50 protein-coding genes, 6 tRNA genes and 1 riboswitch (2 of these 57 only partly in view) are annotated in these 55,999 nt (G+C 72.5%); of the genes, 32 read left to right on the forward strand and 24 right to left on the reverse strand.

Annotation, left to right across the window (positions count from 1 at the left end):
• From ACWCRA_RS11335 to purM, 5 genes are all read left to right on the forward strand, one after another.
• On the forward strand, positions 1-110 hold the 3' end of the coding sequence (locus ACWCRA_RS11335; protein ID WP_351550674.1) for a M23 family metallopeptidase. 754 nt of this gene lie to the left of the window's left edge; the window shows 110 of its 864 coding nt (coding positions 755-864); its start codon lies off the left edge, out of view; the stop codon is at positions 108-110.
• A gap of 10 nt (positions 111-120) precedes the next feature.
• Positions 121-915, forward strand: a complete 795-nt coding sequence (locus ACWCRA_RS11340; protein ID WP_351550671.1) for a maleylpyruvate isomerase family mycothiol-dependent enzyme — start codon at positions 121-123, stop codon at positions 913-915.
• Between the two features lie 130 nt (positions 916-1,045).
• Positions 1,046-1,870, forward strand: coding sequence for an META domain-containing protein (locus tag ACWCRA_RS11345; RefSeq protein ID WP_351550668.1), 825 nt, complete (start codon positions 1,046-1,048; stop codon positions 1,868-1,870).
• Between the two features lie 129 nt (positions 1,871-1,999).
• Entirely contained in the window at positions 2,000-3,517 is a 1,518-nt protein-coding gene (gene purF, locus ACWCRA_RS11350) for an amidophosphoribosyltransferase (protein ID WP_351550666.1), read from the forward strand.
• A 35-nt stretch (positions 3,518-3,552) separates the two neighbouring features.
• The gene (gene purM / locus ACWCRA_RS11355; RefSeq protein ID WP_351550663.1) at positions 3,553-4,644 is read left to right on the forward strand and encodes a phosphoribosylformylglycinamidine cyclo-ligase; all 1,092 of its coding nucleotides are present in this window, start codon (positions 3,553-3,555) and stop codon (positions 4,642-4,644) included.
• Positions 4,645-4,738: 94 nt separating this feature from the next.
• On the opposite strand, the gene ACWCRA_RS11360 is transcribed toward purM, so the two are convergent.
• Together ACWCRA_RS11360 and ACWCRA_RS11365 are read right to left on the reverse strand one after the other, a co-directional pair.
• Complete coding sequence (locus ACWCRA_RS11360) at positions 4,739-4,990, reverse strand: DUF3073 domain-containing protein (protein WP_351550660.1); 252 nt, start codon at positions 4,988-4,990, stop codon at positions 4,739-4,741.
• A gap of 281 nt (positions 4,991-5,271) precedes the next feature.
• Positions 5,272-6,369: a Leu/Phe/Val dehydrogenase gene (locus ACWCRA_RS11365; RefSeq protein WP_451067301.1), complete on the reverse strand. Its 1,098-nt coding sequence runs from the start codon at positions 6,367-6,369 to the stop codon at positions 5,272-5,274.
• 140 nt (positions 6,370-6,509) lie between these two features.
• Between ACWCRA_RS11365 and ACWCRA_RS11370 the strand changes: the two genes are divergently transcribed.
• Complete coding sequence (locus ACWCRA_RS11370; RefSeq protein ID WP_351550654.1) at positions 6,510-7,349, forward strand: hypothetical protein; 840 nt, start codon at positions 6,510-6,512, stop codon at positions 7,347-7,349.
• A gap of 478 nt (positions 7,350-7,827) precedes the next feature.
• The gene (bldC, locus tag ACWCRA_RS11375; protein ID WP_003949541.1) at positions 7,828-8,034 is read left to right on the forward strand and encodes a developmental transcriptional regulator BldC; all 207 of its coding nucleotides are present in this window, start codon (positions 7,828-7,830) and stop codon (positions 8,032-8,034) included.
• Positions 8,035-8,379: 345 nt separating this feature from the next.
• Here bldC and ACWCRA_RS11380 read toward each other — a convergent pair whose 3' ends face one another.
• The 3 genes from ACWCRA_RS11380 to hrpA form a co-directional block, all read right to left on the reverse strand.
• A complete protein-coding gene (locus ACWCRA_RS11380; protein ID WP_351550651.1) occupies positions 8,380-8,574 on the reverse strand; it encodes a DUF6274 family protein in 195 nt (64 codons plus the stop codon).
• Positions 8,575-9,126: 552 nt separating this feature from the next.
• A tRNA-Asp gene (locus ACWCRA_RS11385) sits at positions 9,127-9,201 on the reverse strand.
• Between the two features lie 95 nt (positions 9,202-9,296).
• Positions 9,297-13,244: an ATP-dependent RNA helicase HrpA gene (gene hrpA / locus ACWCRA_RS11390; RefSeq protein WP_451067302.1), complete on the reverse strand. Its 3,948-nt coding sequence runs from the start codon at positions 13,242-13,244 to the stop codon at positions 9,297-9,299.
• A 151-nt stretch (positions 13,245-13,395) separates the two neighbouring features.
• Between hrpA and ACWCRA_RS11395 the strand changes: the two genes are divergently transcribed.
• From ACWCRA_RS11395 to ACWCRA_RS11405, 3 genes are all read left to right on the forward strand, one after another.
• Positions 13,396-13,770 carry a hypothetical protein gene (locus ACWCRA_RS11395; protein WP_451067303.1) on the forward strand — a complete coding sequence of 125 codons (375 nt, stop codon included), beginning with the start codon at positions 13,396-13,398 and terminating at the stop codon, positions 13,768-13,770.
• 313 nt (positions 13,771-14,083) lie between these two features.
• Positions 14,084-14,929 carry a DsbA family protein gene (locus ACWCRA_RS11400; RefSeq protein WP_451067304.1) on the forward strand — a complete coding sequence of 282 codons (846 nt, stop codon included), beginning with the start codon at positions 14,084-14,086 and terminating at the stop codon, positions 14,927-14,929.
• The gene (locus ACWCRA_RS11405) at positions 14,926-15,789 is read left to right on the forward strand and encodes a cytochrome c biogenesis CcdA family protein (RefSeq protein ID WP_451067305.1); all 864 of its coding nucleotides are present in this window, start codon (positions 14,926-14,928) and stop codon (positions 15,787-15,789) included. The genes ACWCRA_RS11400 and ACWCRA_RS11405 overlap by 4 nt, the downstream gene beginning before the upstream one ends.
• A gap of 9 nt (positions 15,790-15,798) precedes the next feature.
• Here the strand turns inward: ACWCRA_RS11405 and ACWCRA_RS11410 are convergent, their stop codons facing one another.
• The 5 genes from ACWCRA_RS11410 to ACWCRA_RS11430 form a co-directional block, all read right to left on the reverse strand.
• On the reverse strand, positions 15,799-16,476 hold the full coding sequence (locus tag ACWCRA_RS11410; protein WP_451067306.1) for a histone deacetylase: 678 nt from the start codon (positions 16,474-16,476) through the stop codon (positions 15,799-15,801).
• A 185-nt stretch (positions 16,477-16,661) separates the two neighbouring features.
• Positions 16,662-16,735 (reverse strand) — tRNA-Phe (locus ACWCRA_RS11415).
• Between the two features lie 22 nt (positions 16,736-16,757).
• A tRNA-Asp gene (locus tag ACWCRA_RS11420) sits at positions 16,758-16,832 on the reverse strand.
• A 38-nt stretch (positions 16,833-16,870) separates the two neighbouring features.
• Positions 16,871-16,943, reverse strand: a tRNA-Glu gene (locus tag ACWCRA_RS11425).
• 80 nt (positions 16,944-17,023) lie between these two features.
• On the reverse strand, positions 17,024-18,658 hold the full coding sequence (locus tag ACWCRA_RS11430; protein ID WP_451067307.1) for a metallophosphoesterase family protein: 1,635 nt from the start codon (positions 18,656-18,658) through the stop codon (positions 17,024-17,026).
• A 196-nt stretch (positions 18,659-18,854) separates the two neighbouring features.
• Here ACWCRA_RS11430 and ACWCRA_RS11435 point away from each other — a divergent pair, with 196 nt between their 5' ends.
• The 6 genes from ACWCRA_RS11435 (at position 18,855) to ACWCRA_RS11460 (ending at position 23,502) form a co-directional block, all read left to right on the forward strand.
• A complete protein-coding gene (locus tag ACWCRA_RS11435) occupies positions 18,855-19,205 on the forward strand; it encodes a metallopeptidase family protein (RefSeq protein WP_351550634.1) in 351 nt (116 codons plus the stop codon).
• The gene (locus tag ACWCRA_RS11440; protein ID WP_351550631.1) at positions 19,202-19,696 is read left to right on the forward strand and encodes a fluoride efflux transporter FluC; all 495 of its coding nucleotides are present in this window, start codon (positions 19,202-19,204) and stop codon (positions 19,694-19,696) included. Before ACWCRA_RS11435 ends, ACWCRA_RS11440 begins: the two co-directional genes overlap by 4 nt.
• Complete coding sequence (locus ACWCRA_RS11445; protein WP_351550628.1) at positions 19,693-20,046, forward strand: fluoride efflux transporter FluC; 354 nt, start codon at positions 19,693-19,695, stop codon at positions 20,044-20,046. Before ACWCRA_RS11440 ends, ACWCRA_RS11445 begins: the two co-directional genes overlap by 4 nt.
• A gap of 114 nt (positions 20,047-20,160) precedes the next feature.
• Positions 20,161-20,772 carry a hypothetical protein gene (locus tag ACWCRA_RS11450; RefSeq protein WP_351550625.1) on the forward strand — a complete coding sequence of 204 codons (612 nt, stop codon included), beginning with the start codon at positions 20,161-20,163 and terminating at the stop codon, positions 20,770-20,772.
• A gap of 215 nt (positions 20,773-20,987) precedes the next feature.
• Positions 20,988-23,204, forward strand: coding sequence for a DEAD/DEAH box helicase (locus ACWCRA_RS11455; protein ID WP_451067308.1), 2,217 nt, complete (start codon positions 20,988-20,990; stop codon positions 23,202-23,204).
• A gap of 225 nt (positions 23,205-23,429) precedes the next feature.
• Positions 23,430-23,502 (forward strand) — tRNA-Lys (locus ACWCRA_RS11460).
• A 354-nt stretch (positions 23,503-23,856) separates the two neighbouring features.
• Here ACWCRA_RS11460 and ACWCRA_RS11465 read toward each other — a convergent pair.
• Both ACWCRA_RS11465 and ACWCRA_RS11470 read right to left on the reverse strand, forming a co-directional pair.
• Positions 23,857-24,288, reverse strand: coding sequence for a 4a-hydroxytetrahydrobiopterin dehydratase (locus ACWCRA_RS11465; protein ID WP_351550619.1), 432 nt, complete (start codon positions 24,286-24,288; stop codon positions 23,857-23,859).
• Between the two features lie 16 nt (positions 24,289-24,304).
• Complete coding sequence (locus tag ACWCRA_RS11470; RefSeq protein ID WP_451067309.1) at positions 24,305-25,567, reverse strand: helix-turn-helix domain-containing protein; 1,263 nt, start codon at positions 25,565-25,567, stop codon at positions 24,305-24,307.
• A gap of 377 nt (positions 25,568-25,944) precedes the next feature.
• Between ACWCRA_RS11470 and ACWCRA_RS11475 the strand changes: the two genes are divergently transcribed.
• From ACWCRA_RS11475 to ACWCRA_RS11490, 4 genes are all read left to right on the forward strand, one after another.
• Positions 25,945-26,136 (forward strand): hypothetical protein, encoded by a 192-nt coding sequence (locus ACWCRA_RS11475; protein WP_451067310.1) that lies wholly within the window; start codon positions 25,945-25,947, stop codon positions 26,134-26,136.
• Between the two features lie 115 nt (positions 26,137-26,251).
• Complete coding sequence (gene tgmA / locus ACWCRA_RS11480) at positions 26,252-26,542, forward strand: putative ATP-grasp-modified RiPP (protein ID WP_451067311.1); 291 nt, start codon at positions 26,252-26,254, stop codon at positions 26,540-26,542.
• Entirely contained in the window at positions 26,542-27,546 is a 1,005-nt protein-coding gene (locus ACWCRA_RS11485) for an MvdC/MvdD family ATP grasp protein (protein WP_451067312.1), read from the forward strand. The genes tgmA and ACWCRA_RS11485 overlap by 1 nt, the downstream gene beginning before the upstream one ends.
• Positions 27,543-28,634 (forward strand): methyltransferase domain-containing protein, encoded by a 1,092-nt coding sequence (locus ACWCRA_RS11490; RefSeq protein ID WP_451067313.1) that lies wholly within the window; start codon positions 27,543-27,545, stop codon positions 28,632-28,634. The genes ACWCRA_RS11485 and ACWCRA_RS11490 overlap by 4 nt, the downstream gene beginning before the upstream one ends.
• Positions 28,635-28,697: 63 nt before the next feature.
• Here the strand turns inward: ACWCRA_RS11490 and ACWCRA_RS11495 are convergent, their stop codons facing one another.
• The 4 genes from ACWCRA_RS11495 to ACWCRA_RS11510 all read right to left on the reverse strand — a co-directional run bounded on the left by ACWCRA_RS11495 (position 28,698) and on the right by ACWCRA_RS11510 (position 30,561).
• Positions 28,698-29,309, reverse strand: a complete 612-nt coding sequence (locus ACWCRA_RS11495; protein WP_351550602.1) for a DUF4352 domain-containing protein — start codon at positions 29,307-29,309, stop codon at positions 28,698-28,700.
• Between the two features lie 489 nt (positions 29,310-29,798).
• The gene (locus ACWCRA_RS11500; protein WP_351550600.1) at positions 29,799-30,035 is read right to left on the reverse strand and encodes a hypothetical protein; all 237 of its coding nucleotides are present in this window, start codon (positions 30,033-30,035) and stop codon (positions 29,799-29,801) included.
• Between the two features lie 44 nt (positions 30,036-30,079).
• The gene (locus tag ACWCRA_RS11505; protein ID WP_351550597.1) at positions 30,080-30,277 is read right to left on the reverse strand and encodes a hypothetical protein; all 198 of its coding nucleotides are present in this window, start codon (positions 30,275-30,277) and stop codon (positions 30,080-30,082) included.
• Positions 30,274-30,561 (reverse strand): hypothetical protein, encoded by a 288-nt coding sequence (locus ACWCRA_RS11510; protein WP_451067314.1) that lies wholly within the window; start codon positions 30,559-30,561, stop codon positions 30,274-30,276. The genes ACWCRA_RS11505 and ACWCRA_RS11510 overlap by 4 nt, the downstream gene beginning before the upstream one ends.
• A 599-nt stretch (positions 30,562-31,160) precedes the next feature.
• Between ACWCRA_RS11510 and ACWCRA_RS11515 the strand changes: the two genes are divergently transcribed.
• Positions 31,161-32,273, forward strand: coding sequence for a helix-turn-helix domain-containing protein (locus ACWCRA_RS11515; protein WP_451067315.1), 1,113 nt, complete (start codon positions 31,161-31,163; stop codon positions 32,271-32,273).
• A gap of 12 nt (positions 32,274-32,285) precedes the next feature.
• Positions 32,286-32,864: an HD domain-containing protein gene (locus tag ACWCRA_RS11520; protein ID WP_451067316.1), complete on the forward strand. Its 579-nt coding sequence runs from the start codon at positions 32,286-32,288 to the stop codon at positions 32,862-32,864.
• Positions 32,865-32,941: 77 nt separating this feature from the next.
• Here the strand turns inward: ACWCRA_RS11520 and ACWCRA_RS11525 are convergent, their stop codons facing one another.
• The gene (locus ACWCRA_RS11525) at positions 32,942-33,268 is read right to left on the reverse strand and encodes a 4a-hydroxytetrahydrobiopterin dehydratase (RefSeq protein WP_351550584.1); all 327 of its coding nucleotides are present in this window, start codon (positions 33,266-33,268) and stop codon (positions 32,942-32,944) included.
• Positions 33,269-33,478: 210 nt separating this feature from the next.
• Entirely contained in the window at positions 33,479-34,168 is a 690-nt protein-coding gene (locus ACWCRA_RS11530) for an HNH endonuclease family protein (protein ID WP_451067317.1), read from the reverse strand.
• Positions 34,169-34,388: 220 nt separating this feature from the next.
• Between ACWCRA_RS11530 and ACWCRA_RS11535 the strand changes: the two genes are divergently transcribed.
• The 7 genes from ACWCRA_RS11535 (at position 34,389) to ACWCRA_RS11565 (ending at position 40,544) form a co-directional block, all read left to right on the forward strand.
• Positions 34,389-34,616: a hypothetical protein gene (locus ACWCRA_RS11535; RefSeq protein WP_351550578.1), complete on the forward strand. Its 228-nt coding sequence runs from the start codon at positions 34,389-34,391 to the stop codon at positions 34,614-34,616.
• A 153-nt stretch (positions 34,617-34,769) separates the two neighbouring features.
• The gene (locus ACWCRA_RS11540; protein ID WP_351550575.1) at positions 34,770-35,186 is read left to right on the forward strand and encodes a YciI family protein; all 417 of its coding nucleotides are present in this window, start codon (positions 34,770-34,772) and stop codon (positions 35,184-35,186) included.
• A gap of 51 nt (positions 35,187-35,237) precedes the next feature.
• Positions 35,238-36,509 carry an RNA polymerase sigma factor gene (locus tag ACWCRA_RS11545; RefSeq protein WP_451067318.1) on the forward strand — a complete coding sequence of 424 codons (1,272 nt, stop codon included), beginning with the start codon at positions 35,238-35,240 and terminating at the stop codon, positions 36,507-36,509.
• 167 nt (positions 36,510-36,676) lie between these two features.
• Entirely contained in the window at positions 36,677-37,423 is a 747-nt protein-coding gene (locus tag ACWCRA_RS11550) for a MerR family transcriptional regulator (protein WP_351550571.1), read from the forward strand.
• A 195-nt stretch (positions 37,424-37,618) separates the two neighbouring features.
• Positions 37,619-37,692, forward strand: a tRNA-Met gene (locus tag ACWCRA_RS11555).
• A gap of 196 nt (positions 37,693-37,888) precedes the next feature.
• On the forward strand, positions 37,889-39,076 hold the full coding sequence (locus ACWCRA_RS11560; RefSeq protein WP_451067319.1) for a PP2C family protein-serine/threonine phosphatase: 1,188 nt from the start codon (positions 37,889-37,891) through the stop codon (positions 39,074-39,076).
• 223 nt (positions 39,077-39,299) lie between these two features.
• Positions 39,300-39,456: riboswitch (cyclic di-AMP (ydaO/yuaA leader) on the forward strand.
• A gap of 11 nt (positions 39,457-39,467) precedes the next feature.
• Positions 39,468-40,544: a M23 family metallopeptidase gene (locus ACWCRA_RS11565; RefSeq protein ID WP_451067320.1), complete on the forward strand. Its 1,077-nt coding sequence runs from the start codon at positions 39,468-39,470 to the stop codon at positions 40,542-40,544.
• 95 nt (positions 40,545-40,639) lie between these two features.
• On the opposite strand, the gene ACWCRA_RS11570 is transcribed toward ACWCRA_RS11565, so the two are convergent.
• The 4 genes from ACWCRA_RS11570 to ACWCRA_RS11585 all read right to left on the reverse strand — a co-directional run bounded on the left by ACWCRA_RS11570 (position 40,640) and on the right by ACWCRA_RS11585 (position 46,125).
• On the reverse strand, positions 40,640-42,067 hold the full coding sequence (locus tag ACWCRA_RS11570) for a PrsW family intramembrane metalloprotease (protein WP_451067321.1): 1,428 nt from the start codon (positions 42,065-42,067) through the stop codon (positions 40,640-40,642).
• A gap of 74 nt (positions 42,068-42,141) precedes the next feature.
• On the reverse strand, positions 42,142-42,927 hold the full coding sequence (gene trmB / locus ACWCRA_RS11575) for a tRNA (guanosine(46)-N7)-methyltransferase TrmB (protein WP_351550565.1): 786 nt from the start codon (positions 42,925-42,927) through the stop codon (positions 42,142-42,144).
• Positions 42,928-43,334: 407 nt separating this feature from the next.
• The gene (lhgO, locus tag ACWCRA_RS11580) at positions 43,335-44,513 is read right to left on the reverse strand and encodes an L-2-hydroxyglutarate oxidase (protein WP_351550763.1); all 1,179 of its coding nucleotides are present in this window, start codon (positions 44,511-44,513) and stop codon (positions 43,335-43,337) included.
• 175 nt (positions 44,514-44,688) lie between these two features.
• The gene (locus tag ACWCRA_RS11585; protein ID WP_351550562.1) at positions 44,689-46,125 is read right to left on the reverse strand and encodes an MFS transporter; all 1,437 of its coding nucleotides are present in this window, start codon (positions 46,123-46,125) and stop codon (positions 44,689-44,691) included.
• Between the two features lie 913 nt (positions 46,126-47,038).
• On the opposite strand from ACWCRA_RS11585, the gene ACWCRA_RS11590 reads away from it, so the two are divergent.
• On the forward strand, positions 47,039-49,159 hold the full coding sequence (locus ACWCRA_RS11590; RefSeq protein ID WP_351550560.1) for an asparagine synthase-related protein: 2,121 nt from the start codon (positions 47,039-47,041) through the stop codon (positions 49,157-49,159).
• A gap of 233 nt (positions 49,160-49,392) precedes the next feature.
• Here the strand turns inward: ACWCRA_RS11590 and ACWCRA_RS11595 are convergent, their stop codons facing one another.
• Complete coding sequence (locus tag ACWCRA_RS11595) at positions 49,393-51,627, reverse strand: sigma-70 family RNA polymerase sigma factor (RefSeq protein ID WP_451067322.1); 2,235 nt, start codon at positions 51,625-51,627, stop codon at positions 49,393-49,395.
• A gap of 182 nt (positions 51,628-51,809) precedes the next feature.
• Positions 51,810-52,628, reverse strand: coding sequence for a TetR/AcrR family transcriptional regulator (locus ACWCRA_RS11600; RefSeq protein WP_351550554.1), 819 nt, complete (start codon positions 52,626-52,628; stop codon positions 51,810-51,812).
• Between the two features lie 325 nt (positions 52,629-52,953).
• On the opposite strand from ACWCRA_RS11600, the gene ACWCRA_RS11605 reads away from it, so the two are divergent.
• Together ACWCRA_RS11605 and ACWCRA_RS11610 are read left to right on the forward strand one after the other, a co-directional pair.
• Complete coding sequence (locus tag ACWCRA_RS11605) at positions 52,954-54,585, forward strand: NAD(P)/FAD-dependent oxidoreductase (RefSeq protein ID WP_451067323.1); 1,632 nt, start codon at positions 52,954-52,956, stop codon at positions 54,583-54,585.
• 170 nt (positions 54,586-54,755) lie between these two features.
• Positions 54,756-55,999, forward strand: the 5' portion of a protein-coding gene (locus ACWCRA_RS11610; RefSeq protein WP_351550549.1) for an ATP-binding SpoIIE family protein phosphatase. 601 nt of this gene lie beyond the right edge of the window; 1,244 of the gene's 1,845 nt are visible here — the first part of the coding sequence; its start codon is at positions 54,756-54,758; its stop codon lies off the right edge, out of view.

Consider the following 55,999-nt stretch of genomic DNA (forward strand, 5'->3'; position numbering starts at 1 on the left):
ACCCGGACAGCGCACGCGGGCTCCCCTTCCGCTGGAGCGGTATCGGAATTCCCGGGAACGGCGAGGTCTTCACCGTGACCGACCCCGTCGCCGCCACCGGCTCGGATTAAGCTCTCCGCCATGCCACCGGCCCGCAGACGCCCCCGCACCTACGACTCCGAGAAGATCCGCGCCGCCGTTCTCGCCCAGTTCGCGCGGGTACGGGAAGCGGTGGAGCCGCTCACCCCCGAACAGCTCGCCCGGCCGACCCGGCTGGGGGAGTGGACGGTGCGCGAACTGACCGCGCACCTCTCCATGGTCCTCGGGACCCTCGCCCACAACCTCACCCTGCCCGAGCCGCCGAAGGCGGAGCTGACGCTCGCCGAGTGGCCGTTCCGGACGGCCGGCGCGGCGGCGGCGGTCGACGAGGACACCAGGGAACTGGCCGCCGCCGAGGGCGACCCGGCCGCGCTGCTCGCCCGGACCGCCGCCCACATCGGCGCGGTGCTGCCGGCCGCCTCCGACGACCGGCTGGTGCCGACCCGGTTCGGGGCCATGCGGCTCGGGGATTTCCTGGTCACCCGCGCCCTGGAGATGACCGTCCACACCGACGACCTCAACGACGCGACCGGCCTGGAGATCCCGTACGAGCCCGGGGCCCTCGCCGCCTGTACCCGGATGCTCGCCGACACCCTCGCCCTCAAGGCCCCCGGCGGCTCGGTGGAGGTGCGGATTCCGCCGTACGCGGTGGTGCAGTGCGCCGAGGGGCCCCGGCACACCCGGGGCACCCCGCCGAATGTGGTCGAGACCGACCCGCTGACCTGGGTGCGGCTCGCCACCGGGCGCCTCGGATGGGCCGAGGCGCTCGACCGGGCCGAGGTGAGCGCGAGCGGCGACCGGGCCGATCTGGCGCCGCTGCTCCCGCTCCTGGGCTGACCGGCGCCCCGGGCCGGGCGGCCCTCCCGGGGCCGCCCCGGACGGCGGCTGCCGGAGTCCGGTGACGGGTGCCGGAGAGCCGGGTTCCGGTGACGGGGAACCGGACTCCGGTCCGTCCCGTCCCAGGGGCATGCGAAAAGAGCTGAGCGTCCCCCTCACCGTCCTGGCCCTCCTCGCGATCGCCGCCTGCGGCTCCGAATCGACCACCGGAAAGGGCTCCGACTCCGGTGGAGACGGCGCCGGGGCGAGGACGGCGGACCTCCCCCTCGCCGGAGTGGACTGGTCCGTCGACACCCTGACCACGGGCGGCAGGAAGAGCACCGCGCCCGCCGGAGCGCACATCGAGATCACCGAGAAGGGCCGCGCCCAGGGCAGCCTCGGCTGCAACCCCTTCTCCGCCAAGGCGGAGATCAGCGGCGAGACCCTCACCCTCGGCGCCGGCGACTCGACCGAGATGGCCTGCGCGAAGGACATCCAGGACTTCGAGAACAAGCTGCGCTCGGCCCTCACCGGGAGCCTCGACGCCCGGCTGGAGGGCAAGGGCAAGAAGCTCACCCTGACCACCGGCTCCGGCGACACCATCACCCTCGTCGACGCGGGCACCGCCCCCCTCATCGGCACCAAGTGGACGGTGGATTCGCTGCTCTCCGGTGATGTGGCCGAGTCCCTCCCGGCGGGCACCGAGCGGAACGCCCATCTGACCTTCGGCAAGGACGGCACCGTCCGCGGCAACCTCGGCTGCAACTCCTTCAACAGCACCGCGAAGGTCTCCGGATCGAAGATCACCCTTGGCCGGATCTCGGCCACCCGCATGATGTGCGCGGGGACCGCGTCCATGGTGGAGGCCCATATGCTGAAGGTGCTCGACGGGGAGATCACGTACAACCTTCTGAACCGTGGACTGACCCTCACCGGACCTGCGGACAAACGCGTCTCCGCGGTCGCGGGCCGGTAGCCGCGGCACCGGCCGGCCGCTATTCCGCGCGGACATTTCCGGCCCTCGTCCGGTGACGGAACCGTCACCGAGAGCCCAAGGGCATACCCGAATTCGGACCAGTGGTCGATCTCGCCTACACTCGGTGCCGTGCCACGTGGTGACGGTCGACTCAATCACGATCTGCTCCCCGGTGAGAAAGGCCCCCAGGACGCTTGTGGCGTCTTCGGTGTCTGGGCTCCGGGCGAAGAGGTCGCAAAACTGACGTACTTCGGGCTCTACGCCCTCCAGCATCGAGGCCAGGAATCCGCCGGAATCGCGGTGAGCAACGGCTCCCAGATCCTTGTCTTCAAGGACATGGGGCTCGTCTCACAGGTTTTCGACGAGACCTCTCTCGGTTCCCTGCGCGGACACATTGCAGTGGGTCACGCGCGCTACTCGACTACTGGCGCATCCGTCTGGGAGAACGCACAGCCAACCTTCCGGGCCACTGCCCACGGCTCCATCGCCCTCGGGCACAACGGCAATCTGGTCAATACCGCCCAGCTGGCCGAGATGGTCGCCGATCTGCCCCGCCAGGACGGGCGGGCCACCCAGGTCGCGGCCACCAATGACACCGACCTGGTCACCGCGCTGCTCGCGGGCCAGGTGGACGACGACGGCAAGCCGCTGACCACAGAGGCCGCTGCCGCCCGGGTGCTCCCCGAGGTCCGGGGAGCGTTCTCGCTCGTCTTCATGGACGAGACCACCCTCTACGCCGCCCGGGACCCCCAGGGCATCCGCCCGCTGGTCCTCGGCCGGCTCGACCGGGGCTGGGTCGTCGCCAGCGAGTCCGCCGCCCTCGATATCTGCGGAGCGAGCTATGTCCGCGAGATCGAGCCGGGCGAGCTGATCGCCATCGACGAGAACGGCATCCGCACCTCCCGATTCGCGGAAGCGAAGCCCAAGGGATGTGTCTTCGAGTATGTCTATCTCGCCCGCCCCGACACCGACATCGCCGGCCGGAACGTCTATCTCTCGCGCGTGGAGATGGGCCGGAAATTGGCCAAAGAAGCTCCCGCCGACGCCGATCTGGTGATAGCCACTCCGGAGTCCGGCACCCCCGCCGCGATCGGCTACGCGGAGGCCAGCGGCATCCCCTACGGCTCCGGCCTGGTCAAGAACGCCTATGTCGGACGCACCTTCATCCAGCCCTCCCAGACCATCCGTCAGCTCGGCATCCGCCTCAAGCTGAACCCCCTCAAGGAAGTCATCCGGGGCAAGCGGCTGGTTGTCGTCGACGACTCGATCGTGCGCGGCAACACCCAGCGCGCCCTGGTCAAGATGCTCCGCGAAGCCGGCGCGGCCGAGGTCCACATCCGGATCTCCTCCCCTCCGGTGAAGTGGCCCTGCTTCTTCGGCATCGACTTCGCCACCCGTGCCGAGCTGATCGCCAACGGGATGACCATCGACGAGATCGGTGCCTCCATGGGTGCCGACTCCCTCTCCTACATCTCCATCGACGGCATGATCGAGGCGACCACCATCGCCAAGCCGGATCTCTGCCGCGCCTGCTTCGACGGCGAGTACCCGATGGACCTCCCCGACCCGGAGCTGCTCGGCAAGCAGCTGCTCGAAACCGAGCTGGCGGGCGGCACCGACGCCGCCGACGCACTCCGTCGTCCGTAGGTTCCCGCAGCACCGAAACGAAAGCTCTCCCCGTCATGACCGCTGAGTCCTTTGACCGAGCCCCGCACCAGGCCGCGGGTGCCAGCTACGCCGGCGCGGGCGTCGACATCGAAGCCGGCGACCGGGCCGTCGAGCTGATGAAGGAGTGGGTGCGCAAGACCCGCCGCCCCGAGGTCCTCGGTGGCATCGGCGGCTTCGCGGGCCTCTTCGACGCCTCCGCCCTCAAGCGCTACGAGCGCCCCCTCCTGGCCTCCGCCACCGATGGCGTGGGCACCAAGGTCGACCTCGCCCGCAGGCTGGGCGTGTACGACACCATCGGCCACGACCTGGTCGGCATGGTCGTGGACGACCTCGTCGTCTGCGGCGCCGAGCCGCTCTTCATGACCGACTACATCTGTGTCGGCAAGGTCCACCCGGAGCGGGTCGCCGCGATCGTCAAGGGCATCGCCGAGGGATGTGTCCTCGCGGGCTGCGCCCTGGTCGGCGGCGAGACCGCCGAGCACCCCGGACTCCTCGGCGAGGACGACTTCGATGTCGCCGGCGCCGGTACGGGAGTGGTCGAGGCCGACCGGCTGCTGGGCCCGGACCGTATCCGCGCGGGGGACGCGATCATCGCGATGGCCTCCTCCGGCCTTCACTCCAACGGGTACTCGCTGGTCCGCCATGTCCTCCTGGACCGCGCCAAAATGGCGCTGGAGGCCCGGGTGGAGGAGTTCGGCCGCACCCTGGGCGAGGAACTCCTGGAGCCCACCAAGATCTACTCGCTGGACTGTCTGGCGCTCACCCGCACCGCCGAGGTGCATGCCTTCAGCCATGTCACCGGCGGCGGTCTTGCCAACAACCTCGCCCGTGTGGTGCCGGACGGGCTGCACGCCGTGGTCGACCGTTCGACCTGGACCCCCGGGCCGGTCTTCGACCTCGTCGGCAGCGCGGGCCGGGTCGAGCGCCTCGAACTGGAGAAGACCCTCAACATGGGCGTGGGCATGATCGCCGTCGTGCCCGCCGATTCGGCGGATGTGGCGCTGACCCTGCTCGCGGACCGGGGCGTGGAGTCCTGGGTGGCCGGTGAGATCACCGAGCGCGGCGATCACACCACCGGCGCCGCCCTGATCGGCGACTACGCCTGAGCCGGGTCCGGTCCGGAGAGCCGCGGACCGGACCCGAACAGCACAGAACCCGGTCCGGAGAGATCCGGACCGGGTCGGTGGTCAGCTGATGACGTCAAGCGCCGCGGCGATGTGACGCGGGACCGGACTCGTCGTCCTCGTCCTCATCGTCGTTGTACATCTCCGCGTACCGCGCGTACGGGTCGTCTTCCTCGTCATCGTCCTCGAACGGCTCCGGATTCGGAGGCTGGCTCGAAGTCGAAGCGCCCAGCTCGTTGGCCAGACGCGACAGGTCAGTCCCGCCGCTGTTGTACTTCAGCTGGCGGGCGACCTTTGTCTGCTTGGCCTTGGCCCGGCCGCGCCCCATGGCTCGACCCCCTCGGTGACGGGGCTCGACGGCCCCAGAGTCTTGACACGCGTTCATGAGTCGGAACGGACTCCCCGCGGGGAGACCGGCCCGTAGGGCTTCAACGGTACCTGCTTCCGCAGCCATACGGTACGCCGCCCGCATGACGTGGCACTTCGCAGGACCCGCGAGGAGCCCCGTCCTCGCTGGTCAACTGCGATATTAACCTCTTCTTGGCACCAGACCCGCCGACCGGGGTGAGTCTTGTCTCCCGTCGCGGCGGGCCGATGCCCCGATCGGCGTCAGCCCCGCCGGGCCTCCGCCATCCGCCGCTCGGCGATCCGGTCGGCCGCCACGGCGGGCGGAACACCGTCCTCATTCGCACGTGCGAATATTTCCAGCGTGGTGTCGAAGATCCGCGCGGCCTGTGCCTTGCACCGGTCGAAGTCGAATCCGTTCAGCTCGTCGGCGACCTGGATCACCCCGCCGGCGTTCACCACGTAGTCCGGCGCGTAGAGAACGCCTCGGTCGGCGAGGTCCTTCTCCACACCGGGGTGCGCGAGCTGGTTGTTGGCCGCTCCGCAGACCACCCGGGCGGTGAGCACGGGGACGGTGGTGTCGTCGAGGGCGCCGCCGAGCGCGCAGGGGGCGTAGATGTCGAGCCCCTCGGTCCGGATCAGGGTGGCGGTGTCCGGGACCGCGACGACCCGGGGGTGTTTGGCGAGAATTCGCTGTACGGACTCCTGGCGCACATCGGTGATCACGACCTCGGCCCCCTCCTCCAGGAGATGGTTCACCAGGTGATGACCGACCTTGCCGACCCCGGCGACCCCGACCCTGCGGCCCGTGAGCGAGGGCGAGCCCCAGAGGTGCCGCGCGGAGGCCCGCATGCCCTGGAAGACGCCGTACGCGGTGAGCACCGAGGAGTCGCCGGCGCCGCCGTTCTCGGGGGAGCGGCCGGTGGCCCAGCGGGTCTCCCGGGCGACCACGTCCATATCGGCCACATAGGTGCCGACGTCGCACGCGGTCACGTACCGTCCGCCGAGGGAGTCCACGAACCGCCCGTACGCGAGCAGCAGCTCCTCGCTCTTGAGCGTCTCGGGATCTCCGATGATCACCGCCTTGCCGCCGCCGTGCCCGAGCCCGGCCAGGGCATTCTTGTACGACATTCCCCGGGCGAGGTTCAGCGCGTCGGCGACGGCCCCGGCCTCGGAGGCGTACGGATGGAAGCGGGTGCCGCCGAGGGCGGGGCCCAGGGCGGTCGAGTGGATGGCGATGACGGCCTTCAGGCCGGAGGCGCGGTCCTGGCAGAGCACGACTTGCTCATGACCTCCCTGCTCCGAGTGGAACAGGGTGTGCAGGACGCCGTCGGTCACATCGGTCACGGTGGTGACTCCCAAGTACGAAGCGGCGGGTGAGGGGCCATCCTGTGGGTGGGGACGGCCCGATTGGGCACGAGGGTATGTGCTACGCGTGCGTAGATGAGCCCAGGGCCCGGGAACACCCCCTGGCGGAGTACGACCGAGGAAGGATTTGCGACATGCCGGTGGTCTCCTCGGTCCTTGTGCCCTATGCGGCCTATCTGAGGGTGTACGAGCCTCTCGCCGCTTTCGCCCGGCCCGAACGGGAGCACTGGGCGCGGTACGCGCGCTCCGGTTCCCTCCCCACGGCCCAGGACGAACTGCGCCGTTCGCTGGCCGATTTGCTGCCCACCCCGCCCGTTCCGGTGCCGGTGCACGAGAGCGCCGAGGCGTTTGTGGCGGAATGGGACGGAGTGGTGTGCGTCTGTCCGTGGCGGACCCGGCTGCGGGGCTGGCTGGCCCTCCAGGAACTCTCCGACCGGTTCCCGCCGCCGCTGCTGGACGCGGTGCTGCCGGCCGTCGTCCGCGGACAGGCCGCCGCCGACTGGGAAGAGTGGCGTGAACTCAACCCCGACGCCCGCCCCTGGATCAGGTCGGCGGTCTGGCAGGTGCCGGTGCGCTGGTTCGTGCTCTTCGACGACGACGAGCGCGAGTACGGCCCGGCCGGCCCCGGCGCCCCGGTGATGCGCTACCGCACCCCCATGGTCCAGGCCCGCCGCCGGATCGCCCGGACGCTGAAGACGCTCCGTGAGTCCTCGGACTCCGGGCAGCTCAGCGAGGGGCTGGTGGATGTCGGCAGATGGCTGGAAGAGTTCCATCCGCGCTCCCTGGTGGAGCTGGACTACGGCGGCCTGGTGCACGCGCTGCCCGAGCCGCTGCTCGCCGACGATCACTCCGCGGCGGATGTGGCGGCCGGGATCGGTGCGCTGCGAGAGGGTGACAGCGACGCCGCCGGCGAGGCATATGCCCGGCTTGCGGCCCGCTGGCGGGCGGTGCGGGACCTCCAATTCGCAAACTGAGCGAATGTGTGGATGATTGAGGCCTTCCGTCCAGGGTCGTAGGTCCCGATCCGGGCCTTTGTCTCAAGCGTGACGGACTGCACTATCTGGGCCCTTGCGCCCATCGCATACCCTCGTGTCAAAATAGGACAAGGAGTCCGGGGAGGGTTCCTTCCGTCCAACTACGGGCGGAATGCTCGGCATTGCGCTCTATGGGGGGTTTGATGGCTCCTGATCGCTCTGTGACTGATCGTCACTGTGACGTGACTGTCCGCTATGGCATAGTCCATCGGCGTTCAGCCACTGATGAACACCTCAGAGGGCAATTCCGTCGGTTTGGCCGACGTGGCTGGACAGATGGTGTAGTTGTAGTGCCGAGGACAAGCCGTTCGTCCTATAACCGACTCGGCCCGCGTCCGCCATTTCGGGCAACGTGGGTCAAGGTGCAGAATTTAGAGGAATGAACCGAGAAGGTTCGGTTCTCCCGAGGAGGCCGCTCATGACCGCTCGCACCCCTGATGCCGAGCCGCTGCTGACCCCGGCTGAGGTTGCCACGATGTTCCGCGTGGACCCGAAGACGGTCACCCGCTGGGCGAAGGCAGGCAAGCTCACGTCGATTCGTACGCTCGGCGGGCATCGCCGGTACCGCGAGGCAGAGGTACGCGCACTGCTCGCGGGTATCCCGCAGCAGCGCAGCGAGGCCTGAGAGCCTTGCTGCACGGGCTTTTCCGGGACCCCCATCCCGGTCGCGCCCACCCATAGCTCCACATGCCGGATGTCTGCCCCAACAGACCTCTGACACTGATCGCGCTGGACTCCGCCGGGTCCAGCGCGATTTTTTTGTGTGTGCGCCGGCGGGTGCGGGGGAGGGGGCGCGCGGCCGGCGGGGAGGGGCTCAGTCGGTGGTGCAATTGCACATATTAAATTGGTTGGTTGTGGGCGGGCGTGAAGAACCCGGGTTCTGAAAACCTATACGGTGACACCCGTCACACCGCGCAAGCCTTGCCAATGTCGTGCGTGTCCCTTCGGGCCGGGCGCAAGCGGCCCGAAGTCACTCGCCGGCGGGACCTTTGTCCTCGGCTGCCCGGGCCGGCTCCGATTCCTTCTCGCAGGGCTCCATGGCGAGCCGCAGGAGGCGATGGCAGACGGCGCAGTGCCTGGTGAGGTGCCGGACGCCGGCGGCGGCCGCCAGATGGGCGCGCAGCAGTGCTCTGATCTCGTGCCGTCCCGCTGTGGCCGCGGCCATGCACGTCACCTCCGCCTGTGGTGTGTGCCGGCCCCTGATGGGCCTTAAGGAGTGCGTACCGGCGCGCGCGGGGACCGTCAAGGCACCGGGCGCCCGAGCCACTTGCGGCCCGGGGGTCGCCGGCGGGACGGCGCGCGGCTCCGCCGCAGGTCGGGGGGTGTGCGGCGAGGGCCGGTGCGGTGATCGGGTGCGGGCTCTCGGCCGCGGTCCTGACGGGATGTGCTGTGCTGATCTGCGGCTCCGCCGCGTGGCGCGGCCCCGGGGTGTGCGGCGGGAGGCCGGGCCGTGATCGGGTGGGGGCCCTCAACCGCGGTCCTGACGGGATGTGCTGTGTCGATCTGCGGCTCCGCCGCGTGGCGCGGCCCCGGGGTGTGCGGCGGGAGGCCGGGCCGTGATCGGGTGCGGGCCCTCAACCGCGGTCCTGACGGGATGTGCTGTGTCGATCTGCGGCTCCGCCGCGTGGCGCGGCCCCGGGGTGTGCGGCGCCGCGTGGCGCGGCCTCCGGGCGCACGACGAGGGCCCGCACCTTCATCAGGTGCGGGCCCTCAACTGCGGTCCTGACGGGATTTGAACCCGCGGCCTCCACCTTGACAGGGTGGCGAGCACTCCAAACTGCTCCACAGGACCAGGTTTCGCGGCCCGTATTTCCTCGCTGGGCTGCGAAACGAGACTCTACAGCAGCGGTGGCCCGGCGGTCGAACTCGCTCTGGGTGACGGGGCCGTCACGGCGCCAGCGCGTCGATCGCCTTCACGATCCGCTTGTCCGAGACCGGGTACGCCGTGCCGAGCGCGTGCGCGAAGTAGCTCACCCGCAGCTCCTCGATCATCCAGCGGACATCGAGCACATCCTGCGGCACGGGCCGCCCGCGCGGCATCTGCTCCAGCAGCCAGGCGTACTCGTCCTGCATCTCGTGGACCTTCTCCATGCGCGAGGTGTCGCGCTGGACCGAGGTCGGCATCTGCTGGAGCCTGCGGTCCGCCGCCACCAGATAGCGCATCAGGTCCGGCAGCCTGCGCAGCCCGGTCCGGGTGACGAAGCCGGCCGGCATCAGGGCCGTCAGCTGCTCCCGAACGTCCCGGACGTTGCTGAGCAGGGTCGGGCTCTTCGTCGCCTTCAGCCGGCGCTCACAGGCCTGCCAGGCCGCCAGGATCTGCTGGACCTGGCCCACCGTGCGGACCGTGGTGTCGACGAGGTCGGCGCGGACCGAGTCGTACAGCTTGCGGTACGACTCCTCGTCCCACGCGGGCCCGCCGCGGTCGGCGAGCAGCTTGTCCGCGGCGGCGGACGCGCAGTCCTCGAACAGGGCCTGGACGGAGCCGTGCGGATTGCCGGAGAGCGCCAGCTTCTGCTGGTTGGTGAGCTTGTCCGAGGCGAATTTGGCCGGGTTCACCGGGATGTTGAGCAGAATCAGCTTCCGGGTGCCCCGCCACATCGCCTGCTGCTGCTCGGCCTCGGTGTCGAAGAGGCGCACGGAGACGCTCTCACCGCTGTCGACGAGCGCCGGGTACGCCTTGACCGGCTGCCCGGCCCGCCGGGTCTCGAAGACCCTGCTCAGCGTCCCGATGGTCCAGTCCGTGAGCCCGGTGCGCTCGATCGACTCGCCCGTCGGCCCCGCGGTCGCCGCGGCGGCCCGGGAGAGGGCCTGGCGGGCCTTGGGGCGCAGCTGGTGCTGGAGCGCCTCCAGGTCCTTCTCCTCGGCGAGCGCGCGCCGCCGCTCGTCGACGATCCGGAAAGTGATCTTCAGATGGTCGGGCACCTTCGACAGATCGAAGTCGTCCGGCGAGACCGGCACCCCCACCATCCGCTGGAGCTCGCGCGCCAGCGTCACCGGCAGCGGCTCCTGGAGCGGAACGGCCCGCTCCAGGAATGCGGACGCGAAGTTCGGCGCGGGCACGTAATGCCGGCGGATCGGCTTCGGCAGCGAGCGGATCAGCTCCACCACCATCTCGTCCCGCAGCCCCGGGATCTGCCAGTCGAATCCCTCGGCCGTGACCTGATTGAGCACCTGGAGCGGGATGTGGACGGTCACCCCGTCCGCGTCCGTACCTGGCTCGAATTGATAGGTCACCCGGAACTTCAGCCGCCCCTGCCGCCACGAGTCCGGGTAGTCGTCCTTGGTGACGGCACCCGCTTTCTCGTTGATGAGCATTTCGCGCTCGAAGTCGAGAAGCTCGGGCTCCTCCCGCTGTCTCTGCTTCCACCAGGAGTCGAAATGGGCACCCGATACGACGTCCTCGGGCACCCGCTGGTCGTAGAAGTCGAAGAGGGTCTCGTCGTCCACCAGGATGTCGCGGCGCCTGGCCCGGTTCTCCAGCTCCTCCACCTCGGTGAGGAGCCGGCGGTTCGCGGCGAAGAATTTGTGGTGGGTGCGCCAGTCACCCTCGACCAGTGCGTTGCGGATGAAAAGATCCCGGGAGGTCTCGGCGTCGATCCGCCCGTAGTTCACCTTGCGCTGGGCGACGATCGGCACCCCGTACAGCGTGACCTTCTCGTAGGCCATCACCGCCGCCTGGTCCTTCTCCCAGTGCGGCTCGCTGTAGGTGCGCTTCAGCAGGTGCTGGGCGAGGGGTTCGACCCACTCCGGCTCGATCTTCGCGTTGACCCGGGCCCACAGCCGTGAGGTCTCCACCAGTTCGGCGGACATCACCAGCCGGGGCGGCTTCCGGAAGAGCGCCGAACCGGGGAAGACCGCGAATTTCGCGCCGCGCGCGCCCAGGTATTCGTTCTTGGCGTCGGCGTCCTTCAGACCGATGTGGGAGAGGAGTCCGGACAGCAGCGAGATGTGGACGCTGGTCTCCGGGCCGTCCTCCTCGTTGATGTGGATGCCCATGGTCTTGGCGACCTGGCGGATCTGCGCGTAGATGTCCTGCCATTCGCGGATGCGCAGGAAGTTCAGATACTCCTGCTTGCACATCCGGCGGAAGCTGGAGGAGCCGCGCTCCTTCTGCTGTTCGCGGATGTAGCGCCAGAGATTGAGGAAGGAGAGGAAGTCGGAGGTCTCGTCCTTGAACCGGGCGTGCTGCTGATCGGCCTGGGTCTGCTTCTCGGCGGGCCGTTCGCGCGGGTCCTGGATGGAGAGCGCGGCGGCGATCACCATGACCTCGCGGACACAGCCGTTCCGGTCGGCCTCGATGACCATCCGGGCCAGCCGGGGGTCGACCGGCAGCTGGGAGAGCTTCCGGCCGAGCGGGGTCAGCTTCTTCCGGGGATCTCGCTCCGCCGGATCGAAGGCCCCCAGCTCCTGGAGCAACTGCACGCCGTCGCGGATGTTGCGGTGGTCGGGCGGGTCGATGAAGGGGAACTTCTCGATGTCGCCCAGCCCGGCGGCCGTCATCTGGAGGATGACCGAGGCGAGATTGGTCCGCAGGATCTCGGCGTCGGTGAACTCGGGGCGGGCGTCGAAGTCGTCCTCGGAGTACAGCCGGATGCAGATGCCGTCGGAGGTGCGGCCGCAGCGGCCCTTGCGCTGATTGGCGCTGGCCTGGCTGATCCGCTCGATCGGCAGCCGCTGGACCTTGGTGCGATGGCTGTAGCGGGAGATCCGCGCGGTGCCGGGGTCGATGACGTACTTGATGCCCGGGACGGTCAGCGAGGTCTCGGCCACATTGGTGGCCAGCACGATCCGGCGGCCGGAGTGCGCCTGGAAGACCCGGTGCTGCTCGGCGTGGGAGAGCCGCGCGTACAGCGGCAGCACCTCGGTGCCATGGCCCTGGCCATGGGCCCCGGCACGGGACTGGAGCTTCTTGTTCAGCGCGTCCGCCGTGTCGCGGATCTCGCGCTCGCCGGAGAGGAAGACCAGGATGTCGCCCCGGCTCTCGCGCCGCAGCTCGTCCACCGCGTCGCAGATCGCGGTGATCTGGTCGCGGTCGCTCTCCTCGCTCTCCTCCTCCAGGAGGGGGCGGTAGCGCACCTCGACCGGATAGGTGCGACCGCTGACCTCGACGATCGGGGCGTCGCCGAAGTGGCGGGAGAAGCGCTCGGGATCGATCGTCGCCGAGGTGATGACGACCTTGAGGTCGGGGCGCTTGGGCAGCAGCTGGGCGAGATAGCCCAGCAGGAAGTCGATGTTGAGCGAGCGCTCATGGGCCTCGTCGATGATGATCGTGTCGTAGGCGCGCAGCTCGCGGTCCGTCTGGATCTCGGCGAGCAGGATGCCGTCCGTCATCAGCTTCACGAACGTGTCGCCGCCCACCTGGTCGGTGAAGCGGACCTTCCAGCCGACGGCCTCGCCGAGCGGGGTGTCCAGCTCATGGGCGACGCGCTCGGCGACCGTGCGGGCCGCGATGCGCCTCGGCTGCGTATGGCCGATCATGCCGCGCACGCCCCGGCCCAGCTCCATGCAGATCTTCGGGATCTGGGTCGTCTTCCCCGACCCGGTCTCGCCCGCGACGATCACGACCTGGTGGTCGCGTATCGCGGAGAGGATCTCGTCCCGTTTCTGGCTGACGGGCAGCTCTTCGGGATAGCTGATCGCGGGGACCCGTTCGGCGCGGCGGGCCACCCGGGCGGCGGATTTCTCCGCCTCGGCCGCGATCTCGTCCAGCACGGCCTGCCGCGCCTCGGGCTTACGGATGCGGCGGGCGCCTTCGAGACGGCGGCCCAGCCGGTGGGCGTCGCGCAGCGACACTCCGGCCAGCAGCGTCTGAAGGTCGGCAAAGGAAGTAGACATACGGCTCCCAGGATCGCACCCCCGTCAAAGCACTGGCGAACGCATTTCCTCCGCAAGCTGGTGCAGTATGGAACAGATCATTCAGCCGCCCTCGGTTCCGCCGTCCGTTCCGGGGCGGCCGAGCCCGGCCCGGGAAGGAGACAGCGCGTCCATGCGGTACCGCGGTGACTCCCCGAGCCGGCTCCCGGTCTCGGTGACCGTGCTGCTCGCGCTGGTCTGCGCGCTGCTGGTGGCGCTCTGCCCGCCCTCGTACGCGGACGGCCGGGACCCGGCGGGCGCGGACCCGGTCGCGGTGGCGCAGAGCCAGACACCGGGGTGCGGCAAGGGCGCGCCCGAGGACGACCGGGGCGCCCATCCCTCGCCCCCGCCGCGCGGCGGGCCCTCGTACGAGCCGGCGCCCGTCCCGTACGACACCCATGGCACGCCCGGCCCGGTGGGGACGGCGGCGCCCGGGGTGGCTCCGCACCGCGGCCCGCCGCCGCTCGATCCGCCCACTCCGGTGGGTCTGTCGATCCTGCGCGTCTAGGCCCGGCCCCGGCTCCGGCTCCGGCCCCGGCCTCTGCCGCCGCATGCCCGCCCTGCCGCCCCGCCGCGCCTCCGCCCCGGGCCGCTGTCCGGCGTCCGTTTCCGTCCCCGTCCCGTCCCGCCCCGCGCTGTTCCGGCGGGCGGGTGACAGCCGCGCGGCCGGGCCCGGCCGCCCTTCGCGCGGTCGCGCCGGCGCCGGGCCCCGCTCCCCTCACAGGCCCTCACAGGCCCTCACAGTCTTCCCGGACCTTCTCCCGGACCTTCCCGGACCTGCCCAGACCTGCTCAGACCTCCCTCAGGAGTCCCGAACTCTCATGTCCGCCACCCCGCGCAAGCCCTCTCCGAAGCCCTCTCCGAAGCCCTCTCCGAAGTCCGCTTCGAAGTCCGCCTCGAAGCCCTATGTCACCCCCGCCCAGGCCCGCCGGACCGCCCTCAAGCCGGTGGTCATCTCCGTCGCCGTCCTCGCCGGTGCCCTCCTCCTCGGCCTCGCCTCCTACAGCGCCACCCGGCCCGACGACGGCCCGTCCGCCCACTCCTCGGCCGTCGCCGAGGTCTCCGCCGACCCGCAGGACGACGCCTACGCCGAACTGGCGAAGCTCGCCCGCCGCGACGACGGCGACCCGCTCGCCGTGGGCCGCGCGGACGCCCCCGTCGTCATGGTCGAGTACGCCGACTTCAAGTGCGGCTTCTGCGGGAAGTTCGCCCGGGACACCGAGCCCGAGCTGATCGAGAAGTATGTCGACAGCGGTGTGCTGCGCATCGAGTGGCGGAACTTCCCGATCTTCGGCGAGGAGTCGGAGAACGCCGCCCGGGGCGCCTGGGCCGCCGGGCAGCAGGGCAGGTTCTGGCAGTTCCACTCCGCCGCGTACGCCGCCGGGGCGAAGGAGAAGGGCTTCGGCAAGGACCGGGTGAAGGAACTGGCCGAGCGGGCCGGTGTCCCCGACGCGGACCGCTTCGCCCGTGACCTGGACAGCGACGAGGCGAAGGCGTCCGTCAAGAGGGACCAGGACGAGGCGTACGGACTGGGGGCGACCTCCACGCCGTCCTTCCTCGTCAACGGCCGCCCGATCGCCGGCGCCCAGCCCATGGAGGCCTTCACCCAGGCCATCGAGACCGCCCGGAAGACGGCTCCCCGGGCTTCCCAAGAGGCGGGCCGATGACGGACATCGGCTATCTGGCCGCGTTCCTCGGCGGGCTGCTCGCCCTGGTCAGCCCGTGCAGCGCCCTGCTGCTGCCCGCCTTCTTCGCGTACTCGCTCGACTCGGCCGGCCGGCTGCTGCTCCGTACCGGGATCTTCTACGCGGGTCTGGCGACCACCCTGGTCCCGCTCGGGGTCGCCGGCTCCTACGCCGGGCGGTTCTTCCACGGCAACCGTGATCTGCTGGTCGCGGTCGGCGGCTGGACGATCATCGCGCTCGGAGTGGCGCAGCTCCTCGGCCTGGGCTTCGCCTCCCGCCGGATGGCGGAGCTGTCCGGCCGCATCCGCCCGACCACGGCCGCCCCCGTCTACGCCCTCGGTCTGGTCTACGGGCTCGCGGGCTTCTGCGCGGGCCCGATCCTCGGCAGCGTCCTGACGGTGTCGGCGGTCAGCGGCAGCCCGGTCTACGGCGGGCTGCTCCTGGCGGTGTACGCCCTGGGCATGGCCGTGCCGCTCTTCGCGCTCGCCCTGCTCTGGGACCGCTTCGACCTGGGCCGCCGCCACTGGCTGCGGGGCCGGCCGCTCACCCTGGGGCGGCTGCGGCTGCACACCACCTCGCTCCTCTCGGGCGTGTTCTTCATCGTCCTCGGCACGGTCTTCCTCGTCTTCGACGGCACGACGGCCCTGCCCGGCCTGCTCTCGGTGGACGACTCCTTCGCGGCCGAGCAGTGGGCGGGCTCGGTGGGCGAGGCGGTCCCGGACTGGGCGCTGCTGATCGGTGTGGTGGCCGTGGTGGCGCTGGTACCGGCGGTGCGGGGCCTGCGGCACCGGGGCGCACGCACCGAGGTGGCGCCGCACCGGACGCCGGAGGAGGACGTCTGACCCTCCCGGTCAGGACCCGTCCTCCAGGAGCCGGGCGATCTCCCCGGGCGACCAGTGGCCGGCGGCTCCCGGGGCCCGCGACAGATACCGGGCGACGGCCGGGGCCCGCCAGGCCCCGGCCGAGAGCAGCCCGGAGGCGAGCCACCGCAGATAGCCACCGGCCGGAGCCACCCACTCCACATCGTCCCGGCCCCAGGGCGCGGTGAAGGTCAGCACGGGCAGGCCGGCCAGGAAGCCGGGGCAGACCAGCGTCTCGTACCGCCCGGGCCCGAGGGAGTCCCGGCCGCCGGTGACCGCCGGCCCGAGGTCCAGATCCGTCCCCGGGGCGCGGTACATCTCCTGGGCGGCGATGTCGGAGAACTGCCCGGCGGTGACGAGATGGGCCCGCGCCCAGACCCGGCCGCCGCCCCCGGGGTCGTAGAACGCCCGGCCACCGGTCCAGACGGGTGACTCGGTCGCGAAGTACAGCGCCCCGGGCAGCTCGACCGGTACGGACCGCACCGGATCGGCGCGGTCCCGGCACCCGGGGTGGGTCCTGGCCGACCCCGGCGGCCTGCCGCCGACGAGGTAGTACCGCAGCCGTTCCGTATCCGTGTTGGACCCGTAGGACGCGTACCAGACCCGGCCGCCGGGGCGGGGGGCCTGGCCGGGCGGTGGGGAGGGGGTGAGCTGATGGACGGTTCGCACGGGGTCACCCCGAGGTGGTGTGGGCCGGCGCTCTCGGGTCCGGTCCGTTTGTCGGCCCGGTCCGGTTCCGATGTGGTCCGGTCCGGGTGTCGGTCCGGTCCGGTTCCGACGGTCCCAGCCGTGGCCCGGAACGACAACAGCTCCACCGATTCCTCGGTGGAGCTGTCTGCCCGAAAGGGCTGCGGTGGCTGGGGCCGGGGTCGAACCGGCGACCTTCCGCTTTTCAGGCGGACGCTCGTACCAACTGAGCTACCCAGCCACGCGGCTCTGACGAGCCGCAGCGGTCCTGACGGGATTTGAACCCGCGGCCTCCACCTTGACAGGGTGGCGAGCACTCCAAACTGCTCCACAGGACCAAGCTATGTGCGAGCACAAGTCTCGCACATGTGTTGCGTGCCCCCAACGGGATTCGAACCCGTGCTACCGCCTTGAAAGGGCGGCGTCCTGGGCCACTAGACGATGAGGGCTAAGGGCCCGCCTGGGCGCTTCGCAGCGCGTCGGGGACGTGAGAAGCATATGGGATGGCGGGAGGTATCGCCAAAACGCTTTACGGACGGCCCGGGGAGGCCCCCGCCGAGCGCTGCGCCGACGGCCCGGGCCCCGGCCCACCGGGTCCGTGCTCCCGCCCCCCGGGTCCGTGCTCCCGCCCGTCGGTGGTGGCCTCCGCCGGGAGATGGCGGGCCACCTCGGCCGTCGTCAGCCCGAGGCCCCCCAGGGTGATCTCGTCCCACGCCTGGAGCCGCCGGGTCTCCCGGTCCAGATAGAGCACCGAGGCCCGCACCTTCTCCGGCTTGTCGTTCTGGAGCGCCCGCAGACCGCCGCCGCCCGTCGAGCCCTCGACCTTCAGCCGGGTGCCGTGCTCCATGACCTCGTCGACCCGCCGGTGGAGATGGCCGGCCAGCACCAGCGGAACCGTCCCGTCGGTCTCCCGGGCGGCGACCGGGTTGTGGACCACCGCGATGTCGGCCGGGGTCCCGGCCCGGGTCTCGTCGCGCAGGGCGGAGGCGAACCGGATGCCCATCATCCGCTCGGCCGGGTCGCCCTCGGCCCGCACCGAGCGGTCGGGGGTGTACTGCGGATCTCCGTGACCCGCGATCCGCAGCCCGGCGACGGTGACCGCCTCGCCGCCGTCCAGCACATGAGAGTTCCTCAGCCGCTTCAGATACGCCTGGGTGGCCCGGGAGTCGTGATTGCCGCGCACCCACACATAGGGCGCGCCCAGGTCGGCGACCGGGTCGAGGAAGCGGTTCTCGGCGGGGTAGCCGTGGTCCATGGTGTCGCCGGAGTCGATGATCACGTCGATGCCGTACTGCTCCACCAGCGAGCCGATGACATGCCAGGACGCCGGGTTGAGATGGATGTCCGAGACATGGAGCACCCGCATGGTGAGCGGGTTGGGCTGGAACGTCGGCAGGCTGGAGGTGGCGTCGTACAGCTTGGTCACATTGGTGACCAGCCGCGCCAACTCCTTCTGGTAGACGTCGAAATCGGTCACGATCGACCGCGCGTCGCCGACGAGCGAGGGCGCCCCGGCGAGCAGCCCGGAGAACCGGGGCTCCAGTACGGACTTCGGGTTCCAGGTGACCAGGGCGCTCGCCCCGGAGGCGGCGAGCAGCGCCAGGGCGAGCCCGCCGGCGGCCAGTGCCCTGCGCGGGCGGCGGTAGACGGCGAGGCCGAGCGCGGTGGCCCCGAGCACCACGGCGGCACAGGAGCGCACGGCCAGTTCGGCGGTGCCGCCGGCGACATCGCGGGCGACCTCGTCGCCCAGCCCGGCGAGCCGTTCGGGGTGTTCGACCAGGGCCCGGGAGCGCACCGGGTCCAGTTGGTCGATGTCCACGTCGAGACGGACGGGAGCGGTGTGGGAGTCGAGTTCGAGCGCGCCCAGCGGAGAGACATTGATCTTCGTCCCGCCGGAGAGGTCCGGGCGCAGGGTCATATGGGTGTCCATGGGCCCGATGGATGTGTGCACGCTGCCCACGACCAGCAGCCCGAGCCAGGCCCCGGCCACCACGACGGCGACCAGACCGAGCGCCCGCGCCCAGGGGCGCGGGGCGTGCGCGGGGGTGCCGGGGAGGTGGTGGGGGTGCCGGGAGCGGTGGTGCCGCGGAAGCCGGGCCAGTGGGGCCCGCGGTGCCCGCTCCGGGGGCGGTGCCGGGTCCGGGGCCTCACGTGCGCGTCCCATTGGGCCCGTATGCCCATCGCGCTCGCGCGCCATGCGGCTCCGGGGCGCCGGCCGCGCGGCCCCCGCCCCGGAGCCGTACCGCCCCCGTACCCTTCCGTACCGCTTCCGCGCGGCCGGGCACGCGGTTGTCGTGCGGCGGGAAACCACCCGCCCGCCCGGGGCGACCGGAACGCGCCGCGTACGTGACAATGGCCGGGTGCTGGAGATGACGCGCGAGGAGTTCGAGGAACTGGTCGCCGAGTCGCTGGACCGGATTCCGCCGGAGCTGACACGGCTGATGGACAATGTCGCCGTCTTCGTCGAGGACGAGCCGCCGGCCGACGACCCCGAGCTGCTCGGTCTGTACGAGGGCACCCCGCTCACCGACCGGGGCGAGTGGTACGCGGGGGTGCTGCCGGACCGGATCACGATCTACCGGGGGCCGACGCTGCGGATGTGCGAGACCCGCGAGAAGGTGGTCGAGGAGACGGAGATCACCGTGGTCCACGAGATCGCCCACCACTTCGGGATCGACGACGAGCGCCTGCACGCGCTCGGGTACGGGTGAGCCGGGAGGGCTCCGAGGCCCCCGTCGACCCGGATGTGGATCTCCGGGTCCCCGCCCAGCGGACGGAGGCCCTGGCGGGCCGCCTCCCGCCGGTGCTCGCGGCGATCGCGCTGGGCGGCGCGGCCGGGGCCCTCGCGCGGTACGCGATCTCCCGGGCCTGGCCCGCCGATGGCGGCTTCCCCTTCGCCACTCTCGGGATCAACACCCTCGGTTCCGCGCTGATCGGCGTCCTGATGGTGCTGGTGGCCGAGGGCGGCCGGAGCGCGCACCCGCTGGCGCGGCCGTTCGCCGGAGTGGGGCTGCTCGGCGGGTTCACCACCTTCTCGGCGTACGCCCTGGACTTCCGCGATCTGGTGGAGCGCGGCGAACTGTGGCTCGCGCCGCTGTACGCGGGCGGGACGGTCGTGCTCTGCGCGGTCGCCGTCTGGGCCGCGGCCTCCTCGACCCGGGCGGTCACCGCCCGCGCCAGGGCCGCTGGGGACCCCCGGTGACCTGGTTCCTGGTGGCGCTGGGCGCGGCCGTCGGCGCTCCCCTGCGCTATCTGACCGACCGGGCCGTGCAGCGCCGCCATGGCTCGCTGTTCCCCTGGGGGACACTCTGCGTCAACGCGGCCGGGAGCCTGCTGCTGGGCGTGCTCGCCGGGGCCGCGGTCTCCTCGTCCGCGTACGCCCTGCTCGGTACGGGACTCTCCGGCGCGCTCACCACGTACTCGGCCTTCTCCTACGAGACGCTCCGGCTGGCCGAGACCGGTCACCGGGGGCTCGCCGCGGCGAATGTCGCGGTGTCGGTGCTGGTGGGGGTCGGGGCGCTCTGGCTGGGGGTCGTGCTCGCCCGGGGATAGCGCCGGTCCGGGTCGTGTACTTGTCAGGCAACGGGGCGTGTCCCTCGCGGGGCGCCGGGAGTTGGGCAGGGCAGCCGTCCCTGTCCCCTGCGCCGACCTCCCGGAGGTGCCCTCGTGCGCCATGTGTCCGCCCCTGGCCGTATCGCTGTCGCATTCGCCGCCTCGCTGGCGTTCGCGGCCTCGGCCGGCTGTATGAGCGTGAGCGACGACAAGAGCGGCGAGCCCGCACCCACCGCGTCCGGAGGCCGGCGCGGCACGGTGGCCGATCCGGACGGCGGGCACACCGGCCCCAGCGGCGGGCACGCGGGCGGCCGGCACGCCACGGGCGCGGAGGCCGGCCGGTCCGGCGAGCGGAAGAGCGGCGGGACCGGCTCCGGGCCGGGCTCCGGCTCCGGTTCCCCGGCGAGCGGTGCCGGCCGGCCGGCAGCGGACGCGGCGACCCCGGAACCGACCTCCGGGACGAAGCGCCCCAAGCCGCCCGCGGCCACGCCCGAGCCGACCAGGGACGCGCCCTCGCCCTCCGCCCAGCCGTCCTCCCCGCCGGCGGAGGAGCCGAGTCCGGAGCCGCCGCAGGAGAGCCCCCCGCCGCAGTCGGACACCCCGACCGAGCCGCCGTCGGCCTCCTCCGCGCCGGAGGTCCACGCGGGGGCGCTGCGGACGGCCGAGGCGGATGGCGGGGGGATGCGGGGGGAGCCGCTGGCGTCCCCGCAGCTGGGTCCGGTGTAGGGGGTGTGCCGGGGGTCACTCGGACGGGGTTTGCCTTGGGTGGGGGAGAGTGCGTATGGTGGTAGATCGTTTGATCCCATTGCCCGGCGCCGAAAAAGAAGCGCGCCGTGTGGCGCGTACTCTCCCTAGCCGTGGCTGACCGCATAGAGGCGGTCGAATTGCGAAATCACGGAGTTTGGGCGCGTGCCGAGACTCCGGAAGGTTTCGCATTTCGCATGTCCACTTTCAGTACTGATCACGCCGTCATGCCCGAGAACGACGAGGCCGTCGAGGCGGTCGTCGAGGCTCCCGAGGCTGTGGCCGAGCCCGTCCCCGCCGAGGCCGTCGCGGTCTCCGAGGCCCCCGAGGCCGCTGAGACCACCGCTGACGACTCCGCCGCGGCCGACGACTCGGCCAACGGCTCCGCCGATGTCGACGCCGACGCCGACGCCGTTGTCGAGTCCGACGAGGACGCCGAGCCGACGGTCACCTTCGCCACTCTCGGTCTGCCCGACGGTGTGGTGCGCAAGCTCGCGCAGAACGGCGTGACCGCCCCCTTCCCGATCCAGGCCGCGACCATCCCGGACGCCCTGGCCGGCAAGGACATCCTCGGCCGCGGCCGCACCGGCTCCGGCAAGACCCTCTCCTTCGGCCTCCCGCTGCTGGCGACGCTCTCCGGCGGCCACACCGAGAAGAAGAAGCCGCGCGGTGTCATCCTCACCCCGACCCGTGAGCTGGCCATGCAGGTCGCGGACGCGCTCCAGCCGTACGGCGACGTCCTCGGCCTGAAGATGAAGGTCGTCTGCGGCGGTACGTCCATGGGCAACCAGATCTACGCGCTGGAGCGCGGTGTCGACATCCTCGTCGCCACCCCGGGCCGGCTGCGCGACATCATCAACCGCGGCGCCTGCTCCCTGGAGCAGGTCCAGGTCACGATCCTGGACGAGGCCGACCAGATGTCCGACCTGGGCTTCCTGCCCGAGGTCACCGAGCTGCTCGACCAGGTTCCGTCCGGCGGCCAGCGCATGCTGTTCTCCGCCACGATGGAGAACGAGATCAGCACGCTGGTCAAGCGCTACCTCTCGAACCCGGTCACGCACGAGGTCGACAGCGCCCAGGGCAATGTCACGACCATGACCCACCACGTCCTCGTCGTGAAGCCGAAGGACAAGGCGCCGGTCACGGCCGCGATCGCCGCCCGCAAGGGCCGCACGATCATCTTCGTCCGCACCCAGCTGGGCGCGGACCGCATCGCCGAGCAGCTCCGCGAGGCGGGCGTGAAGGCCGACGCGCTGCACGGCGGCATGACCCAGGGCGCGCGCACCCGGACGCTGGCCGACTTCAAGGACGGTTACGTCAACGCGCTCGTCGCCACCGACGTCGCCGCCCGCGGCATCCACGTCGACGGCATCGACCTGGTGCTCAATGTGGACCCGGCCGGGGACCACAAGGACTACCTGCACCGTTCGGGGCGTACCGCCCGCGCCGGCAAGTCCGGTGTGGTCGTCTCCCTGTCGCTGCCGCACCAGCGCCGCCAGATCTTCCGTCTGATGGAGGACGCGGGCGTCGACGCCTCGCGCCACATCGTCGGCGGAGCGGGCGCCTTCGACCCGGAGGTCGCCGAGATCACCGGTGCGCGGTCGCTCACCGAGGTCCAGGCCGACTCCGCGAACAACGCCGCCAAGCAGGCCGAGCGCGAGGTCGCCGACCTGACCAAGCAGCTGGAGCGGGTGCAGCGCCGCGCGACGGAGCTGCGCGAGGAGGCCGTACGCCTGGTGGCGCGCGCCGCCCGTGAGCGCGGCGAGGACCCGGAGACGGCGGTCGCCGAGGCGGCCGAGGCCGCTGAGGCCGAGCTGGAGGCGGCGGTGGCCGCTGCCGCCGCCGTGCCCGAGCAGGCGACCGAGCGCCGTGACGACCGGGGGAACTTCGACCGCCGCGGCGGTGGCCGTTCGTTCGACCGCCGCGACGAGCGTCCGTCCTCCGGCGGCTTCCGCCGGGACGACCGCCCCTCGGGTGGTTTCCGCCGTGACGACCGCCGTGACGACCGTCGCGACGACCGCCGTGACGACCGGGGCGGCCGTTCCTTCGACCGCCGTGACGACCGTCCGTCGGGTGGTTTCCGTCGTGACGAGCGTCGTGACGAGCGCCCCGCGTCGGGCGGTTTCCGCCGGGACGACCGTCCGTCGGGTGGTTTCCGCCGTGACGACCGTCGTGACGAGCGCCCGTCCTCCGGCGGCTTCCGCCGCGACGACCGCCCCTCCGGCGGCCACCGCGGCAGTGACCGCCCGTTCAACCGCGACCGCCGCGACGACCGCCCCTCCAGCGGTTACCGCGCCGGCTCCGCCGACCGCCCGTACGCCCGCCGTGACGACCACCGCGGCGGCAGCACCGGCACGAACACCGGCTCCTTCGGCCGCCGTGACGACAAGCCCCGCTGGAAGCGCAACGGCTGATTGACCCCTGCGGGGCCCGTATCCCGACCGGGATACGGGCCCCGCGCCTTTTCCCTCCCGCCACCATCACCGGCAACACGCCTCCCCCGGAGGCCCGTTGCTGTGGTCGCTTCGTCCCGCTGTGCGCCGACCTGACAGCACCGGCACCCCACTTCGCCGCTCCGTGATCGGGTACCCGATCGGCGCAGGGGGCGGAGGAAGCTATGGTCGGGGATGAATCGGCGAGGGCCGTTAGCTCAATTGGCAGAGCAGCGGACTTTTAATCCGTTGGTTGTGGGTTCGAGTCCCACACGGCCTACCGAGAGCGGGGCCGGGTGCAAGCCCGTGACCTGCGAAGAAGTGCCCCATCCGGCTTTGGCCGGGTGGGGCACTTCGGCGTTGGAGGGCTCGTGCGTGAGCGGACGGGCCCGTACGCGCGTCCCGGCGGGGACGGGGGACAGCTCCGCATGGCCTGCGAGCGGTCAGATCTCCCACCGCCTTGGTTTCCCGAAGCCCCGCTATGGCCTGCCACGGTGGCCGTCCCGCTCGTGCGCCGGCCCGCAGAGGGCTTTGCCGGGAGGTCACGGGGCAGCCAGGGCCTTCGGCGGTTCACGCGCTCCCGTGTCCGGTCAGAGCGGGTGCGCCTACCCCCTGCGCCGGCCCGCCCGCCGGATCAGCGAGCACCTGCGGGCCGACTGCCCGACCGCAGCAGCGCACCCGCAGGCAGACCATGCGCGTCAGCGGCTCCCGCCCCGGACCGACGGTGCCAGGACGCGGTGAACCCGCCCGTCCAGCCGTCCGCCGGGCGGGCTCCGTGCTCGCCGGCCAGTGCGGTGACGCGGGTCGCCATGGCGGTGTCGAGGGCGGTGATCGCGTCCCCGGCGTCGTGGGTGCTGAGGGCGAAGCCGATCGTCCCGTGGAGGATGGTGATCTCGGCGTGGTGATGGGCCTCGTCCTCGGCGGCGGCGACGGCGGTGTAGAGAGCGGGGACGGCGGCGCGGTCGGCTTCGAAGGTCGCGGTGAGTTTCCCGTCCCGGACGCTCCAGCCGGGGAGATCGGCGAGGCTCCGGGAGAGTTCGGTGTCCGACAGGGGGACGGCAGCCATGGGGCCGCTCCTTTGCTCAAGGGTTTCCATCGGCGAGTGGCTTGAGGGCCTGGACGAGGCGCCCGCCGATGGGATCGTTCCGCCAGCGGCTCATGCTCTCGCGGAGGGTGTCCAGTTCCTTGCGGTGGCGGGCGGAGCGTGTCTGGGCGGCGATCCCGGCCGATTCGGCGGCCAGGGTGACGGCGTGCTCGGGCTCTCCGGTGGCGGCGTACGCGGCGGCCTGGCGGGCGAGATAGACGCCGGTGTCGCGGCGGGCGGCCGGGGGCATGTCGGCGTTGATCCGGTCCCAGATGCACAGGGCCTCCTCGTGCAGCCCCATCCGTCCGTAGCAGGTGGCGCGCTGGACCTCGAAGAAGTACGCGTTGTGGTGGACCCCGCCCCAGGGCACAGCCGGATCTGCTGCGTCGACTACCGCCGACGCCTCGTCCAGGAGCCGGTCCACGGCGGTCCGTTCGCCGAGCAGCGAGTGGCCGTGCGCCTGCTGGTGCATGAGATTGACCCGGATGCGGGGGGAGAGCCGGTGTCGCTCGCTCAGCCCTTGTCCGCAGAGATCTACGGCGGCCCGGCCGTCGCCCAGGTCGGACCGGAGGCGGGCCATGTTGGAGAGGATGTACGCGGTCAGATCGGCGTTCCCGAGCATTTGGGCGTCCATCTGGGCGATGCCGTGCCAGTACGCGGTGGAGTCCCACAGTCCGGCGTCCTGGTGGAGCCATCCGGCCAGCGCGGCGTAGGTGACCCCCACCTGGATCAGCTCTTCCCGTACGGTGCCGCCGGCGGCCCGGGTGAGGTCGCTGATCAGCCGGTACTGCTCGGTGACGGTTCCGATGAGGTCGCGGGGGCCGAGCATCATGTCGGCGGCGTAGTGGCCGCCGAGCTGCTGGTAGAAGTAGCCGACCAGGGCCGGGTCGATGTCCCGGGGCCTGAGGTCGGCGGGGCCCACCATGCCGAGCGCTGCCACCGAACCGGCGGCCAGGAAGCTGCGGCGTTCCATGGAAGATCCCTCCTCCGCGTGGCGCAGACGGGTGGGGTGTCCCGGCGGGGGAGTGAAGCCGAGGTGTTCGGGGCCGAGGCCGAAGGCCGCGCGCAGGGCGGCGGCGGTGTCGGGCCGGGGCCAGCCGGGTCGGTCGGACTCCCAGCGCCGGTAGGTGCGCACGCTGACGGTGAAGTACGGGTCGCCGAGCGCGAGCCGGCCCGCCGTGCTGATCTCCTCGGCCGCCTTCTCCTGGGACAGCCACCCACGGTCGAGCCGTGCCGCCCGCAGCCTGTCGTTGGTCCTCACCGTGTCCCCTTGCGCTCGGCCTCTCCAACGTAGCGCCCAACTGATCGACTCATACCCGGCGTTACGGGTGTTCGGTGCGTCTGTTCGAAGTGGCCGCTCAATGGCCGCTCTGTGGCCCGTCGGGCTTCCTGGTCGCCTGGTGGGATGGGGCGGTTACCTGGAGTGGTCAGCCACCCGCCACCCAGGGAAGAGGTGAAGCCGGTGTCCCGACCCCCCTGCGCGGACGCCGCACACGAGAGCCCCCGGGCGTCTGGGCCCCGTACCGACGACCGGGTACGGCCCTCCGAGGCCGTGCGGGCGTTTCGCAGCCGCCACGGTGACCCCACCCGCTGGACAGCCGAGGAGCGGACGGTGGTCCTCTCCCTGGGCGGCGCGCGATGAGCGGCAGGCATGCCGCCGACCGCCCCTCGCGCCCTGGTCTCGCCACCCTGTTACTCGGCGTCATCGGTGTCGTACCGCCCTTCCTCGTCCTCACCCCGCAGGTGATTGACGCGGCTTCGCCTATGAAGCCCACGCCGGTCTTCGCCGCCGACATCGGGCCGGACTCGGAGCCGTCCGCCACTTCCTGAGACTGCCCCGGGCAGGGGACAGACCCACCTGCTGGACCTTTGTCCGCGGCGCACACCCCTGGCCCATGGCCAGGGGAACCGCCCGAGCACCACTACGACGAAAGGGGAACCCTTCATGTCGCTCCTGCTGGAACGTGTTCCGTCCCTGTCCCACGAAATCGCCGCTGAGTCGGCCGGACCTGCCGAGACGCGGCCGTTCGGGCTGGACAGCCTGACCAACCCGGTTCCGGTCACCGGCCACCGTCCGGTACTGACCGTGGACCCGGGCACCCAGCTCTCCCTGGTCGACGGCCTCCCGGCCGGCGCCCACCCCACCATGAGCAAGACGTCCTGCAACACCGAGTCGGACGGCAAGGACGCCATCGCCGTCGACACGGATCAGAACGACGACGAGTACGACGACTGATGACGTTCCGCGCCAGCCAGAGCACGCGCGGCGGACTCCCGCCGCGCGTGCTCGTCGTCACCCACGCTCTGGACCCCACCGCGGATTTCGTCCTGCGGGAGCTGAACGAGCGACGGGTCCCGTTCTGGCGGACCGACCTCGCCGACTTCCCCACCCGCACCACTCTCCGTACGGAGCTGGGGGCTCACGGCCGGTGGACCGGTACCCTGCGCGATGACGCCCGGGGCATCGACTTATCGGAGCTGCGGGCGGTGTGGTGGCGCAAGCCCACCGTTCACGAGCTGCCGGAGTCGATGAGCGGTCCGGAGCGCCGCTTCGCGATCGGGCAGGCCAAGCGGGCGGTTACTGTCCTCGGCTCGCTGCCAGGGGCGCTGTGGGTGAACCGACCTCAGGCGAACGTCGACTGCACCAAGCCCGTCCACTTGGCCGCCGCCGTCGCCAGCGGGCTCCAAGTGCCCGAGACCCTGATCACCAACGATCCGAACGCCGTGCCGCCGTTCGCCCGGCGCTGCGGCGGGCGGATCGTGACCAAGGTGCTGGGCGGGATCGTCCACACCGAGGGCGGCACCCGGGGCCAGCTCTACACCCGCCGTGTCCCCGAAGAGCAGTGGCGCGACCCCCGGATCGCACTGACCGCGCACCTTTTTCAGCGGGAGATCACCGACCGGGCGTACGAGGTCCGCGTCGCGGTCGTCGCCGGACGGCTGTTCGCCGCCGCGATCCACGCTCCGGCCGGGCACACCGGCCCGGACTGGCGCCAGGACTCCGACGCCTTCACCCACACTGCCATTGACCTGCCCGCCTCGATCGTGGACGCGGTACGCGAGATGATGCGCCGCCTCGGCCTGGTCTTCGCCGCCCTCGACTTCATCGTGGACGGCCAGGGCGCGCATTACCTGGTCGACGTCAACGCGGGAGGCCAGTGGGCCTGGATCGAACCCACCCGCGAATCGATCACCCACGCCATCGCCGATCTTCTCCAGAAAGGCTCCACCCGCCGATGACCAGCGCTTTCACGGATCAGGCCGCCACCGAGGCCCGCCGTACCCTCGCCCAGACCCTCGCAGACGCGGGCGACCTCACCGACCCGCAATGGCGCCGGGCCTTTGAAGACGTCCCCCGGCACGTCTTCGTCCCGTACTTCTACGCACCCTCCGGGGACCGAGTCTCCGGCGACGAACGATGGTTCACCGCCGTCCACGAGGACCGCAGCCTCGTCACCCACCGCACGGACGGGGCCGCGACCTCGTCCAGCTCGCAGCCGTCCCTCATGGCCACCATGCTCGAAGCGCTCGCCGTGACGGACGGGATGAGCGTGCTGGAGATCGGCGCCGGCACCGGCTACAACGCCGCCCTTCTCGCCCACCGCCTCGGCGACGATCACCTCACCACCGTCGACATCGCCGAGGACATCACCGGCCCCGCCCGCGAACGCCTGGCCGCCGCCGGGTACCACCCGACCGTGATCACCGGCGACGGCTCCCTCGGCGCCCCCGACCGTGCCCCCTACGACCGCATCATCGTCACCTGCGGCCTGTCCTCTGTCCCCCCGGCTCTGCTCCAGCAGCTCACGGACGACGGCTTCCTCCTCGCCCCCCTCGGCAACGCCCTCGCCCGCATCCACCCCACGGGCCCGGGCACGGCCACGGGTCGCTTCCTCCCCCACGGCGCTTTCTTCATGCCCCTGCGCCACACCCTGACCGACGGCGTCCCGACCCGCCGACCGCCGTTGCCCACCGGCCCCGGCCGCCCGTCCACCCTCCCCGCCGAGGCCATCGCCGACAACCACTTCCGCTTTCTCGCCGGCGTCGCCGTCCCCGGCCTCACCTGGCAGTACGACCTGGGCGAGAACGGTGAGATCACGGGAGCCCGGGTCTGGCACCCTGACGGCTCGATTGCCCAACTTCACCCCGACACCACGGCCGCCGAGACTGGCTCCCGTCCCCTCTGGACCGCCCTTGAAGACGCCCACCGGACCTACCTGATCGCCGACTGCCCGGGGCCCGATCGTTATGGCATCACCATCAGACCCGGCGAACAGTGCGTCTGGCTCGATAACTCCGACGGGCCAACGTGGGCCTTGACCAAGTGACGATCGTGCAGGCCGTGACGTTGAGGAGGGCGCCGCCGTAACTGCTGCGGCTACTTCGGCTTGCTACTTCGCGGGAACGGTCCACTCCAGCGGTATCTCAACGGAGGCTGGTGCGTACACGATCGTCGCGGGCCGGTCTTTCGCAGGCACTGCGAATACGACCTTCCCCTTTACGCACTTGCCTGCGGTCAGCTTTGTTTCCACCGCGTACTCCGGCTTGGGGAAGTCGTCGTAAGTGGTACTCGACGGCTCGATTCGGCTGCCGTCTTCATAGGACAGCGTCCAGTTCATCGTGGTGGCGTAGAAGGACCCCTTCACGCTGCACGACTTCAGTTCGACGGCAGCCCACTCGTAGCCAGTGGTGCCTGCGTCCTCGTCTGCGCTCACGATCGATTTGACACCTTGGGTATATCCGAGGACGGCTTCGGAGCCCTCGACTGCCTCGTCAGCGATGGTCCCTTCGTACTCCCATGCTTGCCCGATGCTTCGGGTCGGTTCTGCTATGGGATCCTCGGTCGGTTCTTCAGTGGGCTCCGGCTCGGGCGCTGAGGTTGCGGCCTTTGCTGGCGTGCTGGCAGCGGCGGCAGGCTTGTCGGGATCGGAAGCGGAACCGCATCCGGTGACAAGAGTGAGGAGAAGCACAGCGGGGACCGTGGCCCTGGTATATCTGGTCATCCCGCTATGGTGTCGGGCTTGGTGGCCACCTGCGGGTGGTGTTTCCGGACCGTGATCGGTTCTTCCTCGGTGGTGTCAGCAGGGGTTGCTGCATGCGTGAGCGGATGCGCCAGCACAGGGCACTCGGAGCTGGATCGGATGGCATCGGTGGCCCTACTGACTGGGCTAATGGGGCCGGGCACTGAACGGAAAACCCCGATCAGTACAAGATCGCCAGGTCTTTTACTCCGTTGGCTGTGGGTTCGAGTCCACACGGCCTACCGATCAACCCCGGGTCAGACTCCGTCTGGCCCGGGGTTGCGCTCTTTGGGGTCGCCCGCAGGACCTGGGCCGATGGCCTCTCCGCCCGCCGGGCCCTCGCGGTCAGCGGGTCGGCTGCTCAGCCCGTTCCGCACCCGGGGCTGGAGTGGTGTGCGATATGCCGCGTTCCCGCAGCCGCCGTTCGGGATGTCCGGGCAGCCCCGGCGGCCCGGCACGGGCGGGGGCCGATCACGCGTCCTCCATGTGTCCGCAGGACGAGCAGACGTGCAGCTCTCGCTGGAGCCACATCGTGCCGGCGCACCGGGGGCACCCCGAGGTGTGGATTCCCTGGGGGCCCATGAGCGGCGGGTCCGGTGTCGCCTCGGCGTAGGTGATGATCCGGGCCCGTGCGCGGTCGTCGTCGGTGCGGGCCATGCGGAGGAGGTGGGCCACCCTGTCGCGGGCTTCGTCGGCAAAGGAGGTCATCGCCCGGGCAGGCTATCGAGCGGCGGGCGCCTGAGGGCAGGGGTTCACTCGGTCGTGTGGCGGGTGTCGTCCGGGGCTGGTGCGGGGGTGGACCGGCGGTCGTCGGCGCGGAGGCGGTCCGCGACCTCCCATCCGTGGCCGAGCAGGGAGATCACGCAGATGGCGGCGACGACCCAGGCGCCGAAGTCGTCGGGCGGCCGGTGGGTGCGCGGACGGCCCGGGCGGCGGGGCGGACCGTTCACAACGGTCCCTCGGGTGGTGCGACCGGCACGGGGATCATGGCGCCGGTGCCGGTGTCCAGCCACCGCAGCCGCGCCGCCGGCCGGCGCAGTGCCTCGGCGAGGAGCAGGGCCGCGCCGGCGGGGATCAGGCCGATGTCGACGAACGCGCCGCCCTGGCGGGTGACGGTGGGCTCGATCGATCGCCACACCCGCTCGGGCACGTCGGCGCCGGCGAGGGCGTCCTGGAGGGCGCGGGCCGCGGTGTCGGCCACCGCGCGGGCACCGCGGTAGGTCTCCATGTCCATCAGGACGGCTCCTGGGCCGGAGTTGCCGCAGCCTGTCGGGGCTCGCGTACGGGCGTACGGTCGCTCGGAACCGCCGGGCGGGGCGCCGCACGGCGGAGAGCCTCGGCAATCCGCTCCGTGACCTCCGCACTGGGCGCTCCGAGGGAGACAAACGCGCCACCGCCTCGTGTCACGACCGGGGCGACTTGGCGCCAGGTTCTCTCAGGGACGCCGAGCCCTGAGAGTGCGCCCTGCATGGCGCGGGTCGCCGCCTCCGCGCGGTCACGGCTGTCGCGCCAGGTCTCCCTCTCCGTCAGGTCACCGGATCGGAGCCGGTGACGACCGTGGTCCTCGATGACCCGGACCGTCCATGTGCCCCCCACGGGGATGAGCCCTGAGATCCGGCCTTCCGTGCTGTCCATTGGCCCCTCGCTGATGTGAATGGCATCGAGAGGTACCCGAGCGTGCTCGGGTCCCATGACCAAGGGTGGTCATGGGGGCATCAGCCCCACTACGCTGCCTTGCCTGCTGTCACTGATGACATTAGGTAGCCGCGACAACCTCTTGTAGTGACTGCGAGTACGGGTACGGGCCCGCCGCGGACGGGTTGAGGGGACGCCATGAGGCAGCAGGCGAGTGAAACCCCGACCGGTGGTCAGGGAACGCGTGGGAGGGGACGCGCGGGCGTCATCTCGGGCTATGTCTTCCGGGTCGTGCGTGAGCAGTCGGGGCATACGCAGGACAGCCTTGCCGAGCTGTTCGAGGTGGCTCCGGACACGGTCGCCGGCTGGGAGACAGGACGTCGGCCCCTGACTTCCCTGCAGGTGGGCCAGACGCTCGCACATCGCCATCGGCTCCTGGAGATGGGCACGGCGCCCGCCTTGCTCGCGGTCCTCGAACGCGCGATGGAAGCCGATGTGCTGCTGTCCAGTGTGCTGGAGGACGAAGCGCCCACAGGCCCCAACCCGCTCGGGGCATGGGTCGTACAGCGCGACCTCGTAGAGGTACTGACCTGGCCCCTCAACGGCATCCCACCCGGTCCCGTGCGCGACCTCCCGGTGCCCCCTCGCCCGCGCCGCGGCCCGGTTCCCCCGGCACCGGAGCTTCCCGCGGTCGACCGGCGCCGCTTCTTCAGCCGTATGCGGGAGACGGCCGAGCAGACCCGGGAGGGCCGGGACTTTCTGCTGCGCCGACAGGCCCTCTACCTTGCTGGGTTCGATCAGCGCGCCGACACCTCCGAGTGGCTGGCACACCAGCAGGAGAGCGAGCGGCCGGACGACTGGCTGACGCAGTGGCTCAACTCCCGCTCCGTCGCCGCAGTGGCCGCGCGCCAGGGCGACCGGGACCGAATGATCCATTTCATCGGCACGCTGGGCGACAACGACCGGGCCGAGGCGGCGAACCTGAACTACTGGGCGTACTGGGTGGGTGAGTCCTCACATGTCCAGCTGTCGGACGACTTCATCGGTGAGGCGGCGGGACCTTGGCACGGTGACCGGCTGATGGCGCACCTGGTCCGCGGTCTCGCGATTCGGCACGGCTTCTTCGACCTCAACGTCCATACCCTCTGGACGCTGCTCGCCGCGCGCCCGCGCCTGTTGCGCGCACCGTCGGCGGCCGGGCAGATCCTGCGCGAACGCCTGCCGGTGATGTTGGATGACTCCCAGCTTTCGCCGCGTGCTCGGCGGGAGCTGGAGGGCATCCGTTACGCAATCCACCTCTCAGAGGCGTGAAAGGGAATATCTGTGGGTGATCAGGATCTGGCGGACGTGGCCCACTTCCTGTGGGAGGCGGGCACCTTGAAGTCCGCTCGCCGAACGGGCTGGTGGATGGCCGGCGTCCGTGACCCCGAGAGCGTCGCCGAGCACGCGTGGCGTACGTCCGTCATCGCCTCGGTCATCGCGACCCTGGAGGGCGCGGACGCCGCGCGGGCCGCCCATCTGGCGGTGTGGCACGACTCGCAGGAGACCCGCACCGGCGATGTGAACCACCTCGGGAAGAAGTACGCGACCCCCGGTGATCCCGAGGCGGTGACGGCGGACCAGACCGCTGGTATGCCAGAGGTGCTGCGTGCTGCGATCCGCGCTGTCGTGGCCGAGTACGAGGCACGCGAGACACCCGAGGCAATCTGCGCACGCGACGCGGACAAGCTGGAATGCATGCTGCAGGGCTTGGAGTACAAGTCACAGGGGTACGAGGCGGCCCAGCGCTGGGTCGACAACAGCCGGGCCCGGATCGTCACCGAGTCCGGTCGGCTGCTCGCCGACCAGCTGCTGGTTCAGGCACCTCTCGACTGGCTGCGTGGGGCGATGGGCGAGCGGTGATCCGGGAGCGACATCGGCCGACGAGGGGGTGCCCCACCCCTCCCCAGAGGTGAGGCACCCCCCCCGCCGCCCCCGGTTCACCCCCCGGCCGCCCGGGCGCCGTGTTCCTTCGCCAGGGTGGTGATCCGGGCCGCGAGCGCGGTGTCCAGGGCGGTGATCGCGTCTCCGGCGTCGTGGGTGTTGAGGCCGAAGGTGATCGTCGCGTACAGGATGTGGATGTCCGCGTGGTGGTTGCTCTCGTCCTCGGCCCCGGCCACCGCCGCGTACAGACCCGGCAGCGCCCCCCGGTCCGCCGTGAAGCCCGCGGTGAGCCTCCCCTCCCGCACGCTCCATCCGGGGAGCGCGGCGAGAGCCTGGTCGATCTCGGCTTCGGTGAGGGGGGTCGGGGTGGGGGTGGCCGGCATGGTGGGCTCTCCTTCGGGTCGGGATCGGGCGGCGATCGGCTGAGGGGCTTCGGCGAGCCAGTGGCCGGCCGATGGGTGGTTCCTCCACCTGCTCATGCCCCGTCACGGCAGGTCCACTTCCCCCTGCCGCACGGGGGAGGGGAGCGGGCCGGGCCGGGCCGTGGACCGTACCGGACTCCGGAGCGCCGGCGGCGGGACAGCCCCGCGGCTCTACGGCGCGGGCTCGTAGGTGACCGTCGTGCCCGGGCACCCGGCGGCGAGCAGGAAGAGGCGGTCCTGTTCGGCCTCGTCCACCGTCAGGTTCCAGCGGAGCTTGGTGCCGGTCCACTCCGCGAGGTAGCGGCAGTGGGTGTTCTCGGCCGGGGGGAGCCACTGGGCCGGGTCCTGGTCGGACTTCTGGCGGTTGGTGCGGGCGGTGACCGCGATCAGGGAGGTGGCCGCGCCCTGGTCGTTGGCGTAGGCCTCGCGGCGGGCGGGGGTCCAGGCGGAGGCGCCGCTGTCCCAGGCCTCGGCGAGGGGGACCATGTGGTCGATGTCGAGCGCGCCGGCCGGGGTGACGGTCAGGCCGTCGTAGTACGAGAACCAGGAGCCGCCGGTCAGGGCGCAGCGGGCGCCGACCGAGGGGGGTTCGACGGCCTCGGCGATCAGGACCTCCGCGCGGGTGTTGCAGCCGTCGTCCGGGTCGAGGCCGGTGTTCCAGTGGCGGAAGGAGTCACGCTCGTACCCCGTGCGGTCCTCGGTGGTGACGGCGAGACGGCCCACCGCCACGCCGATGGCCGCGGTCTCGGGCGCGCGGGCCGCCGCAGGGGTGGAGCCGGCCGCCCGGGCGGGGGTCAGGAGGGTGAGGGGCAGAAGGGCGAATGCGGCGGCCGCGGTGGCACGCCTCCAGTTCTTGATCACGACACCGGAGATACGGGCAGATCACCCGGAAGTGGGCCAACGAACCGAACTGCTGCGCCATATGGGGGTGCGGGTTCACCCGTTTGTCCGCTTCTGTCTGCCGCTGGTGTTCGGCCGTCCGCTCACCGGGTCAACGCGCCCTCCCCGGCCGGACGCGCTCCTTGTGGGTCATCCCCGGCCCGGGGCCGTGACCCGCGCCGCCCGCCGACGTTGACCCGGCATGACCAAGACACAGCGCATGCTCGCCGCCGCCGCCCTCGCCGCCGGTGCCTCCGTCCTCTCCGTCTCCGGTGCCTCCGCGGCGCCCGCGCCCCCGGCCGCCGGCCCCGTCGAGCAGGTCACCGGCGGCATCAACCAGCTCCACCAGCTGAACGCCCTGATGGAGGTGCCCGCCCAGCTCGCCACGCTGACCGACCCGGTCACCGGCCTGGTCGGCGCCGTTCAGTAGCCCCCGTATCCCCCGCCGGCTGGCCCCGGGCACGCGGAACCCCCAGAATTTCCCGCGAGTGCGCCGAGACCTGTCGAGAACCCGTCATCGGCTCCGACGTCCCCTGTGAGAGCCGCCCACAAGGGGCGGCCACCACAACCGAGGAGCGACATCATGAAGTATCTGGTGATGGTTCAGGGCACCCAGGCCGACTATGAGGCCATGGCCGGCAAGGCATCCCCCCACGCCCCGGCCTGGAGCGAGCAGGAGCTCCAGGCGATGTTCGCGTACATGAGCGCCATCAGCGACGACCTCGCCGACTCCGGTGAGCTGGTCGACTCCCAGGGGCTCACCGCGCCCGCGCAGACCCGGCATGTCACCGCCGGCCCCGACGGGCGGCCCGTGATCACCGACGGCCCCTACGGCGAGACGAAGGAAGTCCTCGCCGGGTACTGGGTGGTGGACTGCGAGAGCCTGGAGCGGGTCACCGAGATCGCCGCCCGGGTCACGCGCTGTCCCGAACCGGCCGGCACCCCCGTCCACGCCGTCGTCATCCGGCCCATCCAGGACGGTGACGGCGGTGAGGTCTGACCGCGACCGCGGGGAGTCGTCGGCGGGCGCGGACACCCGCTCCGCGGGCGCATGACCGAACCGGACAGCACCGCCGGCACCGACCGGACCGCCGGCACCGACCGCACCGCCGGCACCGAGGACCTGCTGCGCCGCCACGCGCCGCAGGTCCTCGGCGCGCTCGTGCGCCGGTACGGACACTTCGGCCTCGCCGAGGACGCCGTGCAGGAGGCGCTGCTCGCCGCCGCCGTGCGGTGGCCCGCCGACGGCGTCCCCGGCAACCCCCGGGGCTGGCTGATCAGGGTCGCCGCGCGCCGTCTCACCGATCTGCTGCGCGCCGAGGAGGCCCGGCGCCGCCGCGAGGAGACCGCCGCCGCCCTCGCGCCCCCGCTCCCGGACGGGGGCGCGCCGGGGGAGAGCCGCGTCCCCTCCGAGGACGACACGCTCACCCTGCTCTTCCTCTGCTGCCACCCCGCACTCGCCCCCGCCGCCCAGATCGCCCTGACCCTGCGCGCGGTGGGCGGGCTCACCACCGCCGAGATCGCCCGCGCCCACCTCGTACCGGAGCCGACGATGGCGCAGCGCATCAGCCGCGCCAAGCAGCGGATCAGGGGCGTCCCCTTCCGGCAGCCCCTGCCCGAGGACCGTGACCAGCGGCTCGCCGCCGTGCTCCAGGTGCTGTATCTGATCTTCAACGAGGGGTACACGGCGACCTCCGGCCGCGCCCTGCACCGCGCCGACCTCGCCCGCGAGGCCATCCGGCTGACCCGCCGCCTCCGCAGGCTGCTGCCCCGGGAGGGAGCGGTCACCGGACTGCTCGCGCTGATGCTGCTCACCGACGCCCGTTCGGCCGCCCGCACCGGTCCGCGCGGCGAGCTGATCCCGCTCGACGAGCAGGACCGGGGCCGCTGGGACCGGCCGGCCGTCGAGGAGGGCTGCGCCCTGGTCGAGGAGGCCCTCGGGCAGGGGCCCGCCGGGCCGTACCAGCTCCAGGCCGCCATCGCGGCGCTGCACGACGAGGCCGGTTCCGCCGATGCCACGGACTGGCCGCAGATCCTCGGGCTGTACGACCTTCTCGTACGGCTCACACCCGAGCCGATGGCCGCGCTGGGCCGGGCCGTGGCGGTGGCGATGGTCCACGGGCCCGAGGCGGGGCTCACCGAGGTCGCCTCGGTGGAGGACCGGCTCGCCGGGCACCACCGGCTCGACGCCGTCCGCGCGCATCTGCTGGAGCGCGCGGGGGACGCGGAGGGCGCGCGGGCCGCCTACCGGCTCGCCGCTCAGCGCACCCTCAGCGTGCCCGAGGCGAACTATCTGCGGATGCGGGCCGCCCGGGTGCGGTGAGCCGTCGCCGGACCGGGGCGCGGCCACCGCCGGACCGGGACCCCGGGGGCAGAGGGTGTCCCGGAGTCCCGGGGTCCCGGAGTCCCGGGGTCCCGGAGTCCCGGAGTCCCGGAGTCCCGGACATCCGGCTTGACCTTGACGCAACGTCAAGATCTAGCGTTCGGGCCATGGAGTGGTCGATCCAGGAAATCGCCCGGCGCGCCGGGACCACCAGCCGCACCCTGCGCCACTACGGCGACATGGGGCTGCTCGAACCCAGCAGGGTCGGTGCCAACGGATACCGCTACTACGGGCCCGATGCCCTGGTGCGGCTCCAGCGGATTCTGCTCCTGCGCGAGCTGGGCCTCGGCCTGCCCGCCATCGCGGAGGTGCTCCGGGGCCAGCGGGACACCGCCGCCGCGCTCCGGGCCCATCTGGGCCTCCTGGAACAGGAGCGCGAGCGCATCGGGCGGCAGATCGCCTCGGTGCGGACCACTCTGCACAAGACCGAGAGAGGGGAACAGCTCATGGCGGAGGACGTGCTCGACGGCTTCGACCACACCCGGTACGAGCGGGAGGTCACCGAGCGCTGGGGCCGGCGGGCGTATCAGCGCGGCGACCAGTGGTGGCGCTCGCTGAGCGAGCCGGAGCGCCAGGGATATCTGCGGGAGCAGAAGGGCATCGCGGCGGACTTCGCCCGGGCGCTGGCGGACGGCGAGGAGCCCGGCGGCGAGCGGGCGCAGGCGATCACCCGGCGCCAGTACGGATGGCTGTCGGCGATGGACGCCCCGTCGAAGTGCCATTTCATCGGACTCGGTGAGATGTACGTCACTGATGAGCGGTTCGCGGCCCACTACGAGCGCCATGGGGAAGGGACAGCTGCCTTTGTCCGGGACGCGATGAGGATTTTCGGCGAGCGGGAACTGACCGACTGACCGGCCGCCGCCTCCCCGGCGGGACAGCCGGATGGGGGTGGCGAAGAGGGTGAATTCGGTGCATTAGGTGGGGGTCGGGGCGGGAAATCCGGCCCCCGCAGGCCGGGAACACCCCGGAAATGAGGGCTCGCTCCGCGCCTCCGGGGGAAAGTGGGGAGAAGCGCGCTCCGGATGGCGTAAGGTTGTGTTCAACGACGCGGGGTGGAGCAGCTCGGTAGCTCGCTGGGCTCATAACCCAGAGGTCGCAGGTTCAAATCCTGTCCCCGCTACTGAAAGACCGTGGCCCGGCACTTCTCAGGAAGTGCCGGGCCATTGTCGTATGCGCGCGTCCTCGGCCCCCGCCCGGTGTATCGCCCGGTTGGACGGCGGCGGCTCGCCTCCCCGCGCGGTTGCCGCGACCCTGGGAGGGGCGCGGGAGACGTGTCCGCAGCCGTCGGCGGGCCGGAACCGGTCGGGAGAGCACCCTTGGCGCAGGAACAGCTCAGTGGATACGGCGCGCGCCGCTTTGTCCGGATGCTGCCCGTGCTCATGATCGTCGGCGGCTTCGTCTTCGATCTCGCCACCCCGCAGCGGTTCACCGCCGCGCCGATGTTCGCGGCGGCCCCGCTGATCGCCGCACCCTTCTTCTCCTGGCGCACCACCCTGCTGACCGGGCTCGCGGCGACCGCCGGGGTGATCGGGCTCCACTTCTACAAGGAGACGCTGGACGAGCCCACGACGTACACGGAGCTGGTCACCGTCGTCACCGTCTCCGGTCTGGCGCTGCTCATCAACCGGGTCATCCGGCGCGGCAACGAGCGGCTGGCCTCGGCGCGGGTCGTCGCCGAGACCGCCATGCGGGCCGTGCTGCCCACCCCCGCCGAGCGGATCGGCGGGTTCCGGGTCGCCGCGCGCTACGAGGCGGCCGTCGCGGACGCCTTCATCGGCGGCGACCTCTTCGCCGTCCAGGACACCCCGCACGGCGTACGGCTGGTGCTGGGCGATGTCCGGGGCAAGGGGCTCGGCGCGGTGGAGGCGGTCGCTGTCGCCATCGGCGCCTTCCGGGAGGCCGCCGAGCAGGAGACATCGCTGGAGCGGGTCACCGGCCGGCTGGAGCGGGCGCTGAACCGCGAGGCCGGCCGGCGCGAGACGCTGGACGCCGTCGAGGCGTTCACCACCGCCGTCCTCGGCGAGATCCCGCGCTCCGGCGGCGTCGTACGGCTGGTGAACCGGGGCCACCCGGCCCCGCTGATGCTGTACGGGGACGGGGGGCTCGGCCCGCTCGAACCCCGCGAGCACGCCCTCCCGCTCTCCATGGGCGAGCTGGAGCCCCGGCCGGACCGGGCGGACGAGTACCCGCTGCCGCCCGGCGCCACGCTGCTCCTCTACACCGACGGGGTCTCCGAGGCGCGTGACGCGCACGGGGTGTTCTACGACCCGGCCGCGCGCCTGCGGGGCCGGATCTTCACGGGGCCGGGGGAGCTGCTGGACGCGGTACTGGACGATGTGCGGCGGCACACGGGCGGGGGCGCCACGGACGACATGGCCCTGCTCGCGCTGACCAGCCCGGCGACGGCCCCCGAACCCGGTCCCGAACCCGGTCCGGTGTCCGGCGGCGGCGATGGCGCCGGCGATGGCGGGAACCGGTCGGGCCGCCCTTCCCACGGTGCGTAATCAGAGGTCACCCCTCCGACAACGACTGATAACAATTGATATACCGTCAGTTTCGGCGCGGAGGCTGACTGCCGCTCAGGTCGCCCGAATCCGGCTGCTTGTGTCCCGTTAAGTCCATGGCAAAGAGTTTAAAGATCACTCGGAACAACTTGGAATCCGGACCGCGTGTCTATTAACGTTCGATAACGCAGCGCGGTCGTCCCAGCCGCCGTCAGGGTGGCGCCGCGCGCGTGCGCCGAATCCCGCAAGGGAACCGGGGAACCACCCATTGGGGTGAATCGGACATCGTCCACCGTTCAGTTCGCGGTGAGCGCTGCCCGTAGGAGACCTTCCTGCTCCGAACCCGTCAGCTAACCCGGTAGGCGATAAGGAAGGAAAGGAGTACGCCTCAGTGGCGTCAAACAGGCCTGCCCCGGAATCGCCTTACACGACTGCGGTCTTCAGCGAGGACGGGGCCGAGCGGTCCGTCGGTGAGTGGAACCCCACCGCGGAGACCGTCCGCCCGGTGCGCGGCCGGCACCGCCACCGTGTGATGAAGCAGCGCGGTGGATTCGCCCGCAGCTCCACCGTTCTCGGTGTCGGTGTGATCGCCGCCGTCGGCGCCGGTGGCATCGCCACCGCGCAGAACAAACCCGCCATCGCGATATCCCTCCCCGACGTCGACTCTCTTCCCGGCGTCGGCGCTTTCATGTCCGAGGACGCCGCGGACGGCGCCGAGGCGGACCGCGAGCGGACCGCCGAGTACGAGACCATGGGCCTCGCCGCCCAGGAGGCCCAGCCCACCGCGGCCGAGGCCCTGCGCTCCCGCATCCTGGAGCAGGCCGAGGACCAGCAGGCCGGTGCCGCCGAGGCAGCGCGGGCCGCCGCCGAGCGCGACGCCGCCGAGAAGGCCGCCGCGGCGGCCGAGAAGGCGGAGAAGGAAGCCGAGGCCAAGGCCGAGGCCGAGCGCGAGGCGGAGCGGAAGGCCAAGGAGAAGGCCGAGGCCGAGGCCAAGGAGAGGGCCGAGCAGAAGGCCAAGGAGAAGGCGGCGGCCGAGGCCGAGGCCAAGCGCGCCGCGCAGCTCGCCGGCAGCTACGCCCTGCCGACCTCCTCGTACACGATCACCGCCACCTACGGTCAGTCCGGCTCCATGTGGTCCTCGGGCCAGCACACCGGCCTCGACTTCGCGGCCCCGGCCGGCACCCCGGTCAAGGCCGTGGGCGGCGGCACCGTCAAGTCGGCCGGCTGGTCCGGCTCGTACGGCTACCGCATCGTGCTGCAGCTCTCCGACGGCACCGAGGTGTCGTACGCGCACCTCTCCTCGATGACCGTGGGCGCGGGCCAGCAGGTCTCCACCGGCGAGACCATCGGCCGGGTCGGCTCCACCGGCAACTCCTCCGGCGACCACCTCCACCTGGAGGTCATGACCCCGGGCGGTTCCGCCATGGACCCGATGGCCTGGCTGCGCAGCAAGAACCTCAACCCCTGACGGCTCCCTGAGGGGTCCCCCTCACCGGCCGCGGAACCCCGGCAGCCCTGGCATCCACCCCCCATGCCAGGGCTGCCGGTCTTTCCCGGGCGGACTCAGCGGCGGTACGGGTTGTACCCCTCGTAGTCCCGGTACGGCGGCGGCACCCGGACCCGGCCGGTCGCCCGCGCCGCGTGGATCAGCGCCGGGGACGCCGCGTCCTTCCGCTGCCACATGTGGTGGAGCAGCTCCTGCTCCCGGGCGACGAAGTCCGGGCCCGCCGCGCCCCGGCCGGCCCGGTGGCGCAGAAACGCCAGCGAGGTGGCGAACCGCTGGTACTCCGACACCGTGTGCGCCGCCGCCGGACCTCCCGTGCGCCGGGCCACATCACGGGCCAGGGCGCGGGCCTTCATCGACGACAGCGCCGGCGGCTCCGCCGGGGCGAGCCAGCCGGCCGCCGCGTAGGCGGGCAGTTCGGACGCTATCGTGCGCAGCTCCCGCTGCCGGGTCCAGATCACCAGCCAGGTCAGCAGCGCGAACGCGGGAACCATGAACGCCCCGTACACCGCGTAGAAGCCCCAGGGGCCGAGATACGACGCCGAGCCGTTCCACAGCGCGTGCACGGCCATCGACAGCAGCAGCCCGAGCAGCGGCAGCGCGGTCCTGCGGAACCGGCGGTGGCGGGCGGCCAGGGCGGCGGCCCCGAAGCCGATGCCGGTCAGCACGGTGAAGAGGGGGTGGGCGAACGGCGACATGACGATACGGACGAAGAAGGTCGCGGCGGTCACCGACTCCAGGCCCGACTGGCCCAGCTCCCGGTCCTCACCGAACGCCGTGCCGAGGTAGAGGATGTTCTCGGTGAAGGCGAAACCGGTGGCGGTGAAGCCGGCGATCACCACGCCGTCCACGATTCCGGTGAACTCCCGGCGGCGGAAGAAGAAGATCAGCGCGATGGCCACGGCCTTCGCGCTCTCCTCGACAATGGGCGCGATCACCGTGGCGCCCAGGGTGTCCGCGCTGGTGGGGTCGGCGGTGGCGGTGGCGATCCAGCGGATCGCGAAGGAGTTCGCGAGGATCGCGACCAGGGCGGCGGCGAAGGCGCCCCAGGCGAAGGCGAAGATCAGATTCCGCCAGGGGCCCGGTTCGACCCGGTCCAGCCAGCGGAAGGCGGCGGCGAGCAGCGGTACGGGGAGGGTGGCCAGCCCCAGGCCGACGAGGAAGCCCTGGGTGCCGGTCTCGTCCCGGACCAGCGCGAGGATCACCAGGGCGCACAGGGCCAGCACGGTGATCGGGAGACCGGCCCGGAGCGCCTTGCTCTGCCAGAGCCGGGCGGCCCGGCGCGGCTTGTAGCGCCAGCGGGCCCGCTCGGGCACGGCGTCGAACACCGGCTGCCGCGCGCAGGCGGGGACGGCGGGACCGGGGGTGGGAGCGGTCGCCGGACGCGGGGGCGGAACGGGGGCGGGGGACGGCTCCCCGTCCGGCTGGAGGGGTGGCGCGTTGGACGGCGGACGGGGCTGCGGGTGATGGGGGAGCGGCTCGGACACCCAACGACCCTAACGACGCCCACTGACACCTGGCGACGCCGTCTCGGCGCCCACCCTGCCGCGAGACGCCGCGTCTACCGCCCGGGAAGCCGTTCGGGAAGCCGCTCGGTCCGGCTGAACAGCAGGTCCCGCACGGTGTGGCCCTTGTCCAGGCCCTGGCCCTCGAACCGGGTCAGGGGGCGGAACGCTGGGCGGGGCGCGTAGCCGCCGTCCGCCCGGGTGTTCTCGAAGTCCGGGTGCGCGGAGAGCACATCGAGCATCTGCTCGGCGTACGGCTCCCAGTCGGTCGCGCAGTGCAGCACCGCGCCCGGCCTGAGACAGCGCGCGGCGAGGGTGAGGAACTCGGGCTGGATCAGCCGGCGCTTGTGGTGCCGCTTCTTGGGCCACGGGTCGGGGAAGTAGACGCGGAGGCCGTCCAGCGAGGCGGGGGCGAGCATCTCGCGGAGCAGGATGATCGCGTCGCCGTTGGCGACGCGGATGTTGGAGAGGCCGTTCCGCTCGGCGAGGCCGAGGAGATTGCCCTGGCCGGGGGTGTGCACATCGACGGCGAGGATGCCGGTGCCGGGGTCGGCGGCGGCCATCCGGGCGGTGGCCTCGCCCATGCCGAAGCCGATCTCCAGGACGACCGGGAGGCCGCCGAAGGTCTCGGTGAGGTCGAGCACACGGTGCCCGTCGATCTCGATGCCCCACTGCGGCCAGAGCCGCTGGAGCGCTTCCCCCTGTCCGGTGGTGACCCGGCTGCGGCGCGGCTGGAAGCTGCGGATGCGCCGCTCGTGGTGGGAGCCGGCGGGGTCGGCGACGGGCCCACCGGGGAAGCGGGGGGTGGGCGGGGCGTGGGTGTGGTTTCGCGTCTCGGACACAGTTCCTGAATTCTACGACCCCCTCGCCCCCTCGCGAGAGCCCCGCGACCCGCCTCCGCGCATCACGGTCAGCCCGAGCCCTCCCAGCGGGTCCGGCCCACTCAGCCCGTCCGGCGTTTGAGGACGGACGCCGCACCAGGGGTGGCCCGAGCCCTCCCAGCGGGTCCGGCCCACTCAGCCCGTCCGGCGTTTGAGGACGGACCCTGTGCGACAGGACCCCGCATCCTGCGGACCCGGGTCGGGGGCCAGCCCCCGAACCCCGCTCCTCAATCTCCCCCAGAGCTGCCTCTGGGAGGTGCCCCCAGAGGGGCCGGACCTCGTGCCTCGGCTCCCCAGCGGAGCTGCCCCCCACCTCCCGGAGGCAGCTCCGGGAGAGACCAAGCCCCACCCCCCCCGCCCCCAAAATCTCAGAGGTGCCGCAGCACCCGGCGGGCCACCTCCCGGCCGATGGGGAGGGACGCCGTCGCCGCCGGCGAGGGCGCGTTCAGGACATGCACCGCCCGCGCCGTCTCCTTGATCAGGAAATCGTCCGCCAGGCTCCCGTCCCGCAGCACCGCCTGCGCCCGCACCCCCGCCGGGGCCGGCCTCAGCACCCCCTCCGTCACCGAGGGCAGCAGCCGCCGGACCGCCGTCGTGAAGGCCCGCTTCGAGAGGGAGCGGTACACCTCCCCCGCCCCGTACCGCCAGTGGCGGCGGGCGAGCCGCCAGGTGCCGGGCCAGCCCAGGGTGGTCGCCAGCTCCCCGGGACGGATCACCGCCGCCCGGTACCCCTCCCGGGCCAGGGCGGGCACCGCGTTCGGCCCGACATGGACGGAGCCGTCGATCCCGCGCGTCAGATGCACCCCGAGGAAGGGAAACGCCGGGTCGGGGACCGGATACACCAGCCCCCGCACCCGCTCCGGCTCCGTCAGGTCGTAGAACTCGCCCCGGAAGGGAACGATCCGCATCCCGGGGTCGTCCCCGGTCAGCCGTGCCACCCGGTCGCAGTACAGCCCCGCGCAGTTCACCAGGACCCGGGATCTGACCACGGTCCCCGAGGCGGTCCGCACCGCCACCCCCCAAGGGCGGCGGTCCACCGCGACGACCTCCTCGCCGCAGCGGATCGCGGTGCCGGCCGCGTCGCACTCCGCCGCCAGCCGGGCCGCCACCGCCCCGAAGTCGCACACCCCCGTCGTCCCCACATGGATCGCGGCGAGCCCGCGCACCTCCGGCTCGTACTCCAGGATCTGCGCGGGGCCCAGCTCCCGCACCGGGATGCCGTTCTCCCGGCCGCGCTGGACCAGGGCGTGGAGCCGGGGCAGCTCCTCCCGGCCGGTGGCGACGATCAGCTTTCCGGTGACCCGGTGGGGAATGTCGTGCTCCGCGCAGAATTTGATCATCTCCGCCGCGCCCCGCACCGCGAACCGCGCCTTGAGCGAGCCCGGCCGGTAGTAGATCCCGCTGTGGATCACTCCGCTGTTGCGGCCGGTCTGGTGGCGGGCCGGGGCCGGCTCCTTCTCCAGGACGGTCACCCGGGTGCCGGGAGCCGCGCGGGTCAGGGCATGGGCGGTCGACAGACCGACGATCCCGCCGCCGATCACCAGCACGTCGCAGTCGAAGGCACCCCTCCGCCCGCCGTCGCCGGAGCCGCCGCCGGCACCACCGCCGGAACCGTCCCTCTCCACCGCCACCACGCCACCTCCCACCCCGATAGTGCACCGGCCCACTGACAACGGCCCGGTACCGGGTCCCCCCTCCCGGCCCCGGAGCCCCGCTGAAGCGTTACGCCGGGGTCATCAGCAGCGGGCGGGCCCGCTCCCGCAGCTCCACCACCCTCGGCTCGTCGCCGTACGGCTCCAGCCGGTGCAGCAGATCCCGTACGTACTCCGTGGTCCGCGCGGACGAGATCCGGCCCGCGACCTCCACCGCCCGGGTGCCCGCCGCGCAGGCCGCGTCCAGGTTCCCCGACTCCAGCTCGGCGACGGCGCTCACCACCAGCCGCAGCCCGTGCGAGCGGACGAACTCCTCGGTGGGCCGGGAGAGCGCCTGCTCGGTGAAGCGCCGCACCTGCCGGGGCGCCTTCAGATCGCGGTAGCACTCCGCCGCGTCCGCGCAGAACCGGTCGTACGAGTAGAAACCGAGCCAGGTCGGGTCGGGGTCGCCGTCCCGGGAGCGCTCCAGCCACCCCTCGGCCGCCTTCAGCGCCGCACCGGCCGCGACCGCGTCATTGGCCTTCGCGTGCGCCCTGGCCTCCACCAGCCGGAAGAAGCTCATGGTGCGGGCGGTGGCCAGGCCGCGGTTGCGCTCCAGTGCCGCCTGGGCCAGGTCCACGCCCTCGTCGGCGAAGCCCCGGTAGATCGACTGGAGCGACATCGAGGCCAGCACATAGCCGCCCAGGGGGACATCGGCCGCCGCGCGGGCGAGGCGCAGCGCCTGGATGTAGTACCGCTGGGCGGCCTCCTGCTGGCCGGTGTCGAAGGCCATCCACCCGGCGAGCCTGGTCAGTTCGGCGGTCGCGCCGAAGAGGGCGCGGCCCACCTCGTCCGAGTACGAGGAGAGCAGTAAGGGCGCCGCGTCCACCCGCAGGCACTCGGGGACCATGGACGAGCGCCAGTCCCCGCCGCCGTACTTGGAGTCCCAGCGGCGGGCGTCCTCGGCCGCCTCGCGCAGTTTGGCCACATCGCTGTGGCCGACGCGGGCCGGCGTGTCGTCGGGTGAGCCCTCGCCGGGCGGCGGGTCGGGGAGGCGTTCCACCGAGGAGTCGGCGGGTGTTATCAGCCAGCGGGAGGCGGGGGTGGCGTAGGCGCTCACCGCGAAGGACCCGGCCAGGGACTGCCAGATCCCGCCGCTGCCGGCCCGCCGGCCCGCGAGGTCGAGGCGGTACAGCTCGGTGGCCGACTTGACCGCCGCGCCCACGTCGCGCGGGAAGGCGAGCCCGACCTCGGGCGCCGGGTCGGCGTCCGCGAGCCCGATCTCGTGCAGGGGTACGGGACGGCCGAGCTTGGCGCCGATCGCGGCGGCGATGAGATGGGGGGCGGCGCCCTGGGGGACCATGCCCTTGGAGACCCACCGGGCGACGGAGGTCTTGTCGTAGCGGAGGGTCAGTCCGCGCTGGGCGCCCAGGTCGTTGACGCGCCGGGCGAGGCCGGCGTTGCTGATTCCCGCGAGGGCGAGAACGGTGCCGAGCTTTTCGTTCGGCCCGCGTTGCTCCCTGGACATGGCCCACCCCTCGACACACAGACGGCCGCCGCGTCGCTGTCCGGCGCGCGGCATTCGTACCGAGTCCTCGCCGTCGGGCGGCTTCCGGCCCCCCGGTGCGGCCCCGGTCGCAGAAGTGCCTGGCCGGGCCCGCGGAATATGCCCGTAGGTTCAGAACATCAGTAAACCCAGCGTAGTTCGCCGCATCCCGACCGTTAAGGGGCGGAGTTCCGTATGGCGAGATTGTTGTGCGTTGGGGATGTGCGGTCGCGGAGGCGGTGCGGGGAGGGTCGTGGCGCGCCCTGGCTGAGCCCCGGTTGTGTGGCCGTGCGCCTGTGTGTGCGCTCTGTCCGGAGTGTCGGGGAAGAGCTTCCATGAGTGCTGCGTGGGTCGGTCCACTGCGTACTGGAACCAGTGGGCTGGGGGACACCGCCGTCTTCAATCCCCGCGGGCGGCGGACCGGTCCGGGAGGCGCAGCCCGCCTCCCGGACTGCTGTGTGCCCGCGGCGGTCCCGGGCGGCGGAAGTTCCCCTGGGGTGGTTCGGGGGCTTCTGCGCTGCCTTCGATCTTCCAGAGATTGTCCGAATATCGACTGTCTCCGTTAAGCGTTTTGTTCGTTTTGTGCTCGGCGTGACCGATCCGCCGTTCCCCGGACCGCCGTCAACCCGGACCCGCCGGGGGCGCGTTCACTTTTTGCTCGTGCTACCCGGCGGCGCGTCCGTGCGCCGCCTTCGTGGCACCATGGGCCCGAACGGCCAGGTGCGGCCCTGCGCACAGGGCGGGCGACCGGCCATCGGGCGGCAGCTGTCAGGTGTGTTCGGGTGTGATGCTTGTCCCGTGTGTCCGGCTGCGGCGTGCTCGCCCGCCGGGCGTAGCGTACTCCCGAACGGCCGGGCCCGGCGGCCGGGTCTGTCCACAGCCTGTGGAGGCGGCGATGCGGTGGTTGGTGGGATGGAGCAGTATCGCCGCCCGCTTCGGCTCGGCGGGAGCCGTGGGCGCGTCCGACGAGGGCCGCACCATCCAGCCCGTCGGCTCCCAGCTGCTGTGGGGTGACCCCGACCCGCTCTGGGCCGTCGGCGACTGGCGCCCCGACGAGGTCCGCGTCGTCGCCCTCGACCCGCCCCCCGGCGCCGCCGGAGCCCCCACCCGGATGGCCGTCCTCGGCTGCTGCGCCGCGAGCGACGCCGAACTGCGCGCCGGACTGCTCTCCGCCCGCGGCGGCGCCCTGCGCCACCTCACCGCCTGGCCCGGCAGCTACACCGCCGTCGTCCAGGCCGGACGGCGGATCACCGTCGTCGGCGACCTCGCCGGCGCGAGACCCGTCTTCCACACCCCCTGGGCCAACGGCACCGCCTACGCCACCGCCGCCCTCCCGCTCGCCGACCTCATCGAGGCACAGCTCGACATCGGGCACCTCGCCGCGCTCCTCGCCTGCCCCGAGACCCCCGAGGCCCTGCGCGACTCCACCCCGTACGAAGGCGTCAAACGCATCCCGCCCGGCCACGCCCTGATCCTCCGCGAGGGCTCCCGCGAGGTCACCGGCTACGAACCGGTCGCCTCCCTCGCCGTCGCCGGCCCGCGCATCGAGCCCGAGCGGGCGGTGGACGGCGTACGGGACGCGCTGATCGAAGCGGTACGGGCGCGGCTGACCGCACCCCGGCACGCGCCCGAGACCGCGCCGCCCGACCCGGGCCCGGTGCCCGGGATGGGCCCCGCCGACCGGCGCGCCCGCCGGGGAGCCCCCGCCCCCGGCATCGGCGCCGACCTCTCCGGGGGCAGCGCGTCCGGCACCCTCGCCCTGCTCGCCGCCGGGCTCCCCGGCAGGCCCGGCACCCTCCTCGGCCACGGCACCGGCGCGGGCGAACGCCTCCTCGCCGTCACCTACAACGACCTCACCGAGGACGGCCGCGAACCCGAACTGGAGCGCGCCCGCGCCCTCGCCGACGACCCCCGGCTGCACCACGTCGTGGTCGCGGCGGGCGAGGAAGGGCTCCCGTACACCCATCTGGAGAACGGGCCGCTGACCGACGAGCCCGCCCCCTCCCTCGTCGTCGCCGAACGCCACCGGGGCCGGCTCGCGTCCGGCAGCGCCGACCACTTCACCGGCGCCGGAGCCCGCCAGGTCCTGGACGCCCACCCGGCCCGCCTCGCCGATCTGCTGCTCGACCGCCGCCGCCGCCATCTGCTGCGGCCCGTCGCCGCGCTCACCCGCGCCGAAGGGGCCTCTCCGCACTCCCTGTTCATACCGCTGACCGTCTACCGCGCGGCCCGCCGGCTCGCCCGTACGCCCTACCGCACCGGACTGGAGACCGCGGCCGACCGGCTCGTCGAAGCCAACCGGGCGGGCGCCCGGGCGGGCGGGACCGGCCCGCTCGACGCCTCCCTCGCCGCCCTGACCTGGTCCCGCCCCGGCCCGGCGGCCCGCTGGCTCACCGGCGAGGCGCTCGCCGAAGTATCGGTTCGCCTCATCGACGCGGCGACCCGCCCCGTCTCCGTACAGCGCCCCGGCGAGGCCCGCGCCCGCGCCGCGCTCACCCGGCACGCCCTGGACCAGCGCATTCTGGAACAGGCCGCCGAGGTCCGCAGCCAGCGGATGCATGCCCCCTTCCTGGACAACCAGGTCGTCCGCGCCTGCCGCGACCTGCCCGAGTCCCTGCGGGTACGCCCGGGGGCGCGCGCCGAGATCCTCCGTACCGTCCTCGCGGGCGCGGGCATCCACCAACTGCCCCCCGGCTGGGGCACCCCCACCCACTCCTCCGCCACCGCCACCGCCCACCGGGGCCTGCGCGCCGCGCTCCCCCAGCTGATGGCCCTCTTCGACGCCCCGCTGCTCGCGGACGCCGGCCTCATCGAGGCCCGGGTCGTCCGCAAGGCGCTGCGCGCCGCGGCCGAGGGTGAACCCCTGCCGCTCGACGGCCTCGCCGACCTCGTCTCCACCGAACTCTGGCTCCGCCGGCTCCTCTCCCGCCGCGGCACCTGCTGGACCGGCACCGCGGCCCCCCGCAGCCGGGCCGTCGCGGGCGGGGTACCGCTGAAGCCGTCCCTGAGGTCGTAGCGATCGGACCGCCGGTACGGGGGTGCCCGCGGCCGGCCCGCTGGGCACGGCACCCACGGGCACGGCACCCGCGGCACGGCGCGCGGTCCCGCGCCCTCCGGGACGGACACCCGTCGTGAGCCGCGAAAGCCCGGCGGGCCGGGCCCCGCTCGGGAGGGACACCGCCTCGTGCCGGCCCGGCGGCGGACCGGGCGGCCCTCCGCTCCCCTCCGCTCCCCTCCGCTCCCCTCCGCTCAGGAGCAGCTGATCCGGGAGCGGGCCCAGTCGGCCAGCGCCACCTCGTCGAAGGGGGTGTGCGGCTCCACCACCAGCCGGATCGTCTTCCGGCCGCCGATGGCGACCTGCATCGGCACCGCCGGGTCGCCTCCGCGGACCACCGGGGACCGCCACAGCCGCGTGCCGTCGCCGTAGACGGAGAAACGGACCGCGCCCAGCCCGTGGGTGAGGTCGTCCACCCCGACGACGGCGTCGTAGCGGGAGCACGGGCGGTTGAGATCGATGGTGATCGACGACCGGGCGTTCACCGTCGCCCCGTGCGCGTACCGCACCCCGCCGATCAGCAGATTCGTCCGCTGCCAGAGCCAGGTGCTCTCGTGCAGCCGGACCTCGGGCCCGGTGTGGTCGCCGTACACCCCGTACGGCAACCGGTTGATCTGGTAGACCTTCGGCCGCGGTGAGGGAGTGGGGCTCGGCTCGGGCGGCTTCGGGCTCGGCTTCGGCGTCGGCTCCGGCCCGGGTGTGGGCTTCGAGGAGGGGGCGGGCGAAGGGGTGGGGCTCGGCCGGGGCGATTCCGACGCCGAGGGCTCCGGCTCCGGGGGCGCCGGCCGCTCGGGCGCGGCGCTCGGCTTCGCGGGCCGTGGCGCGGGGCGCTCCGGCGCCGGCTCCGGCTCGGGCCGCGGCGGCACGGGCGGTTCCGGTTCGGGCGAGGGCGGGGGCGCGGGCGGCACGACCGGCCGCACGGCCGGCGGCTTGGCCTCCGGCCCGGGCGGCTCGCTGTCGCCCGCGAAGGCCCACACCAGCCCGGCCGCCGCGGCCACCGCCACCAGCGCGCCGATCCCGGCCTTCGCCGGAGCCCCCAGCCCCTCGGACGCCATCGCGCCCCCGGCCGCACCCGTCGTCCCCCCGGCCGCGCCGCCTCCCGTGGCAGCGGCGGCGGCACCCGCCCCGGCGGCGCCCGCCGCGCCCCCGGCGGCGATGCCCGCCGCCTTGAGCGAGTACCCCGCGGCGAACCAGCCGACCACCGCGACCGGCAGCAGCGCCGGGATGGCGGAGTTGACATGCGCCAGCTCCCCCGCCGCCAGCCGGCACTTGGCGCACTCCTCCAGATGCTTGCGCAGCCCGCGCTCCGCCCGCATCCGCAGCCCGCCCCGGGCGTAGGCGCCGAGCCGGTCCGCGTACCGCGCGCAGTCCCCGCCCGAGGTGAGCGAGGAGCTGACATGCGCCTGGAGATAGGCCTGCTTGAGCCCCTCCCGCGCCCGGCTGGCCAGCACCGCCGTGGCGTTGGCGGTCAGTCCGAAGAGCGGCGCGACCTCACTCGGCGACTCCTCCTCGACGGTGGTGTGCCACAGCACCGCCTGCCAGCGCTCCGGCAGCGACCGGAACGCCTGCATCGCCAGCGAGCGCTCCGCCTCGTTCATCGCGCGCACATCGGCGCCCAGTTCGAGGGTGGTGCCCGCCGCGCCGGCCGGTTCCCGCGTGGCCTCCGCCGCGAACACCGCGAAGTCCTCGACCAGGTGCTCCCGCTTCGCGGTCCTCGTCCAGCCCGCTGCCACCCGCCGGACCGTGGTCAGCAGATACGCCCGCACCGCGTGCTCGGGTCCCGCGCCCCCGCGCACGGCCTGCAGGGTCCGGGCGAACACCTCGGCCGTCAGATCGTCGGCGGTGTGGGCGTCCCGGCAGCAGGTGCGCGCGTAACGGCGCACGGCCTCCGAGTGGCGCCGGAACAGCTCCGCGTAGGCGCTGTCGTCCCCGCTCCGCATCCGCTGGATCAAGTCGGCGTCGGAGTGGGGCTGTTCGCGCGGCGGCGGGAGCAGTGACTCGTACCCTCCCCCGCCGCCCTCGCGCTGCGCGGGCACGGCCGTGTCCCGGGGGCCCACGGCGGGGACACCGAACACCGGCGAGTCGTCCGCCCGGGTGCCCCCCGTCCCCTGACCGGGCACGGAGGCTCCCCCGGAGGCCGCGCCGGAAGAGGAGGAGGACGGCAGGGAGGAGGAAGACGGAGAGGAAGGCGAGGAAGCCGAAGACCGCGACGAAGGTGAGGAGGCCGAGGACGGAGGGGAGGAGGTGAACGGGGGGACAGCGGGAACCCCGGGCCGGGACCCGAACCGGGCCCCACCGGGCCCGCCCTGCTCCGGCACCTGCTCGGCGGGCCGCCCGCCGGTCTCCGTGCCCCCGCCGCCGTCCGGGCCTTCCGAACCGCCCGGGCCACCCGCTGATCCGTCCCGCGCGTCCCGCCCGTCACCGCTCATCGCGGAAAGCCCTCATTCATTGCGGAAGCCGCCGTCAGCACCTCAGACCCGAACACCGGGCAAGCGTGCCACACGGCACCAGCGCACCGGACGTCCAGCGGTGTCAACCACTCATCCGAGGAGACCTGACCGAATCCACGCACGATCAGGACCCCCGAATCACCCCCGGAGGGGCACCGCCGTCACACCGCCCTCGGCCGCAGCCCCTCCAGCAGAATGTCCAGCAACCGGGCGGAGGCCGCCGCCTGCTGAGCCGCGTCCGGAAGCGAGGGCGCGGCCGTGGCTATCACCAGCAGCACATCGGCCACGGTCACATCGCCCCGCAGCTCACCCGCCGCCCGCGCCCGGTCCACCAGTTGTCCCACGACCTCCAGCAGCACCCCGGCGCCCGAGTCGTCCTGCTCACCGGCCGGTACCGGGCGCTGCCCCACGACCCGCAGATCCGGCTGTCCGGTCCCCGGCCGCTCCGGCACGGCCCGGTCCACCGGCGCACCCGACCGCTGATGCGGCACCCGCGCCTCGGCCGACTCCTCCGGCTCCACACCCACCCGCAGCACCTGCGGCGGCAGCAGCCTGCCCGCGCCCGACGCCACCGACGTCCGCAGGAACCGGGCCAGCGCCGACCACGGCTCCTCCTCCTGCCCCAGAGCCGCCCGCGCCTGCTCGGTCAGCCGGGAGGTCTCCTCCTCGGCTATCCGGCGCACCAGCACATCCTTGCTCGGGAAGCGGCGGTACACCGTACCGACGCCCACCCGGGCCCGGCGGGCCACATCCTCCATCGGCGCGCCGTAACCCAGCTCGCCGAACACCTCACGAGCGGCGCGCAGCACATGCTCCAGATTGCGCTGGGCGTCCACCCTCAGCGGCGCCGAACGGCCCGCCCCGCCCGATCCCGTCCGCCCGTTCGCGCCGGTTCCCTCACCGCTCGGATGACCGACCGGAACACGAGAGTCCGTGGCCGGCGATACGGCGGTCTGCCAAGGCGAATCCTGAATGGTCATACGCGTTCCCCCGGTCACTGTGTCTCCCCCCGGAGACCTCCCCACTGGTCTGCCGGGCGCGCCTTGACCAAGCACCCCGACGAGGTACGAACATAGTTGAGCGGGGGTCAATTCAGAAGGGGGTAGTTCCGCACGGAGCGCCCCCCGATCGGAGCAAGGACCGGAAGCCTCCCTTTTACGCCCCCCAGCACCCCCCTTCACGCCACCCCTGACCTGCACACCTTCCCTTTCGCCCGACAGGCACCCGGCGCACGGCGGCACAGAGCCTCCGGTCACACAATTTGCCGGGGCTGTGGACAAACGCCGGGGACCGTTGCGTCATGGGATGGTGAAGGCAGCTGACTCCCGGGGCCACGCCCCCGGCACCCCACCGGACGTGCCCACCGCCGGCACGCGCATTCTCGTCCTCGGTGGTGGCTATGTCGGGATGTATACGGCTCTCCACCTCCAGCGGAAGCTGAGAGGGGAGATCGAACGCGGCGAGGCGGAGATCCTGGTGGTCACCCCCGAGCCCTATATGACGTATCAGCCCTTCCTCCCCGAGGCCGCCGCCGGCTCCATCTCCCCGCGCCATGTGGTGGTCCCGCTCCGCCGCGTCCTCGACGGCTGCAGAATCCTCATCGGCGAGGCCACCGCCGTCCACCACGCCAAGCGCACCGCGACGGTGACCACCCTCGCCACCCCCGAGGAGGGGACCGGCGCGATCGAAGTGCCGTACGACGAACTCGTCATCGCGCCCGGTTCCGTCTCCCGCACCCTCCCCGTCCCCGGTCTCGCCGACTACGGCATCGGCTTCAAGACCGTCGAGGAGGCCATCGGGCTGCGGAACCATGTCATCGAACAGATGGACATCGCCTCCTCCACCCGCGACCCGGCGGTCCGCGACGCCGCCCTCACCTTCGTCTTCGTCGGCGGCGGCTACGCGGGCGTCGAAGCACTCGGCGAACTGGAGGACATGGCCCGCTACACCGCCCGCTACTACCACAACATCAAGCCGGTGGACCTGAAGTGGATTCTCGTGGAGGCCAGCGACCGCATCCTCCCCGAGGTCGGCGAGGAGATGGGCCGTTACGCCATCCGGGAGCTGCGCGCCCGCAATATCGACGTCCGGCTCACCACCCGTCTGGACTCCTGTGAGAACCGGGTCGCCCGGCTCAGCGACGGCAGCCGCTTCCCCACCCGTACGGTCGTCTGGACCGCGGGCGTCAAACCCTCCCCGCTCCTCGCCGCCACCGACCTCCCGCTCACCGAGCGGGGCAGGCTGCGCTGCACGGCCCACCTGGCCGTGGACGGTACGGAGCACGTCTGGGCCGCCGGGGACGCCGCAGCCGTCCCCGACATCACCTCCGCCGCCCCGGGCGCCGAGTGCGCGCCCAACGCCCAGCACGCCGTGCGCCAGGCCAGGACCCTCGCCGCGAACATCGCCGCGTCCCTGCGCGGACGCCCCCTGGAGGAGTACGCCCACAAGTACGTCGGCTCCGTGGCCTCCCTGGGTCTGCACAAAGGTGTCGCCCATGTCTACGGACGCAAGCTGAAGGGCTATCCGGCCTGGCTGATGCACCGGGTCTACCACCTCAGCCGGGTGCCCACCTTCAACCGCAAGGCGCGGGTGCTGGCCGAGTGGACCCTCGCCGGCCTGTTCAAACGGGAGATCGTCTCCCTCGGCTCGCTGGAACACCCGCGCGCCGAGTTCGAGAGCGCCGCGATCGGCGGCCCGCCGCGGGACACCCACCGCCCGGGCCCCCCGGACCTGCACCGGCCCGGGCTCCCGGGAAACCACCGGCCCGGGTCGCCGGAGGCCCACCGCTCCGGTTCGCCGGACACACACCGTTCCGGACCCCCGGACGCATCGAGACCGGAACCCCCGGACGCGCCGGAACCCCCGGACACGCCGGAGCCCGGACCGCCGGACACCCCGGGACCCGGACCCGGCGGCAGCGGCCCCGGAGGCGGATGACCACGGCGCACAGGGCCCGGAAGGCCACCCCGGAAGGGCCTAGTAGACGCCCAGTCGACACCGGCTGTCAGTACGTTCGGTCACACTGGACGTGTGACCATAGGTGGGCTCACATTTGCACAGAGTGACCCTCGTGACTCTTGGCGACAACCATTGAGGCTAGAAAGTCAGTGAACTTCACGCGTTGGAGCGCAAGGCTCCCCGGGACGCAGCGCCGCGCCGCGGCGCGGAGGACCGACCGCGGTATCTCCACGGCGTCGCCGCGCCCGGCCCAGCGGGGAGACGGCGGCCGGACCGACACCCGGGGCGACGGCTCGGTCCCCGCCGCCCGGGGGGACACGGCCCGGGAGGATGGCGCCCACGACGGCCGGACCGGGCCCGGCCCCACCGGGTCCACCCCCACGGGCCCCGCGCCCACCTGCGACAACGCTCCCCGGGACGCCGCCGCGGCCACGAACGCCGCCCGCGCGGGGACCACCGGGGCCGCTCGCCCGGCCGGACCGCCCCCCGGCCCGCTCCCCGCCGCCCCCGCGATCGAGAACGTCCCGATCCGCGAGCTGCTCGGCGGCCTCCCCGCCCTGGTCGCCGTCCTCCACGGCGTCGAGCACCGCGTCGCGTACGTCAACGACGCCTACACCACCGCCTTCGGCCCCCGCCCGATCGGCAGCCGGGCCGCCGACTCCTGCCCCGAACTGGCCGAGCTGGGCCTGACCCCGCTCATGGACCAGGTCCTGCGCGGCGGCACCTCACGCACCGTGAAGTCCCGCAGAGCCGCCGGCGGCTCCTACACCGCGAGCTGCCTCCCCGTGGACATCCCCGGCACCGGCCCCGGAGTCCTCGTCTTCGCCGCCGATGTCACCGACCACGCGGAGGCCGCCGACCGGCTGCGCGCCAGCGAGCGCCGCCAGCGCGAGATGGCCGTCACCCTCCAGCGCTCCCTCCTCCCCCAGGAGCTGGAACAACCCGACGATCTGCGGATCGCCGCCACCTACCAGCCGGGCAGCGAGGACGCCGCCGTCGGCGGCGACTGGTACGACGTGATCACCCTCGGAGCCGGCCGCACCGCCCTCGTCATCGGCGACGTCATGGGCCGGGGAGTGCGCGCGGCGGCCGTCATGGGCCAGCTCCGCACCGCCGTCCGGGCCTACGCCCGGCTCGACCTCCCACCCCACGAGGTCCTCCAGTTGCTCGACGGACTCGCCGCCGAGATCGACGCCAGCCAGATCGCCACCTGCGTCTACGCCGTCCACGACCCCAACGAGGGCAGACTCCTCTACGCCTCGGCCGGCCACCTCCCCGTCCTCGTACGGGACGAGGACGGCACCGTGCGCCGCGCCGCCGGTCCCACCGGACCGCCCCTGGGCACCGGCGGATGGCTCCACAGCTCCGCCTCCATCGCCCTCCCGCCCGGCTC

The organism is Streptomyces sp. NPDC001889, assembly GCF_053594535.1.

Excerpts from the sequence above, each read along its gene's own strand:
- ACWCRA_RS11455 (WP_451067308.1), top strand. The coding sequence starts at position 20,988 with ATGTCCACTTTCAGTACTGATCACGCCGTCATGCCCGAGAACGACGAG.
- ACWCRA_RS11465 (WP_351550619.1), bottom strand. The coding sequence starts at position 24,288 with ATGGCTGCCGTCCCCCTGTCGGACACCGAACTCTCCCGGAGCCTCGCC.
- purM (WP_351550663.1), top strand. The coding sequence starts at position 3,553 with ATGACCGCTGAGTCCTTTGACCGAGCCCCGCACCAGGCCGCGGGTGCC.
- ACWCRA_RS11475 (WP_451067310.1), top strand. The coding sequence starts at position 25,945 with ATGAGCGGCAGGCATGCCGCCGACCGCCCCTCGCGCCCTGGTCTCGCC.
- ACWCRA_RS11395 (WP_451067303.1), top strand. The coding sequence starts at position 13,396 with ATGCGGTACCGCGGTGACTCCCCGAGCCGGCTCCCGGTCTCGGTGACC.
- ACWCRA_RS11430 (WP_451067307.1), bottom strand. The coding sequence starts at position 18,658 with ATGGGACGCGCACGTGAGGCCCCGGACCCGGCACCGCCCCCGGAGCGG.
- tgmA (WP_451067311.1), top strand. The coding sequence starts at position 26,252 with ATGTCGCTCCTGCTGGAACGTGTTCCGTCCCTGTCCCACGAAATCGCC.
- ACWCRA_RS11535 (WP_351550578.1), top strand. The coding sequence starts at position 34,389 with ATGACCAAGACACAGCGCATGCTCGCCGCCGCCGCCCTCGCCGCCGGT.
- ACWCRA_RS11515 (WP_451067315.1), top strand. The coding sequence starts at position 31,161 with ATGAGGCAGCAGGCGAGTGAAACCCCGACCGGTGGTCAGGGAACGCGT.
- ACWCRA_RS11360 (WP_351550660.1), bottom strand. The coding sequence starts at position 4,990 with ATGGGGCGCGGCCGGGCCAAGGCCAAGCAGACAAAGGTCGCCCGCCAG.
- ACWCRA_RS11510 (WP_451067314.1), bottom strand. The coding sequence starts at position 30,561 with ATGGACATGGAGACCTACCGCGGTGCCCGCGCGGTGGCCGACACCGCG.
- ACWCRA_RS11600 (WP_351550554.1), bottom strand. The coding sequence starts at position 52,628 with ATGACCATTCAGGATTCGCCTTGGCAGACCGCCGTATCGCCGGCCACG.
- ACWCRA_RS11595 (WP_451067322.1), bottom strand. The coding sequence starts at position 51,627 with ATGAGCGGTGACGGGCGGGACGCGCGGGACGGATCAGCGGGTGGCCCG.
- ACWCRA_RS11590 (WP_351550560.1), top strand. The coding sequence starts at position 47,039 with ATGCGGTGGTTGGTGGGATGGAGCAGTATCGCCGCCCGCTTCGGCTCG.
- ACWCRA_RS11540 (WP_351550575.1), top strand. The coding sequence starts at position 34,770 with ATGAAGTATCTGGTGATGGTTCAGGGCACCCAGGCCGACTATGAGGCC.
- ACWCRA_RS11605 (WP_451067323.1), top strand. The coding sequence starts at position 52,954 with ATGGTGAAGGCAGCTGACTCCCGGGGCCACGCCCCCGGCACCCCACCG.
- ACWCRA_RS11345 (WP_351550668.1), top strand. The coding sequence starts at position 1,046 with ATGCGAAAAGAGCTGAGCGTCCCCCTCACCGTCCTGGCCCTCCTCGCG.
- ACWCRA_RS11405 (WP_451067305.1), top strand. The coding sequence starts at position 14,926 with ATGACGGACATCGGCTATCTGGCCGCGTTCCTCGGCGGGCTGCTCGCC.
- ACWCRA_RS11490 (WP_451067313.1), top strand. The coding sequence starts at position 27,543 with ATGACCAGCGCTTTCACGGATCAGGCCGCCACCGAGGCCCGCCGTACC.
- ACWCRA_RS11380 (WP_351550651.1), bottom strand. The coding sequence starts at position 8,574 with ATGGCCGCGGCCACAGCGGGACGGCACGAGATCAGAGCACTGCTGCGC.
- ACWCRA_RS11370 (WP_351550654.1), top strand. The coding sequence starts at position 6,510 with ATGCCGGTGGTCTCCTCGGTCCTTGTGCCCTATGCGGCCTATCTGAGG.
- ACWCRA_RS11340 (WP_351550671.1), top strand. The coding sequence starts at position 121 with ATGCCACCGGCCCGCAGACGCCCCCGCACCTACGACTCCGAGAAGATC.
- ACWCRA_RS11545 (WP_451067318.1), top strand. The coding sequence starts at position 35,238 with ATGACCGAACCGGACAGCACCGCCGGCACCGACCGGACCGCCGGCACC.
- ACWCRA_RS11525 (WP_351550584.1), bottom strand. The coding sequence starts at position 33,268 with ATGCCGGCCACCCCCACCCCGACCCCCCTCACCGAAGCCGAGATCGAC.
- ACWCRA_RS11500 (WP_351550600.1), bottom strand. The coding sequence starts at position 30,035 with ATGACCTCCTTTGCCGACGAAGCCCGCGACAGGGTGGCCCACCTCCTC.
- hrpA (WP_451067302.1), bottom strand. The coding sequence starts at position 13,244 with ATGTCTACTTCCTTTGCCGACCTTCAGACGCTGCTGGCCGGAGTGTCG.
- bldC (WP_003949541.1), top strand. The coding sequence starts at position 7,828 with ATGACCGCTCGCACCCCTGATGCCGAGCCGCTGCTGACCCCGGCTGAG.
- ACWCRA_RS11485 (WP_451067312.1), top strand. The coding sequence starts at position 26,542 with ATGACGTTCCGCGCCAGCCAGAGCACGCGCGGCGGACTCCCGCCGCGC.
- ACWCRA_RS11495 (WP_351550602.1), bottom strand. The coding sequence starts at position 29,309 with ATGACCAGATATACCAGGGCCACGGTCCCCGCTGTGCTTCTCCTCACT.
- ACWCRA_RS11400 (WP_451067304.1), top strand. The coding sequence starts at position 14,084 with ATGTCCGCCACCCCGCGCAAGCCCTCTCCGAAGCCCTCTCCGAAGCCC.
- ACWCRA_RS11550 (WP_351550571.1), top strand. The coding sequence starts at position 36,677 with ATGGAGTGGTCGATCCAGGAAATCGCCCGGCGCGCCGGGACCACCAGC.
- ACWCRA_RS11585 (WP_351550562.1), bottom strand. The coding sequence starts at position 46,125 with ATGTCCAGGGAGCAACGCGGGCCGAACGAAAAGCTCGGCACCGTTCTC.